Here is a 57,671-nt window from a genome sequence, read left to right as displayed (position 1 = left end):
CAAGCCTGTTAAGCAAAATCAACTGGGTAAAAGCATCCAGGCCGAATTAAGGGGATATGGAAATACGCCCGAGATTGAACCTAAAGCTGTAAAGCTTCTTGATGAAAAATTCGCCGCTGAGTTCCCGCTCCATATCCTGGTTGCGGAAGATAACCTGGTAAATCAAAAACTCATTAGCCGCATGCTAAACAAATTGGGGTATGAATTTGCACTAGCCGAAAACGGGCTTGAGGTATTGCAAAAACTGGATGAACAGGACTTTAACGTGATACTGACGGACATCCAAATGCCCGAAATGGATGGTTTTGAGGCCACCCGTTCCATCCGCGAAAGCAACCGTAAGCTACAGCCTTTCATCATAGCCATGACCGCTAATGCCGGCCCTGATGACCGCGACCTGTGCATTAGTGAAGGTATGGATGATTATATTGCCAAACCCATGAAACCGGAGGGATTAATTACAGTTTTGAAGGCAGCTTATAAGATGATGAGTTTGGTGGACAAGAAAGGTTAATTAAATCAATAATATGGCAGTGTTTTACTCTTAAAACGTTCCAAATCTATAGCTTCGGTGAAATAACTTTTAAATTTTTCGGAAAGGTATAGATCCCTGAATTTTACAATCGTATATCCACTGTCGTAACAAACAATCTCTATCTCTGCATTAGGGTGCTGTATATTTCCATTTTTCCAGATCAGGGGATTACCTTCAGCAAATGGCAAATTCTGCTCATCCACTAAGGGTTTCGTAAACGAAGGTATACCTAAAATAACCGCCCAATAAATTTGCACACGCGCATCGAGCAATTGATGCAATTCATTTTCAGACAACAAAAAATAATCATCTTCGTGATTTATAGGTAACTTCTGGCCTTCAAACAAACCTGAAGTATTATATTCTAAATCAGTTATCAACCAATTAAATCGTTCCAGGTCTTCTAAAATAGGGACTAAAAGTTCGTTTAAGTACGTGTGACAGGATAGCTTTAGTGTTTTCCGGATAATCCAATTCATATATTAAATTAAAACTTCTTTGAATGTAATCTATCCCATCAATTCCTTCATCAGCTTATCAAAAGCCTCCTTCATTTCGGCAAGGTCATGCTCCAATTTAACAACACGCGCTTCTAATCCACCGGATGATCTGCCACCGGTTTCTTCCATTTCGTCATCGTCGGTTATCACCGGCGTACCAGCTAATAAATGAGCATACCGCTGTTCTTTTTGACCGGGGCGTTTCGGCAATTGTACAATATAAGGCATAGCCGGATCAGCCAGTTTCTCCAGCATTTCCTGTACTTCTTCTATCGATTCAAACTCATATAACCTGCCCGAATTGGTATTCAGCTCACCCGGTGTTTGCGGACCACGCAATATCAGCAGGCAAATTAATGCTACCTCGGCCGGGATCACCGGGAAAACAATGGCAAAATTGTGCTTGTATTTGATATTGCGGATAGATCCGCCGGTTGCTGTCGAAATCAGTCCGCGCCTTTTTAACGTATTTAAGGCATCGGTAACCGTACCATCATCATAATTCACTACCGGCTTGCGCGATGTTTTTTGATTACAGGCTGCAGTTAAACCATTGAGAGTCATTGGATAATAATCTGGCGTGGTTTTGCTTTTTTCCATTAGCGAGCCAAGCACGCGCAGTTCAACTGCATCAAGTATGGGTAAAGTTTGTGGTGAATCCATGGCTAAATATAAGCAGCTTTTTATAACCTCAAAAAATTGATACTTATTTTTAAAAAGGAAGGGCTTGTAACAGCTAAAAATATGGCTCAAATTCGTTACTTTGTACCATACAATTGAAGGCCAGCTTTTAGCTTTCGGCCTTCAGTTTTTGGCTCCAAAACATGTCTTTATTCATTACATCACTAAATTCGGGGAGTAATGGCAATTGCTATTACGTAGGGAACGAGCGGGAAGCTATATTGGTTGATGCCGGCATATCATGCCGTGAAACTGAAAAACGGATGGCCCGGCTTGGCCTTTCCATGAGCAAAGTAAAAGCGATTTTTGTATCGCATGAGCACTCCGATCATATTCGCGGAATCCCGGTACTGGCCAAAAAATTTAACCTCCCGGTTTATATCACGCCCGGTACATTGCTCCATTTAGGTAATACTGTGGATGAGAAATTGGTTCACCATCTGCGGGAATTTGAAACAGTAACCATAGGTGAACTGGAAGTTACTTCTTTCCCTAAAGTACATGACGCTACCGAGCCACATAGTTTTATTGTTAGCTGCCGCGATATTAAAGTAGGTGTATTTACCGATCTGGGCGTTGTATGCGATCAGCTGATCCGCTATTTTGGCCAGTGCCATGCAGCTTTTTTGGAAGCTAACTATGATGAAGACATGCTGGAGAATGGCGGGTACCCTTATCACTTGAAAAGGCGAATCCGCGGAGGTAAAGGCCACCTGAGCAACAAACAGGCATTAGCACTGTTCATGACGCACCGACCGGCCCACATGACGCATTTACTACTGGCCCACCTATCCAAAAACAATAACGACCCCAAACTGGTAGAAGACTTGTTTACAAACTGTGCCGATGGGATTAAAATAGTAGTTGCATCAAGGCATGAGGAAACACCGGTTTATTATATTGGCCATACCGGCAATACTTTAGAAGTGGCCGGTCAACTGGATTTTGGTTTTAACTCTCTGTAAAATTCAATCCGCCGCCCTATCCTGCATAAATATCGTGCTCAGCATTTCATATAGCTCCGGGTGTTTGTGCTTTAGTTCGTCAGGTTTTTGGAAAAAATACTCGGCCGCCACAGCAAAAAATTCGGCTTCGTTGGTAATAGCGTAAGGGTTAATATCAGATTTACCTTCTTCTATTTTATGAATTTCCTGGTGTATCATTTTTAACCAGGGCAAAACATAATCGTGCGCCAGTAGATTTTCGGGCACACCATTAGTTGCTCCATCGCTTTTATCCAGCAGGTGCACAAATTCATGAATGGCGGTATTTTCCCTTCCGGCTGAGTTTGAAAAACCTTTTATTAATGCCGCCCTTGACAAAATCATTTGCCCATTCATATATCCGGTACCTACCATCCCCAATATGCTCCGGTTTTCACCTTCAAACTGAAACTCACTATCAAAAGTATCTGGATACAATATCACATTAGTTAAATTCTGATACCTCCAATCCTTAAATCCAAAGATGGGTATTACCGCGCTTGAGGCTATCATCACCCTATCCGTATCATCAACTATAGTGCCTACCCCTTCGATGGTAATGCCGCTCAGGAATACATTTATTTTCTGCTCAAATACCTGCTTGCCTGCTTCATCAAGCTGCTGATAAAATTGAATATGTTGCGCTAATATTGATCTGTAACCTGCATTTGAAATACTATTGGCTGTTTTTGCTTTATTGTTCTTTAAAAAGAAATAAGCAACCAACGCAAAAACAATAAAACCTATTAAAATAAAAGTCATTTGGTAAATATCAGTATTAAATAAAGTAAAGCAACAGCATAACTAAAGCAGCTATCAAGGTATTTAAAAAGTTTACGGTGTTATTGCCGATGTAAAGCTTACGCTCCAGTAACGAGCCCATTACAGAATCACTTAAATTCCCTATTGTTCCTGCAACAACAATCCAGATGAGGTTTAAATCCCACCCAAAGCCGATAGCATAAATTACCGCGATTACACAACTTCCGGCAATGCCTGTTAATATCCCTTCCATACTTATCACCCCATCCAATCCACGCTGATCCGGTTTCAGGCTGATGATGTTATAGAAACGCTTACCATAAACTGTACCCAATTCTGATGACAGCGTATCTGCCGTAGCTGAAGCAAAGCTGGCTGCCATCATCAGCGCCAGCAAATGAGTTAATTGAGGATATAACAGCACCAATAACCCCGCTATTCCTCCTACCCCTGCATTAGCCAGCACCTGCCCGGTTGTTCTCCCGCTTTTTCGTTCTTCTGCAATGGTAAAAGCCTGTTTTTTATTTTGCTGGAACGAGGTAGCCGCCGATCCTAAGATAAAAAAGGTAGTCATCATAGCAATACCGGTGAAACCAGCGCCAATAAAAACGCTGGAAGCTACTACCCCACCGGTTAAGGCTGCGGCAAAAGTTAGTTTCCGAGCGGCCACGCTGTAAATTATTCCTGTAATTATAATGAGTATTAATAAAGTATAGCCGCTAAACATATTACCAAAGGTATTTATTGTGCCGATAATTATGCCGCCAATTCATACTTTTGCCTCTGCATGAAAGATATTTTAGGTCAGGCCATACACGATCATTATTACAAGAATCCTCCACATAAGCTTTGGATCAACAACCAATATGGCCCAAAGGAAGAAATGCCTATTGAAACTTATTTCCGCGATGAGGATGATATGCCTGATATAGAATGGCTTGCACTTAACGAGTGCCGTGGCGAATTACTTGATATTGGCGCAGGTGCCGGCAGCCATGCCCTGGTACTGCAGGAACGTGGTTTTGATGTAACTGCCCTTGAGATATCGGCATTTGCCGCAGACGTAATGCAGGCGCGTGGTGTAAAAAAGATAATCACCGCCGATATATTTGAATTTAAAGAACGCAAATACGATACACTGCTGTTACTAATGAACGGCATCGGCCTGACAGGAACCTTAGAAAATCTTAAAGTGTTTTTAGAGCATGTAAAAAGCTTGCTTAATAAAGGCGGTCAGTTATTATTCGATTCATCGGATATTGCGTACCTCTACGAGGGAAACCTGCCCGATACCGGCAAATACTATGGTGAACTCAGTTACCAGTATCAATACAATCGTGCAAAAACCGATTGGTTTCCATGGCTTTACGTTGATGAAAAAACATTGACCACTATTGTTCAGGAAGCTGGATTTGAAATGGAAGTTTTACTGGAAGATGAATATCAACAGTATTTGGTAAGATTGACGGTAAAGTGAACTAATTGATTTTCCCATTATAATTTTCCAGGTACTCCCTTGGCGAACTTTGTGTTACTGATCGAAATACCCGGTTAAAATTGGTGATGCTTTTAAACCCGCATCTATAAGCTACCGCAGCTATGCTGTCTGATTTATTGCCTGTAAGCATTTTACAAGCTTCGTTGATGCGCACTTCGTTCAAAAAAGTTATAAAAGTATTGCCGGTGTGCTTTTTAAAGTAACGACAAAAAGATTCGGACGTCATAAAAGCCGCTTTGGCTACGTCTTCCAACGTGATAGCTTCGGCGTAGTTTTGTATAATATAATTGTATATGTTGCCTATCCTAATTCCTTCATTTTCGGTGATGCCCGGCAAATTTCCGTAGGATGAAAGCGGTTGCAGCTGTTGGTTTATACCACTTAGTCCTTTCAACAATTTCATAAATTGCATGAGCTGATCCGCCCCACTGGCATCCCGCAGCAAGGTCATATTTGTTAAAATGTACTCCGCATCATCTGCCGGTATTTTAAAACCTTGTTGATGCTGCTGGATAAATAACTTATAGCCCCGCATTTCGGGCAAATCAAAAAGCGCGGTAAGTATCCCCTCCGTATTAAAAAATATACTCAATGCACTTACAGCGTCCTCCGTTTCATTTTCAAAATACTCCGGGTCACTTTTAAACAGATGAGGCAGATTGGCGCCCAATAAAAAAACATCACCAGGGGCAAAGTGATGCATATTATTGCCAGCAATGAGGGTGCCCTCACCCTGCTGTATCCAGGTTATCTGCGTTTCTTTATGCCTGTGCAGATATGGATAAAAATAAGGCAGACTAAATTGATCGGCAATTACGCTTTTATCATGGGGCACAGGAATGGTAAACTGTAAAACCTTCATATATACTCGCTCATTAACAAGCAAATATTACCATAAAATTTCTTATTAATTCAATATACGGGATAATATTTGTAAAAAATCAGCAACACTAAAAAAAAAAATCCCCCGACTCAAAAGAGTCGGGGGATAATACTTACACTTAGTTCGATTAAAAATGGAATGCCAGTTTTGTGAACATTCTCATGCCATTAAAGCCCATTTGTACAGCATCAAAAGGTCCTCCTGATTCACTATCACCCCAGGATGATTGATGGGCACCTTCTGTAACCGCTAAGTCTGGGTGTACATTAAATATGTTATCTACACCAACAGTCCACGATATTTGTTTAGATACTTTATATGATACATATAAATCAGTAGTAGCTTTTCCGTGGAAAACAAAGTTTTCGGGAACAACGCCTTTACCATTATCTAAATCAACATAAGGATCCCATCCATTGCCCGAAGCAGAAGTATTAGCGCCTCCCGGTCCGTCTGGGTTTGCACCCGGCACACTGCTATAGCCAAAACCCTGTGTTGTCAATTGACCGAAATAAGTAATGTGAGAACCTGCCGCAAATTTGCCGTATCCGTATTCAAGCCCTAAAGAAAATTTTTGCCGTGGAGCAGATGCTTTTAAAAAGGCGGCCTCCCTTGTACTAAAGTAAGCTTGCTGGTGTGCATAAGTATCATTTAATGCGGCCGGGATATTTACTTTATCAATAGTTATCCCTTGAATATTCCCGGCAAGTAATGCCGTGAACCTGTTTTTTCCCCATGACTTGCGATAATCCAATACAACATCAAGCCCTCTGTTGGTTGTATTTACCGCATTGGTAAAGAAGTTGGCGCTTGTTACATTATTAGCTATTAAGTAACTTTTTATGGCGGTTACAGTGGTATCAAAACTACCGGTAATTACTATCCTATTTTTTATTTTAATAATATAACCATCAACAGTAACATTAAAACCAGAAGCAGGTTTCCATGTAAAACCTAAGCTGGTGTTAGTAGATGTTTCCTGGCTAAGTTTTGGAATCCCCACCTGGCGGGCAGCTTCAGAATAGTTTGGAATTAATTTAGCATAAACCAATTCGCCTGCAATGATGTTGGTATTGGTATTGCTAAAATTCATTTGTTGCAAAGAAGGCGCCCTAAACCCTGTACTGAAAGAGCCTCTTAAATTAAAATTGTCGCTTACTTTATAACGAGTTGCTAATTTAAATGTACTTACCCCTCCAAAATCAGAGTAATGTTCAAACCGGGCAGCACCATCAACCAGCCATGCTTTGGTTACATCTAAGGTACCTTCTATATAACCCGCTTCATTGGTTCTGTTTGCCGTAGTTGCATCCGTTGGCTGATAACCGGGGTACCCTTCTGATCCGGAAGCTTTAGAAACACCATCTAAAGTGGCCCCGCCATTTCTGTAGGAGTCTGGCTCACCTGCATATAGCTTATAGCGTTCATACCTCATTTCGCCACCAAAAGACAGTGTTAATCCCTGCGCCACATGGTCAAAATGCTTGGTTATATCTAAATTGGCTGTATTTTGTAAAAAACTGAAGCCCCCGTCATTAAACCTGGTTTTGGTATATTGCTCTGGTAAAGGCAGGGAAGCATTAAAGGTTTGGTTACCCCAATAATGAAAATCGTTATAGCCAATATTATTACTCAAATCCCAGTCCCAGCCATCGCCTATGGTACCTCTGAAACCCAAAGCACTGGACATATCTTTGATATAAACATCTTCCTGTGGATTGTAATACACATTGGCTGTATCTAAAACCCCTGGTGTGGGGTCAAACACCCGCATAATACCGGGTACAAATATGAGGTTACCTTTATCATCGGTAGGGAATTTTATATGATTGCTGCTACTGCTCCACCTGCGTGTCCAGGCATAAACATTTGAATGTTTATAGTTGTAGCCACCAAAAGAATAAAAAGTAGTTTGGCTGCCGGCGATAGGAATTTCCATATTGTACATTCCGCCGCCAGATGTGACAGAACCATCGCCAAAGGCTCTTCTCCAGGCATCAACGCTTAAAGCCTTTGGATTAGTAGCCCAATTGGTATCAGGCACCGCCCTAAACGTTTTACCCTGCTTCAAAAAGTTGCCGCCAAAATTGATAAAGCCGCCATTTTTACCTATCGCCAGTCCATAATCCATCCCTAACGTAAATGTTTTACCGTCTACCTGTGAGCCTGTATAATACTGACTGGGGTCAACATTATTCAGTGTATTATATTTATGGTCATAGTAACCGCTACCACCAATGTTGATATTCAGTTTGTTTACATCTTTTTTCAAAACTATATTAATAACACCCGCAATGGCGTCAGAACCATATTGTGCAGAAGCGCCGTCGCGCAAAATCTCAATCCTGTCAATAGCTGCTTCAGGTATGGCATTTAAATCGGTACCGCTATTACCACGCCCGCGAGTACCTACCTGGTTTACAAAGGCCGATAGGTGGCGGCGTTTACCATTAATCAACACCAATGTTTGATCAAAGCCTAAGCCGCGCAAACTGGCAAAATCAATAGCATCAGATCCATCGCCGCCGCTTTGCTTGTTGTAGTTAAAGGAGGGCACAGCCTGGTTTAACTGACTCATCAAATCGGGCTTTGCTGTAGTTTCACCAATTTGATTCATCTTGAGCACATCTACCGGTACCGGCGAATCCATTTTTGTACGGCCACCACCACGGCTCCCTACCACGACTACCTCTTTTAAAGATTCCTGAGAAGAAGCCAGTTCAATGTCCAATACCTTGGTTTCGCCAGCGACAAGCTGCACAGTTACGGTTTTCTTTTCGAAGCCCACGGCTGAAAAACTTACCTGGTATGAACCCGCTTTTAAGGTTAAGGTATATTTACCATCAATGTCGGTTGTGGTACCTATACCTGTTGGCGATACCTTAATGGTACCGGCACTTATAGATTTCCCGGCACTTAATACAGTACCTGTTAACTTTTGCGCGAAAGTTGGAGAACAGAGCAGTAAAAACGCTCCAAAAAGAAAAAAATGTAGTTTTAAATTCATGCTTTGTTTGATTGGATTAATTAACTCTGTTGATTAACCTACAAATTAGCATTATTTATTCACAAATTATTATTTTAACATAAAATCAATATAAACACAGGTTAAATTTTTATTTAATTTTATATTTATTTGAAAAACACTTAAAATAAAACACAAAACTTTAAAATTTTCAATACAAAAATCTATTTAACTTAAAAATAAATCTTAAAAATGCCTTTTATTTAACACAAAAAGATAAATTAAATTTAAAAACAAAAAAATAGATAAAAAAACAAAGACATATCATATAAAACCAAAAACAATAGGATAAATATAAAATTTAGGGATAAATTTCGATACAAACACGATGCACACACCTCGATAATTTATCGATAAGCCTTCCTTAATAAAACGCTTCCAATACCGCTAAAGCCCACATTCGGTTCAAAGATCTTCCAACAACTAATAAGTGAATGAATTAAATCTTTTTCATAACTTTAGTAAAATCTAATAAACCTAAAAATACAAGCTTAATAATAAGGCAGATAACAACATTTAACTACCGATATTTTCATTGGTGGTTCATGTTTTTATAAGCAAATTATAGGGCCTGGTTACCTTATGCAATTGCCATGATCAAAACTATAGTTTGTTTTATAGTGCTACTCCCGTTTACATGTTTTGGGCAAAGCTCTATTGCAACCAGGGCTTTAACGGCTGTTGATGAAATACAAGCAGCAAATTATTACAGGCATGCCAATAACGCATCTTTTTCAGCAGACTCCATCATTAAAAAAATAGATCGGTATAATGCTATTAATAATAAAGGCCTTTTTTATTTACACCTCGATAAAACAGTATACACCAACAACGAAGATGTGTGGTTTACGGCCTATCTTTTAAACAGCGCTGATAAAGAAAAACACCACACGCTTTCTGTGGCATTGGTAAACGACGACGATAGGAAAATAGCCATGGAAGACTTATTCGCGATAACCAATAGCTTATCATTTGGTCACCTTACCCTGCCCGATACTATACCACCAGGCAATTATCATTTGCTGGCTTACAGTAATGTGTTAGATAAAAATGGCAAGCCGGCAGATGTTTTTAGTCAACCTATTACCATTAAAACAACCGGGGAAGCAGGCTTCAGTGCTTCGCTGAGGTTAGTTGATACGGTGCGGGATGATACAGGCAATTTAAAAGCAATTATAAGGGTAGAGAATAAAAATCCAAAAATAAAGCCCATCGCCAATATCGAATACGCCTTCGGCCAAAAGATAAACAATGCTAAAACCGATATTTATGGCGAATACGCAATAACTATACCTAAAACTGCAGGCAATTTACTTAGAGTAGCTATAAAACAAGACAAGGATCTGCAATTCCTCAGCCTCAATTTACCGCTGATAAAGGGCTCACCCGTAATTCATTTTTTCCCCGAAGGCGGCAACATGGTTGAGGGTATTAGTAATCTTATTGGCTGGGAGGCCCGCTCATCAACAGGCGAATACTTAAAACTAAGTGGAGTATTGTATAAAAACGACAAACCTGCCGATACTATACAAACCAACTATTACGGCATTGGTAGGTTTAAGTTCGCTCCCCAAAAAAATTGCAGGTATACTTTCCGGCTGATAAAATCGGGCAGTTTCATTAACCAGAAGGATACCATCTATAATTTACCACAGGCCCTGCCTTATGGACCGGTTATGCATATAACCAATGTACTGGCCGAAGACACCTTAAATATTCAGTTAAAAAGCACTAAATCACAAACGGTAATCCTGCTGGCGCACAATTACCAAAACATCATTGCTTATAAGGAATTAACGGCAATCCCAACCGGAACAACTGTTAAAATATTATTGAACGAAGCACCAAAAGGCCTGGCAACGGTTACTTTGTTAGATAGCCTGGGCCAGCCCTTTGCCGAACGCTTGTTTTTTGCGCATTATAAACAAAAGACCACCATCTCCCTGGAAACAGATAGGACTGAATATGGCACCCGCGAAAAAGTAAACCTGAAACTCAAACTAAATAACATTGATGGCCTGCTTACTCATGGTCTTGTATCTGTTGCTTGTGTGCAGGACAACCGTATTGAAAGCACCAGGCAAACTGATATTGATACATATGTTTACCTGAAGCATGACCTGCAACAATTACCTGCCGATCCCCTGGGTAAAAATTATGCCAACCCGGATTATGTACAGGACTTACTTTTGGTAAAAGGCTGGCGAAGGTATAGTTGGGCTGACATGGTTAAAACAACGGCAAATGACACGCTGAATAACGACTCATCCGCGCGGTTTATAGGAAATGTAACGATAGCAGGCAAGCCAATAAAAAAGAAAGCCATGATGGCAATGGGAGGTCTAAGTGAAATTCGAATACTTGAAACAGTTAATAATGGTAAATTTATACTACAACATGAAAACTTATTAAAAAAACCAGACAAAAAACTTACCCTAATGGTAGCTGATAAAAACCCTGACATTTACACTATTGATGTAATTAATCCGTATAAGAAAATCAACATTGACCTTGCTGATCGACTACTTATTGAGCAGAGAAAGTTATCTAAAGAAACAAATACCCAAATGCAGGTATTAAACGGATTTGAGAAAGCCATCGCTTTAAAAGAGGTTATTATTAAAGATCATAACGATGATGGCTTTTTTGGCATAAAGGGCTGGAGGTACAACAGTAAATGCCCAGACTATGTATGCATAAATAATATATTAAATTGTAAAAACCATCCATATTCTTATCGTAAACCCGAGATAGGCAAAACTTATGCCTTTTCTAAGGGGGACAATATGACAACTATTACCTATAGCGGATGCACTGTTTTTGTAGAAAATGAAAAAAGAAATTTTATTAACGTTGCCGGAATAAACACGCCCAAGGAGTACTACCCTATCGACTCAACCTTAATAGCCGCCCCCGAGCCTGAATACTTCTCTACCATTTACTGGAATTACGGTGTTAAAATAGATTCCAATAATCAAGTTGACCTTTCCTTTTACACCGGCGATATCACAGGCCGGTTCAGGGTAATAATACAGGGTGCAGATGAAAAAGAAGTTTGGAGCAAGCAGTTAAACTTTACGGTAAAAAAGAAAATAACACCATAATTATAACCATATTATTATGATCAGAAACCTTATCATCTATATTTTTCTGCTACTCCCGTTTACATGTCTTGGGCAGGTAAATATATCCGGCAAAATAGTAAACCAGGCAGATCAATCGCCGGTGGCCAATGCAAGTGTTTTTTTAAGCAATGCCACCATAGGCGCTAAAACCGCCAATGATGGCACGTTCATTTTAAACAAGGTTAAAAGTGGCAAATATGAGTTGATCGTATCTATTGTTGGTTTCGAAACCTATCGCAGGCAAATCATCGTGAATAACATCAGCATTGCTTTGCCCAATTTAAGCATCGCGCCCAAAACCATCAGCCTGATGGAAGTTAAAATAAAACCACAAAATGATGCCAACCGGCAAAAATACCTGCAGCAATTTAGGGATGCATTTATAGGTACATCCCAACTGGCCAGGCAATGTAAAATCATTAACCCCGAAATGCTGGATCTTGAATATAATGATGAAACCAACACCCTCACCGCATCATCTGTTGATTTTTTGGTTATTGAAAACCAGGCGTTGGGTTACCGGTTAAAATACCTGCTTGGCAATTTTTATAAACAAAGCAACTATTTTAATACGCTTAAAACACATTATGAAGGGTCTGTTTTTTTTGAGGAAATGCAGGGCACACCATCGCAGCAAAAAAAATGGGAAAAACAACGCCAGCGTGTTTATCAGAATTCACCCATACACTTTTTACGGTCGGTTATAGCCAACCGGATTAATGAAGAAGGTTTCCGGATTTTTCAATATGCTTATGAGCCCAACCCGTTAAGACCGGCGGACGATATAATTGCCACAAAAATAGATCACTTTACCAAACTGCAAGCAAGCAATAAACACTATGCCGATTCACTCTCCTATTGGGTTAAAAAATCAAAGCTGGATAAAACATTCCAAACCTTAAGGAATTTCCCTCTTGATCAAACGGATATACTAAAACCTACCGACCAGCCCAAAATGTATGCCCTTAGCTGCGAACTGGACGGATTACACGTTACCTATAATGAAGATGGCCACTTTAGTAAAAACGGTGCTTTAAACCATATAAACGACCCCATCAACACCGAAACTACTTTAATAAGCTTTAATACACCAAACGCTTTGGTTGATAATAATGGAGGCCTTGCCGACCCTAACAGTTTATCATTTAGCGGAGCCTGGGGGCATTACCGCGTTGCAGAGCTTTTGCCGGTTGATTATGAGGCCCCACAAAGTTTACCAACAGCCCCAGCTCCTGCTTTTGCAGAAAATGCCATAGCTAAACTAAAAACCTTTACCGACCAGCATATTAATGAAAAAACTTACCTCCATTTTGATAAGCCTTATTATGCCGCCGGCGATACCGTGTATTTTAAGGCCTATGTTACGCAGGATGATGACCACCAGCTTACAAGTTTGAGCGGTGTACTCCATGTTGATTTGATCAATACTACCAACAAGATTGATAGATCAATAAAACTCCAGTTGGCAGATGGTGTGGCCTGGGGCGATTTCGCGCTGGCCGATTCGTTGCCAAAAGGAAATTACAGGATAAGGGCCTATACCAACTGGATGCGAAACGATGGCGAAGACAATTATTTTGAACAGATTATACCGGTTGCTTCTATACGTGACTATAAAATACCAGAAAACAGTACTCAAAAAACATCGGCCGCGAATAACAAAGTCGATGTACAATTCTTTCCGGAGGGAGGCAAGCTGGTTGCTGATGTTAAATCCAAAATAGCTTTTAAGTCGATATCCCCATCGGGCTTAGGCGTTGATGTTAACGGTGTGATCGTGGATAATGAAAATAATATAGTTTCAACCTTTGTGTCTGCGCACCTGGGCATGGGGTATTTTTATTTAACCCCGCAACAAGGCAAAACTTATAAGGCCAGGCTAACCTACACAAACGGAACTCAAAATATCATAAACCTGCCCGTTATTGAAAACAAGGGTCTGGCTTTTTCTATTGATAATGATTCCATACCCAAAGCAACAGTTAGGCTACAGGCTAATAAGCTATATTTTGATGAAAATAAAAATAAGGAGTATAGGCTGCTAATCTGGTCTGGCGGTGTGCTTACTTCTATAGCTTGCAAGCTGGATAAACCCGTAGTTGATATTGATATCCTGAAAAGAAGATTACATACGGGCATTGCCACGGTTACTCTTTTTTCGCCAGAAGGAGAACCTTTGTGTGAGCGCTTAATATTTGTTCAAAATTACGACCGGTTGAATATCTCGATCAACAGTAATAAATTGGTTTACTCCAACCGTGACAAGGTAAGTATCAGTTTAAATGTAAAAAACAGGGCAGATGAACCATCCGAAGGACATTTCTCGGTATCAGTGATTGATGCGGGCAAAGTACCGGTTGATGATAATGCAGAGAACTCCATATTTGCCCAGCTGTTATTAAAGAGCGATTTAAAAGGCTTTATAGAACAACCTAACTATTATTTTAACCACATTAACCAGGAAACAACCGGAAACCTTGATCTGGTAATGCTTACACATGGTTATCGCAGGTTTCAATGGAAACCACTGTTGGATAACAGTTACCCTGCGCTTGCTTACCAACCCGAGAAAGGACTTGAAATAAGCGGCATCGCAAAAAGCATCTGGGGCAAGCCACTTGTAAACGCAACGGTATCACTTTTGCCACGGCACGGCGGTGATATTTTGAGTCAGATTACGGGCAATGACGGAAGCTTCACTTTCAGCAACCTGATTTTTACTGATAGCACCCAATTTATACTACAAGCTATCAATGCTAAAGCCGGTAATAACACAGTGCTTACTTATAATCAATATAAAAATCCGCCTGTACTTACCCGCCCTACTCTTAATAATAACGGTGATATAAACCAGCTAATGGCCATTTATTTAGATAATAGCAAAAAGCAACAGGAAAATACATTGAAATATATTGGCCGCCGGCCAATTGCACTTAAAGAGGTCAAAATAAGATCTGTAAAAAGAAATGATAATTACCGATCATCTAATTACGGTGGGGCGGGCCATGCAGACCAGGTTATTCATCGCGAAGAATTAGAAAAACTGGGGCCAGATCTTGGTTCTGTTTTGTCTCAAAAATTTCATGGCCTTGCTAAAAAAGCAGGGATGTTTATTATAGATGGCTTAGAAGTAGATAATTTCAGTAGTGTTAATATCAATGATGTAGAAACAGTTGAAGCATTATATGGCGCAAATGCAACTATTTATGGGATGAGGGTTAAAAATGGCAATGCTGTATGGGTGATAACAACAAGGCAGGGCGAAGGAAAAAAAGCGAAGGATATTCCTTCAAAAGGAATATTACCTATTACAGTTGATGGATTTTATAAAGCACGAGAATTTTACGCACCAAAATATGAAAGTAAAATAATTAATCAACCGGATTTACGATCAACCATTTACTGGAACCCTGAACTACTAACCGATAAGGACGGCAACTCTACATTTAGTTTTTATAATTCAGATGGCACAGGAACTTATCGCCTCCTGATTGAGGGAATCGATAACAAAGGCAATATTGGCCGGCAAATTTATAATTATACCGTTAATTAAGTTTTTTCAATATTGCTGCTTAATTCGATAACGATGATATTCCTGCGGAGTATTTTGCCAATGCCGTTTAATTATAATTGATTGGTGGCTTGTTCAATCTTCTACTCCAATACAAAGCTTTTATTTCAAAATACCTGTCTTTTACCATGGGTAGTAGTAATGTAGTGGCTTGCCAATACGCCCGAAGAATATTACCTTATAGCTTTGTTTGCAAGATAAATCCGAAATCAAAACATCGCAATGAACCAACTTCCCAAACGCCTTTTATCTATTGATGTACTGCGCGCCATTACCATGCTGCTCATGATATTTGTAAATGATGCCAGTGGCGTAAAGCATATACCCATGTGGATAGATCATGCGGATGGCGATGCTGATGCCATGGGATTTGCAGATACCATTTTTCCCGCATTTTTATTTATTGTAGGGCTTTCGCTGCCTTTCGCTATCAAAAACAGGATGGCTAAAGGCAATTCATTTTCATCTATATTGATCTATATCCTCACCCGCAGCGCAGCGCTTATTATCATGGGCTTTTATCATGTAAACCTGGAAAGCTATAACTCAGCAGCGAGCATTATACCTAAAGCTTTGTGGGCCATATTGATAACCATTGCATTCTTCCTTATCTGGCTTGATTATCCTACCACAATGACCAAAATAAGGCGATACACCTTTACGGGGGTTGGAATATTACTGCTCATCGCCATGGCTGTTATATATAAAGGAGGTGGCAATGAAGGATTAGTACACGGCATGCGCACTTCCTGGTGGGGTATTTTAGGCATCATTGGTTGGGCTTACCTTGTTTGTGCCTTGATCTATCTTTTAGCCAAAGGAAAAATGAATATCCTGGTAATTGCGCTCATAGTTTTTGTAGCTATAAATATTGCCAAACATACTGATATCATCAATTTTAAAATCCCTTTATTGGGCGATGCATCAGCAGTATCATTGGTAATGGGTGGTGTTATGATCTCGGGAATATATAGCCTGCTGGTATCAAAAAACAAGACACAATTACTGTGGATAATATTTGGCAGCATTGGTTTACTGCTAATCGCGTTGGGTTTATTGGTGCGCCCCTATGCCGAAGGTATTTCCAAAATACACTCCACCCCTGCCTGGATTTTTATTTGCAGTGGTATTACCATATTGGTTTTCGAACTAATGATCTTCCTGATTGATGTAAAAGGGAAAAAAGACTGGTTTAAACTAATCTGGCCTGCAGGAACAAGTACGCTTACCTGTTACCTGATGCCCTATTTCCAGGTATTTATTCTGATGTTGTTCCATATCAAATACCCAGAGATATTAAATAACGGGATCATCGGTTTAGTGCGAAGCATGGCTACTGCTTTTATACTGATTGCCATAGTTGGCTTAATGGAAAAGAAACGCATCCGTTTAAAAATTTAAAACCCTAAATCCTCATATCACCTTTTAAAATAACCTAACCATGATCACTTTACTTTTAAGAAAAAAGACATTAACAATAAAAGCAACCTTTTGCCTTATATTATTTTTAACGCCTGCTTTTATCCTTCAAGCGCAGCTTAAAAAATCCAAATACGTAGTAATTGGCTACGTTGGCGGCTATCGGGGATTAACCGATATGAGCATGGTAAACCCCGAAAAACTTACCCATATTAATTATGCCTTTGTAAATGTGCGCAACAATCGGGCATGGCTCACGCATGAACGTACCGATACCATCAACTTCCGAAATCTTTTAATGTTAAAAAAGAAAAACCCGGACCTGAAGATCCTGATTTCCATCGGCGGGTGGACCTGGAGTAAAAACTTCTCCGATGCGGTACTTACCGATACCGCTCGTAAGGCTTTCGCGGCCAGCGCGGTTGATCTCATCCGCAAATACAAACTGGATGGTGTTGATATAGATTGGGAATACCCCGGTTTGCAGGGTGATCATAACATAGTACGCAAGGAAGACGAGCAAAACTATACCCTCATGTTTGCCGATTTAAGAAGAGAGCTTGATGCACTTGAAAAAGAAACCGGCAATAAAAAACTCCTAACCGCGGCAGTAGGTGGCTTCAGCCGTTTTCTGCAGCACACAGAAATGGGTAAAGTTTCCCAATACCTTGACTATATTAACCTCATGACCTATGATTATTTCCAGGATACCCTGGGTATTGCTGTACATCATACCAACCTGTTTGCCTCTGACAAGTACAAAACCGATAACTCTGCCGATAAAGCGGTATCAGCTTATCTTGCACAGGGAGTACCCGCCAGCAAACTGGTTATGGGCATCGCGTTTTATGGCCGGTCGGTAATGGTAAAGGATTCGGCCCAAAATGGCGTTGGCATGAAAACCGGTGGACATATCTGGGTTGGCGGCTATACCCATTTAAAAGATAGTCTGCTCAACCGAAATGGTTTCACTTATTACCGTGACAATGCTGCCGGTGCCCCTTACTTATTTAAAGCAAGCACCAAACAGTTTATCACCTTTGACGACGAATGGTCGGTAAAAAATAAATGCCAGTATATGGTTGATCACCAAATGGCCGGTGTAATGTTCTGGGAGTATGCCGATGATAAAAAAGAATATTTGTTGGATGCGATAGATGAGCGGCTGGAGGCTAAATAAAACATTATCATACTTGGGGCATAAAATCCCAGAGGACATTTAAAGGAAAATAACGTTTTGAAAGGTTTGTCATCCTGAACGCAGTGAAGGATCTAATCGCAGACTTTACAGAACGAAGAAGCATGACGAACAATAGATCCTTCACTGCGTTCAGGATGACAAAAGCTTTTTTGTAAACACATATCATTGGTAACCTATTGATTTCCGCAGGCTGTACAAGAAGAATATCCATGCCGAATAACAGATCCTTCCCGCCATGACGACAAAAGCTTTCTTAATATTTATTAGCTTAAATACTACTTCCTCTCTCCCAACCACATTATGGCGTTCTCAAACAACTTATTTTGTATATCGGATGTAAAGATCATATCACCGTGCCCCATGTTGATATAAAGCATTTTGTATTTGGTGTTAGTCCAAACTACAGGGATATCTCCCCCTCTCAGGATATCCTTTTTTCCCAAAGGATAATTAGCAGTATCGAGCGTTAACAACACTTTTACATCCTTGTTTAACCGCGGACTGGGTAACCATCCGTACCATTCATTTATGGGCGATACAAAATGAGCCGGTATACCTTTTGCAATTGGATGTTTGGGATCATCCACTATCAGTTTTGCGGGCAATGGAGGCCAGCTATTATTGTAAAATACAGCGCTACCCAAAAAGCTCACAAACCAGGGCCATTTGGTGTATTTATCATTATAGCCCGCTACGTGAAAACCCAGCCAGGCTCCGCCATTATCCATATATTTTACAAAAGCTGCGCGCTGCATTTCATTCTGCGGAAAATCATTAAGCCAGATGATTAATTGATATTTTTTGAGGTACTCATCATTTACATTCTTCCAGTTGGTGGTGGTATCCAACACAAAACCATTTTTAGCAGAGAGGGTTGTAAAATGCTTAATGGCATCATTGGCAAAATCCACATGATCCGATTCCACCGTTGTGGTGTAAAGCGCCAGCACCCTAAATTTTGGAGTTTGGGCATGCGCTAATGAGCATAGCGCCACAGCTGTGATCAGGCTTAAAATTTTCTTTAGCATAGTCTCTTGTTCTAATATTAATTACCTACCGGCGGCCCACAAAATTGAATTGGTAACCAACCTGACCCATGCAGGATTATCCAGCAGATTTGGCGAGTGCCCCATAAAAATATATACGTTGCGGGCTTTAACATGTTCGTTGGTCCAAACAACCGGGTGATCACCCATTTTAACGTCACCTTGGGGCTCATAGGTTGATTCATCCACACTGGCCAGCACATGCACATGAGTACGCGGACTTTTGTCATAAGTATACCACTCCTCTTGTTCAATAAGGAAAGAGGCAGGAACGCCACTCATTACAGGATGCTGTTTATCCTCCACATTTACTTTTCCTTTAGCAAAGGTGGCTATGTATGCCTTCCAGCTTATTCCGCCCATAAAATCCGAGAACCATTGCCATTCGTGATAGCCATCAAATTCGCCCAATAACGTGGCATGGTGAAACCCTACCCAGCCCCCCTTACCCTCATCAATGTATTTTTTAAAGGCAGCCATCGCTTTATCTGTCCAGGCGTATGGTGCATAATCAAGCTGGAGAAAAAGTTGGTACTGACTTAAAAACGCGTCATCAATTTTATCAGTGTTTTGGATATAATCAATGGTAAAACCCTTTTCGGTAGCCAGCTTATCCAGCCATACTTTGGCCCGTTTTGAAAACTCAATATGATGCCCACCATTCTCATATAATGCCAATACCTTAAAATGTTTGGGCTGGGCCATCAAATTAAATGAAGCCAAAAGCAAGATGAGAAACAGTATTTTTTTCATTTGATATGATTATTGGTCGATGCTTTGTTTTAATGATAATATGAGCTGCAATGTATTTTGATCGAGCCCGGTGAATAGTCTTTTATCCTCTAAGGACCATGGATGCCCCTGACGATAATCCCACCAGCGGTATGATATTTTTGAATATTCGTTACTGATACCTTTCTCTATAGGTTTTTCATAATAATTATTGGTTACTATAGCGTAACCCGAATCTGTTAACTTGATGTTTACATCAAACTTAAGCCAGTAATAATTACCTGTGTCGCTGGTGATCACTTTAAACACGCCAATACCTTTTATCTCTCCGGTATTTTTATCAGATGAATAGAGTTTTGGTGGTTCATCAGGAAAAGTTTTGGCAAACCATTTTTCGGCGCGTGCAAATACCTCGCTTTTACTTTTATTTGTGGTGAACGCTTGCTCATAATTGATCTTTCCATTTTTCATTGGGATGGATATTTTTGCGGTATCCTGCTGGGCATAATTTGCCAATGGAGTCAGCATATATAAAGTAAAAAGCAATAGCCCGGATTTTATTTTTTGCTTCATAATTGGGGTATAAGGTTTATACTGTGCGCCGTATCTGCATTTCAAATATCAATATTAACTATTACAAAAAGCCCGGGATAACGCCCTACTTTACCACTACGATGAGGTGTTTGCTGTTTCTGATTAAAAAGTTTCGCCTATAATTGTTTTCAGTTAGCAACAATGCTGCAGTTATGAAAACCTTAACCTTATCACTTCTTACCCTTCTAATTATCTTTTTCAGCAGTTATACGCTCTTAGGTCAAACCCCTAAACCCCGTTTTAAAGCTATTGCCATTGCCGAAACAGGTGGCGGCCATGCCCGGTTTGATACGGCTGCCCGCATCTGGCTCAATAAACTGGCTATCGACAGTAATTTCACAATCGATTACATTAGTGATACCAAACCTATCACCAAAGATTTTTTGAAGCAATACCAACTCTTCATCCAGTTAGATTATCCACCATATCCCTGGGGAAAGAAAGCTCAGGAGGCTTTTAAAAACTACCTGGAACAGGGAAAAGGCGGCTGGATAGGTTTTCATCACCCCACCTTGCTGGGTTTTTTTGATGGCTACCCTATGTGGCAGTGGTACTCGCAATTTATGGGCGGCATCGAGTTTAAAGATTGTATTCATGGCGGGACCACCGCCTCTCTTAAAATAGAAGACTTAAGCCACCCAGCCCTAAAAGGTTTACCTACTACCTTTAGCACTAAAGATGAATGGTATACATATAATAAAAGCCCCCGCGCCAATGTACATGTGCTGGCCAGTATTGACGAAAATTCCTTTGTGCCAAACATCAACATTAAAATGGGAGATCATCCCGTGATCTGGACCAATGATCATCTAAAGGCCAAAAACATCTATATTGCCATGGGGCATTTTCCAGAACTTTTTCAGGATAATAATTTTACCACACTCGTGATAAATTCAATATTTTGGGCAGTGAAAAAGTAGCCAGCTTAAACAGCTGTCTTTCATCCTTATTGCGGGGTGTGCACTAATGATAACATCGACAATTCCTCTACATAAATACTACAAGTAACACCATTTATAGCTAAATACTCCCCTACATTTTATTCTAAGGCACATTATCTGAAAATCTTTAATTAAATTTCATCCAGATTACCTTATAAGCCGTAATAACCCTGTTGATGAAAAAAATTGCCCTGCTTGTTCTTGTTTACAATGCCTTTATTTTTACTGCGATAGGGCAAACTACCATCGGAATACCGGCAATTAAAAACTACACACATGCCGATTTTAATGCCAGCACCGAAATCTACGATGCAAAGCAGGACAGGAACGGCATCTTATATTTTGCAAATAATGATGGATTACTCACTTTCGATGGCAGTTACTGGAAAATTTATCCCCTGCCCAACAAGGCGGCTATAAAATCATTAGCTATTGATCCATCGGGCCGGATTTTTGCAGGCGGACAGGATGAGATTGGTTACTTTTTCCCGGATGCTCATGGTATTTTACATTTCCACTCCATAAAACAACTCATGCCGCAAAAAGCAAGGCAGTTTGCAGATATATGGGGCATAGTACTCTACAAAAACGAAGTTTTCTTCCGTACCATTGAATGTGTGTTTGAATACAGTAATAACGAAATAAAAACTTTTGACGCACCCGGTGGATGGCGCTTGCTTGACTATGCAGGCGGGCAATTACTTGCAGAGGATAAGGATGAGGGCCTAATGACTTTTAAGGGTTCGCAATGGCAGCCATGCAAAACAAATTTGCTTACTGCAGAATTGCATATAACCGGGGTAATGAATTATAAACAGGATACGGTATTGGTAACTACCTTAAAAAAAGGATTATTCTTACTTACTGGTAATACCCTCATCAAAAAAATAACGGCCATTGATCAATTTTTAAACAACGACCTGGTAAGTTGTGCCAGAAAGATAGATAACAACCGTTATGCCATCGGCACAAAGGCCCAGGGGCTTTTTATAATTGACGAAAAAGGCAAGCTTATTGAAAGATTTTCTACCGCAGATGGCTTACAGAGCAATAACATCCTCACGCTACTCCCCGATAAGGATAAAAATCTATGGCTTGGATTAGAGAACGGTTTGGATTTCATTAATTACAGTTCAGCTATAAAACACATTTACGCCAGTAAACAAAACCAGGTAAAAAGTAACGCCATTGGCATATTTAACAACAAACTATACGTCGGTACGTCCGATGGACTGTTTAGTGCCTCATTAGATAAGCAGCAAAAAGATTTCAGCAATAGTAAAAGCTTATTTACCGAAGTACAGAATACCCGGGGCCAGGTATGGAGTTTAGCACAGGTAAATAACTACCTTTTAATGGCCCATGAAGATGGAGCTTTTGTAATCAAAGGCAACCAGGCCGAACCTATCACTACCGGACAGGGCGCCTGGAAGTTTGTTTCAATTCCCTTATCACCAGATATTATTGCGGGCACTTATACTGGCTTGCAGTTACTCAAAAATAATGGTGCAGAATTTAAAAATGATGGTAAAATTGAAGGCATTTATGAGTCGCTATCGAACTTAGCCAGGGATAATGGCAATGTGATATGGGCATCGCATCCCTATAGGGGCGTTTACAAATTCCAGCTTTCTGCCGATAGAAAAAAGATCATCCGTTATACCCAGTATACCGATAAAAACGGATTGCCGTCAGTATTAAATAACCAGGTATACTTTATTAAAAATAAAACACTTGTTGCTACCGAAAAGGGCGTTTACGAATACAATGCCGCCAGCAATAAATTTGAAGTATCGGCCTATTTTAAACCTATTTTTGGTATTTCGCCTATAAAAAATCTGACAGCAGACAGCTACGGCAACATCTGGTTTGTTAACGACCAACGGATTGGGGTAATGGATTTCAGCAAGCCATCAGCAGGTAAACCATACAGCGTGATTTATTTTCCTGAGCTCGCGGGGCAAACTATTAAAGGTGCTGCTTATTTATATCCCTATGATATGGAGAATATCTTCATCGGTTCAAATAATGGCATTTTCCACCTCAATTATCGTCAGTATGTTAAATCAGAAACCAAACTAAACGTGCTGCTCACCTCAGTAAAAGCCATTGCCGAAAAAGACAGTTTGATCTTCGGAGGCTACTTTATGAAAGGCGACCATATTACTAACTTGCAAAACACCAGGCAGATAATCAGTGTATCCAAACATTGGAACTCTTTTCATTTTGAATATTCATCTACCCTGTTCGCACAAAAAAGCAATGAGGAGTTTACCTATAAACTGATAGGATTTGATGACGAATGGTCAAAATGGTCGATAAAAACCGAGAAAGATTACACCAACCTGCCTTACGGCAAATACACCTTTTCGGTAAGGGTGCGTAACAATCTGGGCAACTCATCTCCTGCAGTTAATTACACTTTTATTGTAGAGCCGGCCTGGTACCAAACTATCCTGGCTTACTTCTTTTACATTTTATTAGCGGTTTATGCCCTTTATTATGCTTACAAGGCACAACACAAACGCTTTGAACTACACCAACAAAAACACGAGGAAGAACAACGCCGCCTAAGTTACCTGCACAGCCTGGAACTGGATAGGAATGAGAAAGAGATCATCGCGCTTAAAAATGATAACCTGCAAACTGAGCTGAACTTCAAGAACAAAGAATTGGCTACCATCACCATGCAGCAGGTAGAACGGGGCCGCATCCTGCTGAATTTAAAAGAGGAATTAACCAATATCATCAAAAAACTAAAACAACCCGATCTTACCCACGAGTTCAGGAGCGTTTTTCGTTTACTGACTGACTCTGAGAAAAAAGACGATGACTGGAACAGCTTCGCCATTTATTTTGACCAGGTTCACAACAATTTCCTCACCACCATGAAGGCCAAATTTCCCTGCCTAAGTGCTACCGATCTGAAGCTTTGTGCCTACCTGCGACTCAACCTAACCTCTAAAGAAATAGCACAGCTGATGAACATTTCGCTCAAAGGAGTCGAAATCAGCCGATACCGGGTTCGAAAAAAACTGGTTTTAACTACCGAGATTAATTTGTATGATTTCCTGATCGAAATAACTAAATAAACATCTGCTAATCTGCCCCTAAACTTTTCACAGGATTTATCCCTATCGACCGAAACAGTGCGAAATATAACGATATCAAGTAATTCAATACAAACTACTTGTATATTCTACCCATCGTCGCATCGTCAAAAATTACTTTCTTTAATTCTTCTATGTCTATGGCTCCCTGGTGGCGATAAACTACTTTCCCATCCGGGTCAACTAACATGGTATAGGGTAAGGCGCCGTCCCATTTAGGGTCAACGGCTTCAATCATTTTATATTTATCATCGCCGGTGTACAGGTAATTAAGGCCGGATGCCTGTTTGCTTTTCAAAAAGCTCAGCGCCTTATCCTTGCGTGCGGGATCATCGGCGCTGATAGTTACAAGTTCGAGGCCCCTGTCGCGGTACAGATGCATCAGGGTTACCAGGTCTGGAAATTCGGCCACACAGGGACCGCACCATGTTGCCCAAAGGTTAATGAGCCTTAGTTTATCCGTTTTATTTTTAACAAGGTTCACAATACCTGCGGCGTCAATAGTATCCAACTTAACAGGTTCATTGGCCCAGGTTACCGCAGCTTTTTGGATCCAATCTTGCTTCTCGGCCCATTTAATAGAGCACCCGAAGGTTTTAGTTACCGGCACAGCAACTTCCTTGCCCGCCAGCAACGCGTCGATAGCATTACGGGCATCCAGCGATTTGGGTGTTTTGGCCGGGTTTTCCATATCATCTATCCGGCCGTTATAACGTAACTTTCTATCCTGATCAAAAACAAAAATATGCGGTGTAGCTACGGGGCCATATTTATTTGAGGTAATCTCGGTTTCGCCATCATACAGGTACGGGAAATTAAAATGCCTTTGCTTAGCCCTTATTTTCATATCTTCAAATGAATCGCCCACATCGCTGTAACCCAATTCATCTAAACGCAAAGAGGCCGGATTGTTGGGATTGATGGCAACCACCGTTACGCCTTTACCGGCATAATCGCCGTTAAGCTTCACCAGTCTATCCTCATAAGCCTGCGATGTGGGGCAATGGTTACAGATAAAAACCACGACCAGCACCCTGGCATCTTTAAATGACTGTAAGGAATACGTTTTGCCATCTATACCGGGCAAATTAAAATCGGGCGCCGGAGAGCCGGTTGCCAGCGTGGTGTGGTTTACCTGCGCTGTTGCAAAAACTGCTGAAAATAGCAGCAAAAACAATAGTAGGGCATTTTTAATTAGCTTCATGTTTCATCAAATTAATTATTCATGTAAGGCAACAGCCAGCAGATACCAGGCAGTATGCGGCAGCCACTGCTCGGCCCAGCGCCAGTCATAATCTTTGTGAATCTGGGCGTATGACAGGTTAAAATCGATATCATTCTCATCATTGAGGCCCGATGTTATACCGTTTACTATACCACCGGGCGCATTGGTATACTCAAACGTGCCGAAGAAGCCGTAAGCCGGGTTATTGTGACCCGTGCCTTGCAGCATACTGGCATCAAATGGATTGAGCCCCAATACCCAGTTCAACTGGTCAATGGCGAATGTTTCCAGTTGATCATGAAAGGGCTTATCATCCATAAACAAACTGGCAGCTAATCTTGCTGCGGTAGCCATTGATGATAAACGTGCATTCTCGCCCTGCCACCATGGCGAGGCATCGCTGCCCTGCGGAAAGAAAAATGATGTGCGCCTTTTACCCAAAGTATCCTGCACCAACTGCCTGCTGTAACCAAACGGGTTATTCACCTCCTGCGTCACCTTTAATTCAAACTCAAAAGAGCTTTTAATGGCTTTTTTTATGGCAGCCTGCATGCCCGCATCGGCATAAGGGTAATAATAGATCAAACTGGTTACCGGCAAACCTGCATCAGACGGGTGGAAGAAAGGGCGATCAGTACTATCTGCCCGCCAATAATTTTTATAATCACCCCAGTTGGATAAACGGTTTATTAAGTTATTAGCGCGCTTGGTTGCGGCAACTAAATACTCCGGTTTTTTGCTGGCTTTATATAATTCTGTAGCTGCAGTTAAGGCACAGTAGTCATCAAGAATATTTTCTTTACCATCAAAGGTCATGAGCTTATTGTTGGCCTGCAGAAATTTAAAGGCGTTTTCGGCAGCCTGCAGGTATTGGGCATTGGTAAAATCGCCGCTTGCTTTTGCAGATGATGCCATAGCAAGTGCGGCTATCGCTATACCACCGCCCGATCTAAAACTGGTCTGGTAGCGATGCCAGTCGTTGTTTTGCGCATCATTTTTCAGCGTTTGATCTTTGGTTTGTTTGATGCGGTATGATGCATCTTCGGCCCGGATCACCCTGTCTTTCGCCAGCTTGCCCGGCCCCGGGGCCGATACCGACCTATAGAACGATCCATCCTTCGCCTGCATCCGTACCAGGTAATCTGCACCGTAAATAGCTTCGTCCAAAACCCTGCGGTTGATTTGCCTAAAATCGGTTACCGTTTTTTTATTAAGCAATTCGTTGGTTTTAAATAAACTATAAACCACCAGGGAGATCTGCTGTGGGTTAAAATACAGGGAGAACGACAAATGCGAAAGATGCTTACCATAATCGCCGGTAGCATCATACCAGCCGCCATGGGCATCAACGGTATCGGTAGTTTTACCTGCCAACAACAGGTGATGATCGGCCTTATCTATCTCCCCCGCACTGCGCTGCCCTTTAAAATAGTAAACCACATCGGACATAGTTGCCTGCTCCAAAACATTTTTACCAATCCTGAAAGGGTACGAACTTATCTTTTTTCCAGGCAGATCTACCTGGACCCTGTAAATACCATCTGTGTTAAAACCACTGAAATCAATTGTATAAAATTCCCGGCCTTTCCAGCCATTCACCTTACCACTGTAAACAGGCTTACCAGTAAATACGGTTTTATCAGCTTCATCCAACAATTCAAACGAGCTGATGGTATACTGCCTATCAGTTACCACAATTGCTTTTTTTGCCTGCGTATCTTCATACCCCACCTGGTTGGTAACTACTTTTACGTTTTGCGCCAGGGCAATGCCCGGCAGCGCTATCGTTATTAGGAAAGATTGTATTTTTTTATTGATCATATGCTTATTTTAATCATATCTATTTCAAGTCTTTTCTATAGGGCCGCCTTCAGAAACACACCCCTCCGCCCCTCTCGAGAGGGGAATCGCACCGCCCCTTGCTTTTACTTCTTGTTTAGTTCTCGCTCCATCACTTTACCTCTACCGAATATAATGAATTATGCCCGGTGATGTACAGCGTTTTACCACTCTTACCGCCAAATGCCAATCCTGTTGGTCGTTCCGGTACTTTTATTATGTTGATCTGCTTGCCGGCGCTATTGTATTCATAAATTTCACCATCAGCAATAAACACATTGCCAGCCGCGTCAGTTGCAGATGCAAACTCGCCACGCTCGGCAAAGTATTTCAGGTTGCTTAAATAACCTTCCTTACTCACATCCATTTGAACGGTACGCTTATCATATTCATCAGTAGTGTAAACCGGTTTACCCGGATATGCCGCTGCCAAAGCGCTTGCACGGGCCAGGTCATATACCACCGGGATAATAGTTACCCCATCTGGTGCTACAAAACATTCGGTTGGTTTATTTACTGATACGGTATTAAAATCATGATAGTCCCTCCAGCGGTGTGCAGGGTACAATGCACGATAAATGGATTTGCCAATCGGCATCGCTTCTTTTTTAAGGGCGCTAATAGTTTCATCGGGGTTCTCGGGGTCAATACTATAAGCCATACTGGCAAAGCCGGAGTTTCCCCATCCGCTGAATGATGTACCGGCGGCATCAGCTGGATTCTTAAACTCTTCCTGCCGGCCATTGATCAAATAGCCTGGTTTGGGTACATATTTAAAAACCACCAATAGTTTATCGTTCTGATCGCAAGCCAGTGAAAGTGGTTCCCATGGATAATCGGCCAATAAACTAATGGTTTCTGTATTTACATCCCACTTATAAATGCGGCGCATCCGGGCTTCGCTAAAATAAATATTGCCTTTGCTATCGGCACAAATACTGCTAGCAAACTCAAACCCTTTGGCCAACTGTTTTACATTGCCAATTTCGGTAGTCGATTTCAGCTTCCCGCTAATAAACAGCCTTGCAAACTCCCAGGGCCGCACCTCCATATTGGTGCCAATATCATATAAGGGGTTGGTAGTAGTATATTTTATCTGGCTGTAATTATGCATGTTAAGCAACTCTACGTTTTTGTTGTTCCAGCTCCTGATGGCATAAGGATAAGGCTTATTCACCCTGATCACCCTAAACATATACAAATTGGCAAAAACCATATCGCTGGTATGCTCCAGCTCCAAAGGCTGGCACTCGGTACTTTCGCGGCTTTCTTCTTCCAATTGCAGGGCGTAAACCTTCCAGTTAGCTACCTTATTAAACCGTACTTCGTTACGTACATGATGCTCAACAGATAAGGCATAAATTCTGCCGGGAGTACTGGTATTAGACACATAAACACCGGCAGTAGCATAAGTATTTGCCGACCAAATATTTTTAAATGTGCCTCCTCCTCCATCAGTTATCCAAAGGCTCCAGTATTGGGTATCCCACATGTCACTATCATTTCCGCGGTACAATCCAGCACCATCTTTTACGCCTGGCTTATTCATCCCACCATGCCCACCTAAAAATTTCACATCGTTGAGGTATGATTTTTCGCCGGCCATCCATTTACACGCCACCGCCCTTGGGTTAATCCGGCCCGTAGAAATACCTATACCGGTAATAATATTGGAGCCACCTTTTGAGGTTTCAATCATAGCGATAGCTTTGCCAAAACCACCAAAGGCCGGCGTATTATCTGCAATCAATATTTGGGTTGCTATTGGGTTTAAGCCAATGAGTACCGTATTGGATTTAAGCTTTAAAGTTTCGGTAATGCGGTATTGACCCTGCGGCAAATAAATGGTTGCATATTTATCAATAGCATCCTGCAGAGCCCTGGTATCATCGGTAACACCATCACCTTTAGCGCCAAGCGATTGTAGGTTTGCCCAGGTGGCTATTGCAGGAAAATCCGGTATATCTTTTATTGCAGGCGGAGGAAATACCTGCAATGGTTCAATTTCATTAGTAGTTTTATAAACAGGATCGGCGTTAAGGTCATCAATCTGCAAACCGTAGGTAAAGTTTCTTATTTTATAGATAGGCCCCACTCCCTTTGTCTGAGTTCCGCTGCGGCGGTAGCTGGCCAAAACCGGCACATCGCGGCACAGCACATTACGCAGGCTGATCTGGTTAAAAGCGTTATCCTCGTTGCTGATAATAATGGCCGGGCCGCTTACCTTATCAAAACTGCAATCCTCCATAAACAGTTTTTCATGATAGTTTGGGTTAATATCAATCACCGTTGGCACGTTTTTAACATTCATGCGCACGATGGTAAGCCCGGCTTCCTGTGTGCGTATCGCGGCTTTACGCTGACCTTCAAAATAAGTATCCACCATCATAAATTGCCAGCCGGGCGATGGTTTGGTGGTGTAAATGCCATAATCGCCATTAAAAAAGCGCACATCTTCCATTTCGTTACCCACATCAAACATGCCTGCCTTGCCTTTGCCCGCATCAATATCCACATGGGCAATAAAACTATGCTGGGCATAATGCGTACGCAGGACAACAGCAACCGGGTTGCCGTCTTCAATTTTCAGGTTGACGTTTGATAGCGCACTATAAAAGGTAGATGCCCCGGCATCGTAAACCTCTTCGCCTGGTTTGGAGATATTATTCACAAACCAGAACATGTATTTAGCCTTCCCTTTATCTGCAGTATCGGCTTGCTGAAAGCCGGGGGAGTTTTTGGCCAGGATAATAACCGGTCGCGTTTTACCGTAACCAATTAACCGTACCGCCCTTGGCACAAAAATGGTTTTACTGATGAGGTACTTCCCTTCGGGGATAAAAAGCACGCCAAAATTATTTTTATCCTTTACATCATTAATTGCCTGCTGCAAGGCATTAGATACATCCGTTTTGCCATCTGCTTTAATAGCATACTTATCAGGCGTAAAATAAACGGCCTCCTTATCATTTAAACGCTGCTGGTAAAATGACCGGCCTACACCAAATCCAGGTTGATGGGCGGGCGGTTTGCCAAAACTTGCAAAGCAGGTTAAAACCAATAATAAAAATAGTAATAAGGTGTTTTTCACGTTGGTAAATGTTAGGTTGGTTTAATTGGTATTTAAACTTTAATGATGTTATATCTATTTCTTCTTCCAAACAAAAATCATCATAAGTATTTTCCATTGCTAATTTGCACAGCCCTACATCACCACTACCCATATAAATATTACAGCCGCCAATTTATATCCGTTAACAATCCGTTATCAGGGCAAAATTGAAAGCTAAATAAGCCATTTACTATTTTTACCTGTAGTGCTGTAAATCGCCATTTACTAAGCGATAAATACCTTTAAATAAGACTGTTAAATTATATGTAGTGGTAATGTAGTGTATGCAAACTATAAATTAGTTTAACTTTATAGCATACTTGCACCGTATTAGAACCTGAATTAAGCGCCAGCCAAAGCGTTTACCCATAAGTTTGATAAAACGGTTTTATTGCTGCCCAGTGTTGGCTTGCAATAAACCGCTGTAACCTTTAAAGTATGAGAAAATTCCTGATAGCTACACATGGAGCCTTTGCCAATGGGGTAAAATCCTCCCTTGAAATTATCATTGGCGAAACCGAAAACCTATTCCTGATCGGGGCTTATTTAGACCAGAACGTTTCTGTGGAAGATGAGCTGAAACCTATCCTGGATAGCCTTAGTGATGATGATGAACTGATCATTTTTACTGATCTGCTTGGCGGAAGCGTAAATAACATTATGCTAAGGGAAGCACTGCGCAAAAATGTACACATCCTTTCGGGCTTTAATTTACCCTTGTTAATTGAAGTTATTTTAAGCGATAATGATACCCCAGTTGCCGAAGTGATAGAAAGCGCCATTGAAAATGCCAAAGCACAGCTTGCCTATGTCAATAAACTCATAGAAGAACAACAAAACAACCCTGACAATGATTAAACTGATACGGATAGACGACAGATTGGTACATGGGCAAGTAGCGTTTACCTGGACGCCTGCCCTTAATGCTGATTGTTTAGTTGTGGCCAATGATAAAGTGGCAAAGGACGAGTTCATGAAAATGACGCTTGGCCTGGCTAAACCCGCATCGGCAAAGTTGCTGATCAAATCACTGGCTGATGCCGCTATTTTTTTGAATGATCCCCGCGCCCAAAACCTTAAAATTTTACTCATCGTTAATTCTGTAAGGGATGCGGCTGTTTTGGTTGATGAAATAAGCGGCATCAGATCGATAAACTTTGGAGGGATCCGTACTAAGGAAGGCACCCGATCAATTTCAAAAGCCATCGCTCTTACCGACGAAGATATTTTAATTATAAAAGAAATGCTGGCTAAAGGACTTGAGCTGGAAGTAAGACAAGTACCTACCGATAAAAAAGTAATGATAGAAACATTAATACCCCAATAAAGTGTTTACAACATTCCTTCTCCTTACCCTGATAGCCGTTTTTGGGCATTTGGAGGATTTTTTGGGAACTACCCTTTTGAGCAGGCCTTTAGTATTAGGGCCGCTGGTGGGTTTGGTTTTGGGAGATGTTAAACAGGGGGTAATGATTGGTGCTACGCTGGAACTAATCTTCATGGGCAATATTAAGGTGGGTGCTGCTATCCCTCCCGATATTATTACCGGTGGTGTGCTGGGTACTGCTTTTGCCATTCTATCGCACAAAGGGCCCGCCATCGCCCTGGCTTTGGCTGTGCCAATATCCATTTTAGCCGAAATGGTAATTAGCGGCCTGTTTGTTTTCCGGGCCATCTACAATAAAAAATTTGCACAATATGCAGATCATGGAGATTATGAAAGTATTCAACGGCTGCATATTCTATCCGGCCTGTTAAAACCCCTGCTCATGGGGATCATCGTTTTTGTAGCCCTTGAAACAGGCTCAACCGCTATTAAATCATTTTTAAATCTCATACCCGCATGGGTACAATCAGGCCTGCAGGTGGCGGGTAATATGCTGCCTGCGCTGGGTTTCGCGCTGCTGATGAACCTGATGTTCAATAAAAAAGTTGCCCCATATTTTTTCCTGGGGTTTATGCTGGCTGCCTTTTTAAAGCTGCCCATAATTGCCATTGGAGGGCTTGGTGTAATTATAGCGCTGATAGTTACCCAGGCCCCGCCTAAACCAGTAACTGCCGCGGATAATGACTTTGATTTTGACGATCCTCCTGCCGAAAGTATCCCGGCACAACCTCAACACATGTTAAGCAAGGGTATATTGCGTAAATTATTTTTCCGCTCGCTTACATTAGAGGCCAACTTTAACTTTGAAACATGGCAGAATACAGGCTTTGTATTTGCTATGATACCCGTGCTAAAAAAACTCTATCAAACCAAGACCGAAATGTCAAAAGCACTTATAAGACATTTGCAATTATTCAACACAAGCCCGTACGGCTCAACGTTAATCATAGGTATTACTGCAGCCATGGAAGAGCAAAATAAGGCAGATAAAGATTTTGACGAGGATTCTATCAGTTCGGTAAAATTAGGTCTTATGGGGCCACTGGCCGGGGTGTTTGATTCTTTGTTTTGGGGTACATTCAAGGTTATCGCTGCCGGGGTGGGTACTTCGCTGGCTATAAAAGGCAATATATTAGGGCCTCTGCTTTTCCTGTTGATATTTAATGTACCTCATTTGCTCTTGAGGTATAATCTCACGTTTATAGGCTACAATACCGGCACCAGATTTCTGCAAAACCTTGCGAAGAACAATGTGATGGACAGGCTTACAGCAGGCGCGGCTATTTTAGGACTAATGGTGGTCGGCGCCATGCCAGCCACACTAATGGTTATCAAAACACCACTGAGCATTGGTAGTTCATCATCGGCGGTGTCGGTTCAAGGTATCCTTGACCAGATATTACCTGCCATGATACCGCTTGCACTTACCTTTTTGGTATATTATTTTGTAAAAAAGCAGGTTAAAACCACATGGCTGTTGTTAGGCTTATTGGCGCTGGGCTTTATAGGCAGTATAATCCATTTGTTTGTATGATATTAACTCGCACAGGCGCATCTCCCGGAATTGCAATAGGCAATGCTTATGTGCTTAAAAAGCAGGAAGCCGCCTTAACAGGGCTGGTATTGACTGATGACTCGGCCATCGCCTTCGAAATTGAGAAATTCGACACGGCTGTAAATAGTTCCTTAACAGAAATAAACATCATGATTGATAGTTATGATGAAGACAATGGCAATGAGGGCCTGGAAATATTGGAAACTCATGTAGAGTTGTTGAGCGATCCGCAAATTAAAGAAGATGTTACCCAAAAAATAACGACAGAAAAGAGGAACGTAAACGACGCGGTTATAGCAGTAATTGCTGATGCCGTTGCCATGTTTAAAGGCATGGACAATGAATACCTGCAGGCCCGCGCGGCAGATGTACAGGATATTGGCAACAGGATTTTAAAAAACTTAAACCTTACCGGCAAAACCGCTGCAAGGATATATCAGCCCAACACTATAATTATTGCAGAAGACCTTACTCCATCTGATACCATTAGCATGGATATTGCCCATGTTATTGGTTTTGCAACGCAGGCCGGCAGCAAAACATCGCATGCTGCTATTATTGCCAAATCAAGAGGTATTCCGGCAGTAGTTGGTTGCGGAGACACATTGGCAAACATTAAAAACAACGATCACCTGATTCTTGATGGCCAAACCGGTGAAATCATCATAAACCCGGATGAGGAAACCATTATTGAATACCAGGTAAAAAAGGAGAACTGGCTTGCCGAAACGGCTTTATTAAAGTCGCTGAAAAATAAAGCGGCGATGACTACCGACGGCACAGCGATACAACTATTTGCAAACATTGCCAATGCTGATGATATGGAACATGCCCATAGCTTTGGAGCTGAAGGCAGCGGGCTGCTGCGTACTGAATTACTATTTATGGGCCGCGATTCGTTACCAACAGAGGAAGAACAATTTACATTTTATAAAGCAGTAGCGTTAAAAGCAAAAGGCAAACCGGTTATTGTGCGTACACTGGATATTGGGGGTGACAAACAATTGCCCTATTTTAATTTCCCTGCCGAACAAAACCCCTTTTTGGGCTACCGCGCCATCAGGATCTGTTTGGACAGAACTGATATTTTCATTACACAGTTAAAAGCTATATTACAGGCAAGTACATTTGGAAAACTTAAGATCATGTTCCCGATGATAGCTAATGTACAGGAGATCCGCGCGGCGAAAGCAATATTGAGCCAGGCTATGGAAGAACTGGATAAAGCTGGTATCGGTTTTGATAAAACTATCGGGATAGGCATCATGATCGAAATCCCCTCTGCAGCTATCACAGCCGATCTGCTGGCCAAAGAGGTTGATTTTTTCAGCATCGGCACAAATGATCTTTGCCAGTATACTTTGGCTGTTGACAGGATGAATGAGAAGGTGAAAACCCTTTATGACCCTTACAACCCGGGGGTACTCAGGCTGATAGCCTATGTAATTGATGAGGCAAACAAAAACAATATTGAAGTTGGCATGTGCGGCGAATTCGCATCAGACCCCGACTCCACCCTGCTGCTATTAGGCATGGGGTTAAGGGAGTTCTCTATGAGCGCTACATCCATACCCCATATAAAAAACACGATTATTCAAAGCGATATGGAGTTTGCAAAACAGGTAAAACAGCAGGTCATGGCTATGGATAATTCAATTGCTATTGCCGTATATTTAAAGGAGGTAAATAAATGATCTCAAAAGAATATAAGATCACCGCTGCCGAGGGGATTCATGCCCGGCCGGCAACCGCGTTGGTAAAACTCTCTAAAAAGTTCACATCTTCCATCAGCATGAAAAAGGGCGAGCGTACAGTAAGGCTTAACAGCCTCCTCAACATACTTTCGCTGGCAACAAAGGGCGATGATACCATCACAATTATTATTGATGGTGAGGACGAGGTAAGCGCCATGGTAGCCATTGATATATTTTTTCACGAAGAACTAAAACATTTGTAATGAAGATAACGATCACCAAAAACGAACGTGAATTTAATGAGACAGCGGCATGGCGCATTATAGGCCAAATGCTGGAAAAGCCTACCGCTGTGATAGGCCTTTCAACAGGCCAAACTACGATGGATATGCACCGTATTGTATCTGATATTTACACCCAATACCCTTTTGATGTATCGCGCGTTACGCTTTTTAATGTGGACGAACTCACCAACCTGCCACGCGAATATGCAGGAAGCTGTTATACCATGATACTGAACCAGATTGCCGGGCCGCTGGGCATACCCGATGAAAACTTTATTATGCCCCCTACCATGAGTGATGACTTTGAGGCCGAAAGCCTGCTATTTGAACAACGCCTTGCCGAACGTGGCGGCGCCGACCTGCAGATGCTTGGCATTGGCAGCAATGGTCACATAGGCATAAACCAGCCCGGTACGCCATTTGAAAGCGAAACATGGGTATCACCAATGGATCCTGATTTTGAAGCCCGTGTACGCCGCGAAACACAAGTACCGAATAATGTGGTATTAGGCGGATTAACGCGCGGCATAAAAAACATTATGCATACCCGTAAACTCATCCTGATAGCCAAAGGCGCGCACAAGGCCCGCATTATTGAGCAGGCCATCTTAGGCCCGGTTTCAACAGATATTCCAGCCTCGGTAGTTCAATTACATCCCAACTGCGAAATTTTGCTAGATGCAGATGCCGGCGCGTTAATTTACGAAAAGGCAAAGCAACGGGGATTTGTTTTTTAGTTTTATTATACGCCAGGACAAGAAGTTTAAAAACTTCCGTCCTGGCGTATTCAGATATCTGTTAGATTATTTTTAAAGTTTTTTATTTAGCCGGCTGAAAATCCGGATGCCCTGCCTGCCACAAGGCAAAGGCGTATTGATTAGCAAAATTACGATAGGAGATCTCCTTATTTTCGGTAAAGTGGCCGTTATCATAATTAACAGACATTAAAACAGGCTTGCCAGACGTAGTTGCGTTTTGCAGTGCGGCTGCAAATTTACCCGGCTGCCATACAATTACTCTGGGGTCATTCATCCCGCCAATGCAAATTACTGCCGGGTAGGCTGTACCCTCCTTTACATGCTGAAAAGCATCCATTTCATAAAGCCCCCTTGCCTCAACAGAATCTTTTACGGTGCCAAACTCCTTGGTGTTATTTAATCCATTTGGCGAGTTCTCCATTCGTAGGGCGTTGCTACAGCTTACGTTACTGATAGCCGCGGCAAAAAGATCGGGCCGCTCAGTAATGGCACGTCCTATCAGTACCCCTCCGGCACTGGTTCCTTCGCCTATCAGGTGCGTGGTGCTGGTGTAGTGATTATCAACAAGGTACTGGCCCGATGCTATAAAATCTTTCCAGGTATTAGGCTTGGTGGTTTTATAACCGGCTTTATACCAATCCTGCCCTTTTTCGCCGCCGCCACGCACATGGGTTTCGGCAACTATTACACCCTTGTTCATCAGGGCCAGTTCATAGATGCTAAAATATGGGGTTGAGGATATGCCATAAGCCCCATAACCGGTCATGTAGCAAACGGCACTACCATCGCGTTTTACATTTTTATTGTACATAATGGTAAGGGGAATTGTGGTGCCATCAAGCCCTTTTATCTCTTTCTCTTCTACCACAACATCTTCAACACCCGGATACTCCACTTTAGGCGTCCATACAGATGGTTTTACAACACCGGTAAGCGGGTTGTAGTCGTAAATAGTAAAGGGCTGCTTCCATGCGGTTATACCCAATTGTACCTCGTTGCTTTTAATATCAACAGGGCCAACATAAGCTGTACCGCTAACCGGCAGCTTTATTTCTTCCGACTTTCCCTTTACAAAATCATATTGGTATGCTCTTGAATTGATGCCATCGTTAGTAGTAAAATACATAAAATCCTTTCCTCGGCTTATATTATCAATAGTAGCCTGCTGCTCTGGTATAATGGTTTCCGCATCGGCAACGCTAAATTTTTTCACGTTTGTTTTGGTGATCTTAAATTTAGTAGCGCCTTCATAAGTAAGCATATAAACGTCATCGCCTTTAAAAACAAAATTTGTAACATGGTCATCTATTTTAAACAGCCTTTTCCAGCCGATAGTAGATTTAAAAAGTTCTGTTGTGGGTGCATAGAAGCAATTAATTTCCCGGTTTACCCCTGCTAAAATGCCAAAAATATATTTCAGATCTTCAGAGTAACCTACAAAACAGAGATCCTCTGGCGTTATACCAAGATGAGGGTATTTTTTACGACTAAAAATTAATTTATCAGTAGCCGGCTTTGTGCCAACTACATGATACATACTGCGGGTATCCGTCATAGAGTTCATGGCCGTATTATCGCCGCTATTTTGAATGGTATAAATAAATCCTTTATTATCAGCCGACCACCCGCTTACCCCAAACCACGACGGATATATTTTTTCGGGATATAGCTTTTTGGTATCGACATTCATTACATAGATGGTCGAGGTTTCTGAACCGCTTACAGATATACCAAAGGCAATCTTTTTACCATCCTCGCTCGGTTGAAAATAGTTTATAGAATATTGCTTACCCTTGATTGGCAATGGATTATACAATAGAATTTCTTTGCCATTTTCGCCCGTACGGTAATAAAGTTTCCCTACATTCTCTGCAGGAAGGGTTTTCTTGTAAAAGTAACGGCCACCCTTTTTAATTATACCGCGAATTTTAAAGGGTTCCAATGAATCATAGTATTTTAGTGTTTTTATAAGGCTATCTCTGCCTTGAATTTTATCTATAACACTATTTGTGTAATCGGCTTGGGCTTTAAACCATTTTTGAACGGTACTATCTTTAGTATTTTCCAGCCAGCGATAATTATCACTTACCTTCATACCAAAATAATTATCAACAATTGTTTTTTTGGGTGTTGCCGGAACCTGGGCATACACAGCTCCTGTGACGTTCACAACCACAAAAAGCAAGGCGATTTTCTTCATTACTATAAGGTTTTCAGCAAGTTATGCAATATTTCCTTATCTTAAATTATTTTCACTTCAAAAAATTCAACAATGCGTAAAAACACGTAATCAACTAACGTTCAAATACTTATTCTTTATTAAAACTTTGATTATTATAAAAGCATCACCAGCGTTTTATGATTAAAGAATTAACCGGAGCAAAAATTTAAATATATTTAAACAACCAATTTAAACAACCAATTATTGATCACATGAAAAAAGCACTGCTGTTGTTAAGTTTTACACTTTTATTGGCTTTTAATTCTTTTGGTCAGGATCAAAAGGCGATGCTTTACAGTAAGGACCCTAAGCTTGCCAAAAACAAAAAACTGGTCTATGATTTCTGGCGCGAGGTATTAGAAGGTGGCCACCTGGACCTGGCTTCTAAATATCTTCTCCCAACATACATCCAGCATAACCCAAACGTACCTACCGGAAGGCAGGGTTTTATTGATTTCTTTTCCAAGTTTGCCAAACCACTGCCAATCAGTGCAACTATTAAAGCAAACCTGATCTCTATAGTTGCCGAAGGCGATTGGGTTGTACTGAGCTTTAGAGAGGAACACCCCGATCCAAAAGCACCCGGCAAAAAATACACAACCGCCTCCTTTGAAATGCTGCGTGTAGAGGATGGTAAAATAGCCGAGCATTGGGATAATGCGCTTAAAGAATAATAAACAGTTGTGTTCAATTCATTTTATATATCCATACCTGTTTTTCAACTATGAAATAAGCTGCATATCCCCATTCATCTATACAAAACCACGGTTCACCGATAAACCATTGGTTGCGGCCCCATCATTCATCACCTTTGAGCCAATGATTCAGGAATAGGGACATCCGCTGGGTTATTGTGTTCTGTTTTTCATAAAGTTTAAAGCGCCCTGTACATGTATGGGGCGCTTATTTATAAACCTGCACAAATCGGTAGATGGCATCAAATGAAAAAGGGCTTTATTTGAAAGTTTAACTAATTTAAGATGATCATTAATTGGCAGCATAACGGCTGCTATATTTAGTAAATTTTTTAACCAGATGATCCTTTCCAAAAAAGCCACCAACATATTTATTCACGCTGCAGGTTGGCTGGTATTTTTTGGTTTTCCCCTGCTGTTTATGAACCGTACGCAACAAAGCAGCGGCAGCACCTATAACGTTATATTATCGCCCTATTACTGGCTGTTTTGTCTTACCTATATTTTTATGTTTTACTTTAATGCCTGGTACCTGGTGCCACGGTTTGTATTCCACAAAAAATATATAGTGTATGGGCTTATTGTGCTTTTACTTTCGGGTTTTGTGTATTACTTACAGCCTTTTGATAACCTCTTACTGCATAATTTACTCAAGGAAAGACATACTACCACAAACACCATAGGGCCGCAGCCGATGACTGGAGCGGATAGCGATACCTCGGCACCTAAAAACATGCCTTTTGGCCCGCTGCCTCATGAAGATTTGCGGATGCAGGATCCAAGCCTGGTGAAACCGTCAAACCAAATCATTTTCATCCATCAATCGGCGAATATTGATATGGTAGGCCTATTTATCTTCGTCATTGTTATAGGATTAGGTATTGCCATGAGCACGGTTCAAAAATGGCAGCTTGCCGAGCAAATGGTGATCAGGGCCGAGGCTGAAAAGGCTCATGCAGAGCTATCATTTCTTAAAGCACAGATCAACCCGCATTTTCTGTTCAATACACTGAATAATATATACGCGCTATCTGTAACCGATAGCGAACACACCTCAGAGAGTATTATGAAACTCTCCAACATCATGCGCTATGTTACTGATGAAGTTGCAGAAGATTTTGTGCTGCTGCAAAGTGAGATAGATTGCATCAATGATTATATCGACTTGCAAAAACTGCGGCTGGGTAAAAAAACAACACTTAATTTTAATTTCTCGGGCGATATCGATCAGCAGAAAATACCGCCGCTGGTATTGATGACCTTTATTGAAAATGTATTTAAATATGGCGTAAGTAAACATGCCCCATCTGTGATCAACATAAACCTGGAGGTAACCCCTGGTAAAATATTGTTCACCTGCGAGAACACCATATTCGATAATCGCCCCACGTCCAGCCGTAAAGGTATCGGCATAACCAATACCCGGCAGCGGCTGCAGCATATTTACCCCGGAAAGCACAAGCTCAACCTTAGTTCGGATAGCACTACGTTTCGGGTGGAGTTGGAAATTGATAGTTAAATGAACACCATGATGCAGTTAAAATGTGTAGCCATTGATGATGAACCACTGGCGCTGGAAATCATCAAAAAATATGTATCCGACTATCCAGCTTTGAAAATGGTAAACACTTTTGAAGATGCCATCTCCGGCGCCGAATATTTAAAAAGCAATAAAGTAGATGTACTTTTTGTAGATATCAATATGCCCGATATTACCGGTGTTGATCTGGTGCGTTCGCTGCCAGAAAAACCAATGATCATATTTACCACAGCATACAAAAAATTTGCTTTTGAAGGATTTGAGCTGGAAGCGTTGGATTACTTGTTAAAGCCGATAAACAGTAGCCGCTTTGGCGCTGCAATACATAAAGCTATTGACTATTACCAGTTTAAGAATACCAACCAAACCAGCGAAGATGAGTACATCTATGTACACTCAGAATACCGGTTGATCAAGATCAGCGTAAGGGATATTGAGTACATCGAAAGTATGCAGGATTACATCAAGATTCATTTACTAAGTGCCGAAAAACCGGTGCTTACCCTCATGTCGTTAAAAAGCATTATGGAAAAAATACCGGCTGCCCAGTTCATCCGTATCCATCGCAGCTTTGTGGTTGCTAAAGCGCAGATAAGATCAATATATAACCGTAAAGTTAAACTGCGTAATATAGAGTTGCCTGTTGGCACCAACTATGCCGATTTCATTAAAGACTGGTCCAAATAGCTGTGCATTAAGCCATTCATCGGCACATTTATGGTATTTAACGACACATTGTTTAATACAGCATAAAATAAGCTCAATTTTATATCAGAGTTAACACTATTTAAAAACCAGCCATATTGATATCCAGGGCAACAGACCTTTTGTCTTGATTCCTGCATCAATTCCCCCTAAGCACATGAAAACTACCGGAAACAAAAAAAAGATCCTGATCCTCGATAAAAACAGCAGGATGTTATCAGTAATTGATGACATTATGTACTATGGTGATTTTGATGTTCATTTAACCTATGATCCCAATGCAATTTACGATAAAGCAAAGTTGATCCATCCCGACCTTATTATCCTGGAATATTTATTACTTGATATGGATTGTGCCCTGGTATGCCAGGATTTTAAAGAGGATGAGCAATTAAAGGGTGTCCCTATCATTGTAGTTACTGCTTTTAAAACAAAAAAAGCACAACAGGAATCCTATAAATGTGATGCTCTTTTTGTTAAACCATTGGATATGGAACTACTGGCATCGCGGATGCAATATTTAATGGCATCATAAATAACACTTTATAATTAAACACCATATTGGGTATTGCTTTTGTAAAACTCACCTAAACCAGTTAAGTTTAACCTTTATTATTTACATTCCCTGCAATTATAAATGAAGATAAAGAGTAACATAGCAACCAGCGAAAATGGGTTTATTTTTAACCCTGCCACCGGCGATTCCTTTTCTGGTAATGCCATGGCCGCGCATCTTTTAATGGCCATGAAAAGTGGTAAAACAGGGCACGAGATCAAAAAAGATATTCTTGACAAATATGATGTAGGTGCAGACCAGCTGGAGCGCGATTGGGAAGATTGGATGATACAACTGAAGGAAGCTAATTTGCTTGAAACTGAAGGATAATGGCAGATAAATACGCTAATTTATGTATTGCCATTACCGGTATAAATGCCAATGACAATCCGGGTCCGGGAATGGCCGTTATCCGTTCACTAAAGGAGAGCTTTGGAGCCGGGCTAAGGATCATCGGTTTATCCTATGAACCATTGGAGCCGGGCATCTATTTGCACGATCATGTCAATAAAACCTACCAGATCCCCTATCCAACCGAAGGAGCAAACGCTTTACTTGAACGGCTCACTTACATACACCAGCAGGAAAAGCTGGATGTTATTATCCCCAATTTTGATTCGGAGCTATTTAATTTCATAAAGATAGCCCCGCAATTAAAGCAGATTGGCATAACGAGTTTCCTGCCATCGCATCAGCAGCTGGCAGTGAGGGATAAGGTAAATTTAAAGGATTTTGGATTGAAGCATGGGTTTTACGTGCCTGCCGATCATAAACTTTATACCGTAGATGATATAAAAAAAGCGGTCGATGAGTTCAACTTCCCTATGGTAATAAAGGGAAAGTTTTATGAGGCCTCTGTAGTTTACACTATGGATCAGGCTATTAAAGCATTTCATCAGTTAAACGCGGCCTGGGGTGTGCCGGTGATAGCGCAACAGTTTATAAAAGGTACTGAGATTAATATAGCTGCCTTTGGCGATGGTAAAGGCAATAACACAAGTATAGTGGCCATGCGCAAGCTATACATTACCGATAAAGGAAAAGCCTGGGCGGGAGTTACCATTAAGGATGAAAAGTTTATTGAACTGGCTAATAATTTCGCGCTGGCAACCGGTTGGAAAGGTGGTTATGAAATAGAGATCATGAGCAGCGAGGAGGGACATTTATATATCCTGGAGATTAACCCGCGGTTTCCGGCATGGATTTATTTAACGGCGGCGGCTGGGCAAAATCAACCGGAAACATTGGTAAAAATGGCATTGGGAGATATGGTCGTTCCTTTTGATGACTACCAGGCCGGTAAATTATTTGTGCGATACTCCTGGGACCACGTAACCGACATTACCGATTTTCAACAATTCTCGGTATTTGGCGAACTATAATTTGATTACAATGAAAAAGCTGGAATACGAAAAACCATATATTAAAAAGCTGCACACCGGTGTTATGAACAAGTTTGGCACCCGTACCGGTGTGCAGCCTGTTAAAAGCATCGATGGGGTTTCGGTTAAAAGCCTGATTGAAAATTATGGTTCTCCTGTTTTTGTATTATCCGAAAAACAGATCCGTAAAAATTACCGCTCGGCATACCGCGCCTTCAGCACGCGTTACCCCAAAGTACAGTTTGCATGGAGCTATAAAACCAACTACCTCAACGCAGTTTGCCAGGTATTTCACCAGGAAGGCAGCTGGGCCGAAGTGGTATCAGGTTTTGAGTATCGCAAGGCATTGGGTAATGGCGTACCGGGCAATAAAATCATTTTTAACGGCCCCGGTAAATCAAATGATGATTTAAAAATGGCCATCGAAAATGATTCACTCATCCATATAGATCATTTTGAAGAACTTAACCAACTACTTAATTTAACTAAGGAGTTTACCAATAAACCGCGCGTGGCTATCCGTGTTAATATGGATACCGGTGTATACCCGCTTTGGGATCGCTTTGGCTTTAACTATGAAAACGACGAAGCCTGGACGGCCTTATCAAAAGTTATTGATTCGGGCAAGCTGCAATTAGTTGGTTTACATTGCCACATAGGCACTTATATGCTTACTACAGATGCATACGGTATAGCAGCTACCAAACTATGCACCCTGGCTATGCGTTGCCAAACTCAATTAAACCACAAAATTGAATACATTGATATGGGTGGTGGTTTTCCATCAACCAATACTCTAAAAGGGGCTTACCTGCCGGGAAATGATACCGTACCATCGGTAGATGATTTTGCTGAAGTAATATCCTCTACCCTGCTCAACTTCGGTTTTGCCAATGAAGATCTCCCCATGCTTATTTTAGAAAGCGGACGGGTACTAATTGATGATGCCGGATATCTTTTGGGTACTGTTATAGCCAATAAGCGACTGAGCAATGGCAAAAGGGCTACCATTATGGATTTTGGTGTAAACATTTTATTCACCTCGTTTTGGTATGAGCACCAGATAAGCCCCGCGCAGGATTTTATGCCACACAGCGAAAACATGGTAATATATGGCCCGCTCTGCATGAATATAGATGTAATAAGGGAGAGCATCAACCTGCCCCTGCTTAACCCCGGCGACCAGGTAGTGGTGCACAAAGTAGGCGCCTACAACATGACCCAGTGGATGCAGTTTATCACCCTGCGACCAGCCGTTGTTTTGATAGATGAGCAACAGCATCCACACCTGATCCGCGCTAATGAAACACTTGATTATACCCAGGAACCAGAGCTTGTTCCAACTCATTTAAAAGCCAGTAAGTGAAGAAAATTCCATCATTCATAAAATCGGTTATCAATTCCTATTCGGTACTGTTTTTTTCGCAGAACCGGGTATTGGGGATCATTTTACTGGTGGTTTCTTTTTTCAACACAACTTCAGGATTTGCCGGATTAAGCTGTGTCATTTTCTCCCTGCTGGTTTGCAAGCTACTCAAGTTAGGGGGCGATGACCTTCAAAGGGGTATTTATAGTTTTAACAGTTTATTACTGGGCATAGCCTTTGGGGCATTTTACCATGTTAACCTGCTATTTGTTATATGGCTGCTTGTTGCCTGCATACTGGTTATAATTGCTGCTGTTATTTTTGCGCATCGCCTCGGCAAAATTGGCCTGCCTATGCTATCTCTCCCATTTATCCTGGTATTCTGGATGGTATTGCTGGCATCAAACAGCATTTTTAATATGGGCTTGCTGCAAAAAAGCAGCTACCTTTTAGCCGAAATTTATGCCGGTCCGGGTAACCTGGCAGGGATTGACGGCTACCTGGCCCTGGTACTGCCACCATTTGTAAGCTTATTTTTCCGGTCGTTAAGTGCCATTTTATTTCAGCATAATATTCTTGCAGGCATGCTTATAACTATTGGCATGCTCATCCATTCGCGCATTGCCTTTAGTTTACTTATCATCAGCTTCATAGCTGCCTGTGGGTTCAACAGCATCACGCATACCTATCCCGAAGGTATCAGCTATTACCACTTAGGCGCAAATATTATGATGACGTCTGTGGCTATCGGTAGTTTTTTTACCTTACCCTCCCTGCGCTCCTATTTGCTGGCTATTTTATGTATCCCGCTGGGCTTTATCGTCATCAATGCGCTTACAGGCTTTATGTCGGTTCATGCTTTACCAATTTTTTCGCTTCCGTTTTGCTTAGTCAATATCAGCTTGCTATATTTTTTAACGCTACGCGGATATGTCGGTAAATTGCAGTTAGCGCGGGTGCAGCATTACGCTCCTGAAAGAAACCTGTACCAGTTTTTAAACCTCCAGAACAGGCTTAATGATTTAAAATACTTTAAACTGACCCTGCCTTTTATGGGCTATTGGACAGTTTCACAGGGTTACAACGGCACCATTACGCACAAAGGCGACTGGGGCCAGGCGCTGGATTTTGTAATCTGTGATGAGGAACAAAACACTTTTCAATATCCCGGCACTCTGCCTGAGCATTTTTATTGTTACAATAAGCCCGTATTAGCCTGCGGCGACGGCATTGTAGAACTGGTAGTTAACCATATTGAGGATAATGCCATAGGCGAACAAAACCTGAAAGATAACTGGGGCAATACGGTAGTTATTTTTCATGCTACCGGGTTATATTCCAAAGTATCACACCTTAAAAAAAATTCCATCAAAGTAAAACCAGGCGATGTGATTAAACAAAGCGACCTCCTGGGCTTTTGCGGTAACTCGGGCCGCTCGCCACAGCCTCATTTACATTTCCAAATACAGGCTACCCCTTATATTGGCTCAAAAACTTTGAGCTATCCATTTGCTTATTATTTTAACCGGGTGGATAATAAAAACAGCCTGGTGAGCTATAGCGTTCCCTCCGAAGGGGAGTTAATTGGTAACTCTGAAGTTAATTCATCCATCAAAAAAGCTTTCGACCTGCAACCGGGTTACACAGCAAAACTTACCCGCGAAAACGGAGTAACCGAGAATTGGGAAGTTTTTAAAGATGAATTAGGACAATCCTGCATCTACAGCAAAACCACAGGTGCCGCGGCATATTTTATAAATAATGGCGCTATGTTTTACTTCACCAGCTTTTACGGCGATCAGCAATCATTGCTATACTACTTTTACCTGGCTACTTACAAGATCATTTTTAATAATACCGAAACGATGTTGGTTAATGATGAATTTCCTGTGCATCTAACCACCAATAAGGCCTTGCTTTGTTTACAGGATTTTGCAGCACCTTTTTACAGGTTTATCAATATAAGTTACCAAAACAGTATCCAGGTTAAAAAAACGGGCCTAAGTATCAGATCTGAGCAATACATGGCATTTGCCGGTAAAAAAACTCCAATAATGGAAGCAACACTTTGTATAGATAATGATAGCTTACAGGCTTTGAGCATCAATTTAAACGGAAAACACATTAAGGCACAATGGAGTACAGAAAACTAATATTATTTCTTGCTTTAATATTTGCCACTGTTGCCACCTACGCGCAGGACAACAAATTTGCACTGGCAGATAGCACTGCCGAACAACTATACAATGCCGGCGACTGGAAACAACTGATTGTTTTCGGAAATAAGTCAATTGCTGACAGCCTGGATTTCCCCGCCCTGCGTTTTAAAATTGGATATGCTTACATGGTTACCCGTAATTATAAAGCTGCCATCAGCCAGTTTACCCAGGTACTAAATAAGGATTCCTTTAACTCAACAGCACGGCTCTACGCTTACTATTGTAATACTTATCTTAATAATGATTTAGGCGCATCATATCACGCCGCTTATCTTGATAAGGAAACCTTGCATTCTACAAAACTTTCTCCTTTAGGCTTAGTTGATGCCGATGCAGAAAGCGGTATAAAGCTGCCCAATAACAACCAGCGCGATAATGGTTTTTTTGAACGTATAGGCATCAGTAATCGTTTAGGCTGGCGCCTGCAACTGGAACAATCGGCAATTTCATTTAACCAAAATATATTCCGGTCATCATATAAAGACAAAGACAATAATAAAGACCTATTGGGCAAAACTGATAAACAGCTGGAATATTCTATTAAAACACAATTTGCGTTTAATAACTACCTGGCTATTGTAGGCTCATACCATTACATATATACTACTTACAGGAGTAATATTAATAACAGCAACCTTGGTTTATTAGGCATAAAATATTTTGGCCGCTATGTTGATTTACAGGGGGATATTAATTTTGGAAAACTGATCAATAAAACGTTAAAACAATATAACGCCAGGATGGATTTTTATCCATTAGGTAACCTTAACTTATATACCATTAGCCGGGCATCCGTTTTAAATTTAAGCGGAGCAAATAATTTTATTTATAGCCAGGCTATTGGGTTTAAGGTATTGAATAAAACCTGGCTTGAAACATTGGCTGCTTTTGGTAACCAGGATGATTACTTAGATGCTGATGGACTTTACGTTTATAATTCTATCGATCCAACAAAATTTAAATGCGGAGAAACCGTTTTTTACCAGTTGAGTTCTCACGCGCTATTGGATTTGAACTATATTTATGAAAATAAAACAGACGTTTACCGCGCTGTAAATTACAATCAAAATTCTGTTACGTTAGGTATAACATGGAAATTTTAAAGAAAACGTTTATAGCAGCATTTTTAATTTTACTGGTGATAAGATTGCAGGCGCAAACCAATGTTGTGCTGCAAAAAGCTTTCCATAATAGCTACGCCGATGAGCAGAACAAAAATTATATAGCTGCTATTAATGATATTTATCCTTATCTTAGTGATAACAGTTATGAGGTTAATATCCGTTTAGGTTGGCTCCATTATCTCAATAAAAACTATACTGCTTCGCAATCTTATTATCAAAAAGCCATCAGTATAAAACCGGGCGCTATTGAGGCAAAATTTGGATATGTAAAGCCGTTATCGTTTTTACAGAGCTGGGATAAAGTACTTGAACAATATTTGGCCATATTGAGGATTGATCCTCAAAATGCGCAGGCCAATTATTGGGCTGGTGTAATTTATTATAACCGAAAGCAATATGATGCGGCCATTAGGTGTTTTAAAGTAGTAGTTACCCTTTATCCTTTTGATTATGATGGTAACCACATGCTGGCCTGGAGTAGCCTGATGACAGGTAAAAAAGCAGAAGCCAAACCCCTTTTTGAAAGAGCATTAATCATTAAGCCCGCGGATGCTTCCAGTACCGATGGCTTAAACAGGTGCAATTAATCGGGTCATTAAGCCCGTTTATCGATTCCTGGCGATGTTCAGGGAATAATGTTATACTTTTGATTGGGTCAATTTTATCATGATTTAAAACAATTAAGTTTCCACTCAATCTAACAATTTAATATAACCGTATATACTATATACATGAAAGTAAAAATATATTTAAAAGCGCAAATCATTGGTTTTTTGGCGTTTACTTTAATATTCAGTTCTTGTACAAAAGACAAAGCCACGCCTGCGGTAGTAAATGCAACGCCAGTAACTTTGGGCTTATACGAATACTCCCTCGGCCAAAACAAAAGAGTACTTATTCCAATTACCCAGGTTGGTACGCAAACGGTAAATTATGGAACTATATTTGATACCGGCTCGCCGGGATTAACCATAGATGCCACAGGGATACTTCCAGCATCCATGATCACTTCAGCCGGAATCACCGTTACCGGCGATTCTACAGTTGTTAATGGTATTACCGTAACTCCCAAAACTGCCACGATAAGTTTTGGCGATGCTACCGGTACTACTAAAGAATACGGGAACCTTGCTTATGCCAACATTAAGGTAGGCAACTCCTTAGGAAGCCTGAATTTGAAGCGGGTACCCATTTTTTTATATTATAAAATAATTGACGGAACCGGCAAACAACTAAGTGCCCACTCGGCTGATGTTTTTGGCGTTGGGCCAGGATTAAGCAACACCCGGAGCGAAATTTCAAGTCCATTAAGGTTTTTTGAATATGGTACCGGTCTTACAAGCGGCTTTAAGATTGCCACTTTAAATACAACCAGTTTTTTGGGCACGCCGACCTACGTTTCCGGCCTGCTTACTATAGGCCTTACAGCATCAGACCTTTCCTCATCAAATTTTATTATGCACCCGCTTACCAATACCACCAGCGGTTACTCGCCAAATATACCCGGAACAATAACTTACAGCGGAAAAACAATTGCAGCACAGTTCCTGTTTGATACCGGAACACCCTCTGTAACTACTATTGAAGACAGGCTAGCCACAAACGCCATAGGGGCGCTGCCGGCAAATTCAGTGGTAACAATAACTACCAACAGGGGTTTCACATATACTTACACTACATCAAATACGGGCAACCTCACCGAGGTACAAAACCCTAATAATACAGCCGATTACCGTACCATTTTAAGTATCGACTTTTTTATAAAGAATGAATACCTAACTGATTATGACAATCACCAAATTGGGTTAAAAAACAATTAAAGGAGGCGATTTTTATTCGTCGATTTATAATAGCTATTCATCGACACATAATTTCAACACTGCTGCTGCTGAGTTAATTTTAGATAAGAAAATGGCCATCAAGGCCATACTAACTATCAACTTAAAATTAATTCAGATGAAAATGAGATCAATTTACCAATTGTTATTATTGTTGAGTGTTGCAGGGTGCCTGGCATCGTGTAAAAAGGAAAGCGCTTCCAAATCAGCTTCCGCTACCACCACAACTTCCTCTACCATCACGTCAACAGGGGCTATCGCCATTAGTTTGGCATCTGGCACAACAGATACCGTTTACGTGGTTGGCTGCTACGGCAAGCATAGCAAAAAAGACACGGTTGCTTCCAGTGCGCTACCATCCGCAATTGGCACTTACTTAACTGCAAACTACAGCGGTTATACCTTTAAAAAAGCCTATTCAATTGCTGATAGCGCCAAAGCAATTACTAATTACATAGTGGTGATTAAATACAACAGTGCTTTGGTAGGCTTAAAATTTACTACTGATGGAACATTTGTAAGTATATTGGAGCAGAGAGCAGGGCATGATTTGATGGGACAGGGATGGCACTATGGCGGCCCCTTTGATAATCGTGATGGCAAACACCGCGATACCATTGCTATATCTGCTCTCCCTGCTGCGGTGACCAGCTACTTCAAAACCACCTATCCAACAGATACGCTGCTGCATGCATCCATCACTCCCGATAGTGCCTACGTGCTCATCAGTAAAAATAACGGCTTGTTTGCCACTGCTATCAAAGCAAACGGTACATTAATTAAACGCACCCAAATTGATAAACATGCAGGTAAACATACAGCAATTGCCGAAACCAGTTTACCAGCTGCCATCACAACTTACTTAACAACAACCTACCCAGGCTATGTGCTTGACAAGGCATTTTCTTACAGTGTAAGTGGTACCTTAAAAGGGTATGATGTGGTAATTACATCAAACAGTACCAAATATGCCGTAGTATTTGATGCCAGCGGCATTTTTGTTAAAGCATTTGCTGTGCATTAAAATCTTCCCGTAGTATATTTTAACCCGGTTATCTTTAGGTAGATACCGGGTTTTTATTTAGGAAACAGGGTTTTCTTTATCTCTTTAGATAAGGTTATTTCTTTGGCTGATAAAGCTGATTCATAAAAACAGTGATGCCATACTTTGCGCCTTTCCATTTAGCATCCAGATCTTTAGGAACAGCACCGGGGCTTTGGGCAAAATTACCCGCTATAATGTCTATATCGCCATCGCCGTCAATGTCGGCTTTCTCTAGGGTTAAAGTCTTCAGGGGGATCTCGCTCTTCAGAATGTAAGGTTTAAAAGTAAACTTCTTCTGGTTTGTATTTTCTAGGTATACAAAAGATTCATCCACCAGTTTACCAAAATCGGGAAAGAAAGCACTACAGGCAAGGTCTATATCACCGTCTTTATCAAAATCTTCGGCCAAAACACGGGTTACACCGTATATTGGGTAAAAAAACTGCTCTTTAAAAACGTTATTGCCCTGGTTAATATTAATCCGGATGCCGTGGTATGCTTTTAATACCTGTGAGTAATCAGCATTGTCGCCGTGCACGGTTATTATATCGGTAAGTCCATCGTGGTTATAATCAACCAGCGTCATATCTGTAGTACCATAGTTGGGCGGAAACCGCAACACTCTCTGGGCTTTAAATTTCAGATTATCTTTCTGATAGAAAATGTAAACACTCTCATCGCCCTGCGAAAACATAGCTACAATGTCCTTTTTGCCATCGCCATCCATATCCTTCACATAGCATTTAATGGCCCCGGCAAGCGGCAGTAAAACAGTTTCCACATATTTGCCGGCTTTATTCTTTTTAAACAGCGATAAGCCCCCTGTTTTATTTCCGAAATTACAAACAACAATCTCAGGAATGCCATCATTATTCAGATCAACTATTTGAGAATTAACGGGCCTGTGCAACGCACTTAGCAGTACAGAGCTGGTACTGTCTTTATAATTTACATATGAGCCTAAACTCAGCTCGGTTGGGTATAGTTTACCTATCTCGGTAAAATAAGTGCTTCCTTTATAAAAATTAAAATCAACTACCGGGCTTTCTGTAGTTATTGTTTTTGTAACGCCGATATTATATTTCCAGTTGTAAACCTTGTTAAGAAAATTCCCTATCCATAAGGTATTAGTTTCGGAGTTATACTCTAACCCGGTTATTAATGATGGTACCTGGTCATCAATTTGAATATCCTGCCTGATGAACTGTTTTAGCGGGCTGTTACGGGTTAGCCTGCTGTCATCGGCAATAAGGGAATCAGGCGCTAAACTAATCACATACGCTACCAGCTTATTCCATTCATCCAAATTTAAAACAGGGGCATCAGGAATGATGTTATTTTTTTTTACGATTATCTTTTCTTCATCAGATAATCCGCGCAACGGATCATAGTTGGGATAAATGATCCCCATCCTGGCGGCCATTACAGGCAGCACATGCAAGCGCCAAACATCTTTAGTTAAACTGGTGGGATCTGGCAACATATGGCATGTAGCACAAAAAGTAGTGAACAAGGCCTTCCCCCCGTCATCTACCTTTACCGGCTTCACCCTTGCAGTAACAGGGCTATAGGTTAATGAATTCAGACCGATCATCAACGTTATCGCAAAAAGCACCGTTAAGATGATCAGTCTGATATTCATAATTTACTTTTATTGATCAATACTTATCGTTTGGGGGCTATTTCCATCATTCCAACCGTCAACACTCACCACCAATTTTTTATTATTTGCGGCGCCATTGTATTCAACTATCACCTTTTTTTCTTCTCCCGGTAAAACTGTGATATAGTTATCACTGTAAAATGCAGGCAAAATCCTTGCTTTACTGTCCGCATCCACTAATGAAACTCTGTTAAAAAAAGCAAGTACACTATTCTGTTTATTAACTAACGTAACTTCTACCCTACCTGGTTTTAAATATTTTGCTTTAACGGATAATTCTTCGGTTTTCATTTTTTGCAGACCAGAAAACGCGCCTTTACTATCCGGAATCCAGTAAGTATTATCCGTTATAACTTTCTTATCCTCATCCAGTAATTGTAATGACAGAAAAACGCCCTCTTTGGCGGCAAGCTTATCAACAGATCCCTTAACAGAGAAGTATTTTTTAACCGTATTGGCATTTATATCAGCAAAAACCTGGGTCAGTAAATTCTCTTTACCTTGCATGTCATAGGTTTTTACCACCATCATCATGCTGCGCCGGGCTTTAAAGGTATTGTTGGCTACCATTATATTGCCATTAATTGGGTTGTACATAATATGGAATGGCGCACTGCCATTGTGTAAACCATACAGACAGGCATTAGGATCAAGGTAATAATCATACATCTGCCCGCGCATGGCTGTCCATGGGTTTTGGGTTTTCCAGATGATAAAACCGGTATACCAATCCCACATGTGCGAGGTGAAGCCCTCGGCAAGACCGCGGTACTGATCATAGTTTACCAGTTGTGCTTTCATAGTAAAATCCGCAGCACTTTTGGCTTTGCCATATTTATTGATGCTGGTATCATAACCAATGTATTTATGGTAATCCCAAACACTGTCTACTTTATTTTTGTGTGTATCTTCATCATAAACCGGCGGAACCATGTTTGCCGTTGGGATAAATCTTTTCAATGATTCATAATCGCCTACACCAACAGAACCCACTTCGGAATTAAAAGGAAAAGTTTTATATTCCCAAAACACCGATAAAGGCTGAATACCGTAAGGCCCATCGCCATTACCACCCAGTACATTGTGCGACATGCTATCTGAATTAGAATAATCAACAAACCAGCGGGTATTATCAAGTTTAGGCAAAATGGTATCCCGTAAAGCAATAAGGATGTCCTCGGGCGGAGTAATTTCATTGCCACCGCACCAAATAGCCAGCGACGCATAATTGCGCACCATTTTTATCTGATCGACTGCCGAACGCAGGAACAAGCCATGATCATCCGGGTATTTGCGGCGTGTCCATTGATCATCAAGTTTCTGAGGATCCTGCCAACGGCCGTTGCAATCGCCAGATCCCCACAAATCCTGAAAAACCAGCATACCGTATTTATCACAGGCTTCGTAAAACTCAGGTCGTTCAATCATCGCTCCTCCCCAAACCCTGATCAGGTTTAGGTTCATGTCCTGATGAAAACGAACTTCGGCATCGTAACGCATATCCGACAAGCGTAGCATGGCGTCAGATATAACCCAGTTGCCCCCTTTTATAAATATCCGTTGACCATTAACCGCTATCTGCCTGCTGCCAGTATGCTCATTATACTCGCTGGTTAATTGCCTTACCCCTATTTTAAGCAAATGCTGATCAGATATCACTTTGCCATTAACCGCAAACTTCAACTTAAAATCATACAAATTTTGCGGTCCGTAACCATTTGGCCACCATAGTTTAGGGTTAGGCAAACTGTAATCATTAAAACTTACATCAGCAGTTGAATTTGGTTTCAGACTGATGCTTTTTGAAATTACTTTACCACCCAGCTCAAAACTTAAAGTACCGCTAACGGGTGCTGTTGTAGGGTTACTTAATGCGGCCGATACTTTAATAACTGCAGGCTGTTGGGCACCTTCAGGAAGCCTTACTCCCGGAACCAATGTAATAACATGTTCATCGGTAATGCGCACTGCGCCGGTTTTTTGGATGGTAACCTTATCCCATATCCCGGTATTTCTATCTCTCATCGGCTGAATCCAATCCCAGCCTGCTGTATATTGCAACCCAACATTCCTGGCGATGGTACCATCACCACCCTGACCGCCATTCGGGTTACCTAATACATCAGGCGGGTGCACTAATACGGCTAAACGATTGTTGCCATTTTTGGCTAAAAAGGATGTTATATTATAGGTAAACCTTAAAAACATTCCTTTTTGAATGGTTTTATTTAGTTTGTGTCCATTCAAATAAATATCACAGCTATAGTTTATACCTCTAAAATTAAGGTAAACCTGGCCACCGTTTAGTGCCGGTACTTCTTTAAAATCTTTGGTAAACCAATAAGTATAGTAATCTGCTCCGGTTTTGTAAATATCAGGTATATGCTCATTATTCATGCCCCAAAACGGGTCGGGTATTTTTTGATTGTTTAACAGCGTAGTTAAAACAGTGCCAGGCACTGTAGCCGGCATCCAACTGCTGTTATTGAATGCTGTTGTTGATAGTACCAATCCGTTATCCTTTACGCTGCTTACAGGTGCACACATCCAGCCTGAGTTGAGCTCATAGCTGCTTTGCGCATATATATTGGTTGCGATTAAAAATAAGATGAGCGTACAAAATAATTTAGCGGGCCTGAATATTAATAGTTGGGGCATTTTATTTAATTATAGATGTGTTATATGTATAGTAAATATATAAGTTGATAACTACTGAATTTTAAATACGGCAGCATGCGCCAAACCGTTTTGTGTTTGTAAAGATGCAGGTATATTTATTTTAATTACACCTTCGGCCACTGTCCATTTCAGTTTTTTGCTGATACCCAGCAAACTTATTTTTTTTATTTTATCAGCATCCTTTAGATGTAGTGAGATATTTGAAGGCAAAACCACGGCTTCTTTATCCTTTTCGGCCAAAACAAATGCATATGTGCTTTTGCCAGCCTTGGTATAATATATATTTCCTTCGGAGTAAGGTGCTATCGCGTCAGAATTATAAATGCCCTCACCGTTAATTTTAATCCAGTCGCCAATTTGTTTTAGGCGGCTATATGCAGCAGGATCCCAATCACCATCAGGCCCGGGACCTATATTCATTAACAGGTTACCGCCACGGGATACAATTTTCACCAATAAAGTTATTATTTCATTGGCAGATTTATAATGATCACCGGGTACATAGCTCCATGAATTACCCATAGTGATACAGCTTTCCCAGGGATGATCCAAAGGCGCATCCGGCACCTGTTGCTCTGGCGTAGTATAATTTTCATATTGCCCGGCAACAGTACGATCAACCACTATTAAACCTGGCTGTTTTATTCTTGCCGCCGCGGCTATTTTTGCCATATCAATATCCTGATCATACGGAATAGTACGCTGCCAATCCACGGCTGCATCTATCGTATTCTTTGGTCTAACCCAGCCGCCATCAAGCCACAAAATATCTACCTTTCCATAACCTGTCATAAGCTCCTGGATCTGGTTAAAGGTGAAATCCTTAAATTTTTGCCAGCGCTCTGGATATTTAGCAGGATCATAATTTACGTTTCTGTCTTTAGGCGGGAAGTATGGCCACCAATAATTTTCTGTATGCCAGTCTGGTTTTGAAAAGTAAGCTCCAATCATAAAATTCTCCTTGCTAAACGCGTTAAATACCTCCTTAGCTACGTTACTCCTGGGGTTGACCGAGAAAGGCGTTTTTGAGCTGGTAATTTTATAATCGGTTTGTTTGGTATCAAACATGCAAAAACCATCATGGTGCTTGGTAGTAAAAACCACATACTTCATCCCCGCATATTTTGCAGCAGCAACCCACTTTTCGGGGTTAAAATTTGTAGGATTAAAAGTGGTTTGCAAATTTTCGTAAGCTTTTTTGTAATTGTAGTAATCGCCGCCATAGGGGCCACGGCGTTGTGTCCACCCCTCATCCTCGGGGCAAATACTCCAGCTTTCAACAACCCCCCACTGGCTGTAAGTGCCCCAGTGCATAAATAATCCAAATTTTAGTCCCTGCCATTTATGCAGTTTCTTTTGAACCAGTGAGTCTTGGGGTATTACATAATCCTTTGACATATTATGTTGTTGTGCCATCAGATTATTTAGTGGCAAAAGGAATGCGAGAAAAACAAGGATTTTTTTCATTTATAATTGTATTTTTTGTTTCTTTATATAGGTAACCAATTAAACCGCCATAATAAAATCTTCTGGATAAAATTCGTAAATGAAAGGATAAAATCCGAACATTTTATATGCTTTTTAATGCGTAATAATTCATCAAAAACAGCACTTAGTGTATACAATACAATGATGAGTTTGAAATTTAAAATGCTAAAATAGTATACATACACTATACTTACCCTACTATTTTAGTATAAATTGAGATATAAAATGTCATTTTTACATTTTAAAATAGCTAAATATGGCATCTAAACACCCTATTGACAACTTTTTTATTCAATTTGCCTACACACTAAGTAAATAAATTTCGAGAAGAATGAATTTTTCATTAATTACTTGTCGAAATTAAAATAAATGCTTCTTTTTGTTATCAAATTATTACATTGCATCATAATAACTGTTCTGAAAACACATAACTGACTTGCTATTGAAAATCTCTAAAACTGATACTCCGGATTTATGGAAACAAGTTTGTTTTGATGACGATATCAAAGCATTTGAATTACTGTTCCACGCGCTGAATACCCGGCTTATAAAGTTTTGTGTATTTTACATCCGCCAAAAGGAGGCAGCAGAAGAGATTGTATCCGATGTATTTATTAAATGCTGGGAATCGCGTAAAAACCTTACCGAAATTGCTAATCCGGAAACCTACTTATTTGTAGCGGTAAAAAA

General features: G+C 41.0%; 44 protein-coding genes (2 of these 44 cut by a window edge). 28 read left to right on the top strand and 16 right to left on the bottom strand.

Annotation, left to right across the window (positions count from 1 at the left end; translation table 11 throughout):
• A protein-coding gene (locus AC1D0K_RS05600) for a two-component regulator propeller domain-containing protein (protein WP_477441548.1) crosses the window boundary here: on the top strand, nt 1-514 show its end. It extends 3,785 nt beyond the left edge of the window; the window shows 514 of its 4,299 coding nt (coding positions 3,786-4,299); its start codon lies beyond the left edge, outside the window; its stop codon occupies nt 512-514.
• A 5-nt stretch (nt 515-519) separates the two neighbouring features.
• Here AC1D0K_RS05600 and AC1D0K_RS05595 read toward each other — a convergent pair whose 3' ends face one another.
• The gene (locus AC1D0K_RS05595; RefSeq protein WP_477398701.1) at nt 520-1,014 is read right to left on the bottom strand and encodes a hypothetical protein; all 495 of its coding nucleotides are present in this window, start codon (nt 1,012-1,014) and stop codon (nt 520-522) included.
• A gap of 30 nt (nt 1,015-1,044) precedes the next feature.
• The gene (locus AC1D0K_RS05590) at nt 1,045-1,698 is read right to left on the bottom strand and encodes a YceH family protein (protein WP_477398699.1); all 654 of its coding nucleotides are present in this window, start codon (nt 1,696-1,698) and stop codon (nt 1,045-1,047) included.
• Between the two features lie 161 nt (nt 1,699-1,859).
• Between AC1D0K_RS05590 and AC1D0K_RS05585 the strand changes: the two genes are divergently transcribed.
• Nucleotides 1,860-2,681, top strand: a complete 822-nt coding sequence (locus tag AC1D0K_RS05585; RefSeq protein ID WP_477441546.1) for an MBL fold metallo-hydrolase — start codon at nt 1,860-1,862, stop codon at nt 2,679-2,681.
• 3 nt (nt 2,682-2,684) lie between these two features.
• Here AC1D0K_RS05585 and AC1D0K_RS05580 read toward each other — a convergent pair whose 3' ends face one another.
• Entirely contained in the window at nt 2,685-3,461 is a 777-nt protein-coding gene (locus AC1D0K_RS05580) for a M90 family metallopeptidase (RefSeq protein ID WP_477398695.1), read from the bottom strand.
• Between the two features lie 16 nt (nt 3,462-3,477).
• Nucleotides 3,478-4,188, bottom strand: coding sequence for a DUF92 domain-containing protein (locus AC1D0K_RS05575; protein WP_477398693.1), 711 nt, complete (start codon nt 4,186-4,188; stop codon nt 3,478-3,480).
• Nucleotides 4,189-4,248: 60 nt separating this feature from the next.
• Between AC1D0K_RS05575 and AC1D0K_RS05570 the strand changes: the two genes are divergently transcribed.
• Nucleotides 4,249-4,938, top strand: coding sequence for a class I SAM-dependent methyltransferase (locus AC1D0K_RS05570; protein ID WP_477398691.1), 690 nt, complete (start codon nt 4,249-4,251; stop codon nt 4,936-4,938).
• A gap of 1 nt (nt 4,939) precedes the next feature.
• On the opposite strand, the gene AC1D0K_RS05565 is transcribed toward AC1D0K_RS05570, so the two are convergent.
• Together AC1D0K_RS05565 and AC1D0K_RS05560 are read right to left on the bottom strand one after the other, a co-directional pair.
• The gene (locus AC1D0K_RS05565) at nt 4,940-5,821 is read right to left on the bottom strand and encodes an AraC family transcriptional regulator (RefSeq protein ID WP_477398689.1); all 882 of its coding nucleotides are present in this window, start codon (nt 5,819-5,821) and stop codon (nt 4,940-4,942) included.
• 148 nt (nt 5,822-5,969) lie between these two features.
• Complete coding sequence (locus AC1D0K_RS05560; protein WP_477398687.1) at nt 5,970-8,849, bottom strand: TonB-dependent receptor; 2,880 nt, start codon at nt 8,847-8,849, stop codon at nt 5,970-5,972.
• Between the two features lie 611 nt (nt 8,850-9,460).
• Between AC1D0K_RS05560 and AC1D0K_RS05555 the strand changes: the two genes are divergently transcribed.
• From AC1D0K_RS05555 to AC1D0K_RS05540, 4 genes are all read left to right on the top strand, one after another.
• Nucleotides 9,461-11,971, top strand: coding sequence for a hypothetical protein (locus tag AC1D0K_RS05555; protein ID WP_477463016.1), 2,511 nt, complete (start codon nt 9,461-9,463; stop codon nt 11,969-11,971).
• A gap of 16 nt (nt 11,972-11,987) precedes the next feature.
• A complete protein-coding gene (locus tag AC1D0K_RS05550) occupies nt 11,988-15,545 on the top strand; it encodes a carboxypeptidase regulatory-like domain-containing protein (RefSeq protein WP_477396380.1) in 3,558 nt (1,185 codons plus the stop codon).
• A 240-nt stretch (nt 15,546-15,785) separates the two neighbouring features.
• Nucleotides 15,786-16,964 (top strand): DUF5009 domain-containing protein, encoded by a 1,179-nt coding sequence (locus AC1D0K_RS05545; protein ID WP_477396378.1) that lies wholly within the window; start codon nt 15,786-15,788, stop codon nt 16,962-16,964.
• 40 nt (nt 16,965-17,004) lie between these two features.
• Complete coding sequence (locus tag AC1D0K_RS05540; protein WP_477441540.1) at nt 17,005-18,162, top strand: glycoside hydrolase family 18 protein; 1,158 nt, start codon at nt 17,005-17,007, stop codon at nt 18,160-18,162.
• Between the two features lie 296 nt (nt 18,163-18,458).
• Here the strand turns inward: AC1D0K_RS05540 and AC1D0K_RS05535 are convergent, their stop codons facing one another.
• From AC1D0K_RS05535 to AC1D0K_RS05525, 3 genes are read right to left on the bottom strand one after another with little or no spacing between them, the layout of a single operon-like run.
• A complete protein-coding gene (locus AC1D0K_RS05535; RefSeq protein ID WP_477396374.1) occupies nt 18,459-19,211 on the bottom strand; it encodes a ThuA domain-containing protein in 753 nt (250 codons plus the stop codon).
• A 21-nt stretch (nt 19,212-19,232) separates the two neighbouring features.
• The gene (locus AC1D0K_RS05530) at nt 19,233-19,982 is read right to left on the bottom strand and encodes a ThuA domain-containing protein (protein ID WP_477396372.1); all 750 of its coding nucleotides are present in this window, start codon (nt 19,980-19,982) and stop codon (nt 19,233-19,235) included.
• A gap of 9 nt (nt 19,983-19,991) precedes the next feature.
• Nucleotides 19,992-20,534 carry a DUF4468 domain-containing protein gene (locus AC1D0K_RS05525; RefSeq protein ID WP_477396370.1) on the bottom strand — a complete coding sequence of 181 codons (543 nt, stop codon included), beginning with the start codon at nt 20,532-20,534 and terminating at the stop codon, nt 19,992-19,994.
• Between the two features lie 173 nt (nt 20,535-20,707).
• Between AC1D0K_RS05525 and AC1D0K_RS05520 the strand changes: the two genes are divergently transcribed.
• Both AC1D0K_RS05520 and AC1D0K_RS05515 read left to right on the top strand, forming a co-directional pair.
• Nucleotides 20,708-21,475 carry a ThuA domain-containing protein gene (locus AC1D0K_RS05520; protein ID WP_477396368.1) on the top strand — a complete coding sequence of 256 codons (768 nt, stop codon included), beginning with the start codon at nt 20,708-20,710 and terminating at the stop codon, nt 21,473-21,475.
• Nucleotides 21,476-21,672: 197 nt separating this feature from the next.
• Nucleotides 21,673-24,588 carry a triple tyrosine motif-containing protein gene (locus AC1D0K_RS05515; RefSeq protein ID WP_477396366.1) on the top strand — a complete coding sequence of 972 codons (2,916 nt, stop codon included), beginning with the start codon at nt 21,673-21,675 and terminating at the stop codon, nt 24,586-24,588.
• A gap of 94 nt (nt 24,589-24,682) precedes the next feature.
• On the opposite strand, the gene AC1D0K_RS05510 is transcribed toward AC1D0K_RS05515, so the two are convergent.
• From AC1D0K_RS05510 to AC1D0K_RS05500, 3 genes are all read right to left on the bottom strand, one after another.
• Nucleotides 24,683-25,810 carry a redoxin family protein gene (locus AC1D0K_RS05510; protein WP_477396364.1) on the bottom strand — a complete coding sequence of 376 codons (1,128 nt, stop codon included), beginning with the start codon at nt 25,808-25,810 and terminating at the stop codon, nt 24,683-24,685.
• A 15-nt stretch (nt 25,811-25,825) separates the two neighbouring features.
• The gene (locus AC1D0K_RS05505) at nt 25,826-27,652 is read right to left on the bottom strand and encodes a glycoside hydrolase family 9 protein (protein WP_477396362.1); all 1,827 of its coding nucleotides are present in this window, start codon (nt 27,650-27,652) and stop codon (nt 25,826-25,828) included.
• A 130-nt stretch (nt 27,653-27,782) separates the two neighbouring features.
• Nucleotides 27,783-30,761: a glycosyl hydrolase family 28-related protein gene (locus AC1D0K_RS05500; protein WP_477396360.1), complete on the bottom strand. Its 2,979-nt coding sequence runs from the start codon at nt 30,759-30,761 to the stop codon at nt 27,783-27,785.
• 459 nt (nt 30,762-31,220) lie between these two features.
• Here AC1D0K_RS05500 and AC1D0K_RS05495 point away from each other — a divergent pair, with 459 nt between their 5' ends.
• From AC1D0K_RS05495 to AC1D0K_RS05470, 6 genes are read left to right on the top strand one after another with little or no spacing between them, the layout of a single operon-like run.
• Nucleotides 31,221-31,640, top strand: a complete 420-nt coding sequence (locus AC1D0K_RS05495; RefSeq protein ID WP_477396358.1) for a PTS sugar transporter subunit IIA — start codon at nt 31,221-31,223, stop codon at nt 31,638-31,640.
• Nucleotides 31,633-32,109: a PTS sugar transporter subunit IIB gene (locus AC1D0K_RS05490; RefSeq protein WP_477396356.1), complete on the top strand. Its 477-nt coding sequence runs from the start codon at nt 31,633-31,635 to the stop codon at nt 32,107-32,109. Before AC1D0K_RS05495 ends, AC1D0K_RS05490 begins: the two co-directional genes overlap by 8 nt.
• A 1-nt stretch (nt 32,110) precedes the next feature.
• The gene (locus AC1D0K_RS05485) at nt 32,111-33,703 is read left to right on the top strand and encodes a PTS system mannose/fructose/sorbose family transporter subunit IID (RefSeq protein WP_477463015.1); all 1,593 of its coding nucleotides are present in this window, start codon (nt 32,111-32,113) and stop codon (nt 33,701-33,703) included.
• Nucleotides 33,700-35,418, top strand: a complete 1,719-nt coding sequence (gene ptsP / locus AC1D0K_RS05480) for a phosphoenolpyruvate--protein phosphotransferase (RefSeq protein ID WP_477396352.1) — start codon at nt 33,700-33,702, stop codon at nt 35,416-35,418. The genes AC1D0K_RS05485 and ptsP overlap by 4 nt, the downstream gene beginning before the upstream one ends.
• Nucleotides 35,415-35,681 (top strand): HPr family phosphocarrier protein, encoded by a 267-nt coding sequence (locus tag AC1D0K_RS05475; RefSeq protein WP_477396350.1) that lies wholly within the window; start codon nt 35,415-35,417, stop codon nt 35,679-35,681. The genes ptsP and AC1D0K_RS05475 overlap by 4 nt, the downstream gene beginning before the upstream one ends.
• Complete coding sequence (locus tag AC1D0K_RS05470; RefSeq protein ID WP_477396348.1) at nt 35,681-36,439, top strand: 6-phosphogluconolactonase; 759 nt, start codon at nt 35,681-35,683, stop codon at nt 36,437-36,439. The genes AC1D0K_RS05475 and AC1D0K_RS05470 overlap by 1 nt, the downstream gene beginning before the upstream one ends.
• Before the next feature lie 82 nt (nt 36,440-36,521).
• Here AC1D0K_RS05470 and AC1D0K_RS05465 read toward each other — a convergent pair whose 3' ends face one another.
• Nucleotides 36,522-38,660, bottom strand: a complete 2,139-nt coding sequence (locus AC1D0K_RS05465; RefSeq protein ID WP_295721130.1) for a prolyl oligopeptidase family serine peptidase — start codon at nt 38,658-38,660, stop codon at nt 36,522-36,524.
• A gap of 233 nt (nt 38,661-38,893) precedes the next feature.
• Between AC1D0K_RS05465 and AC1D0K_RS05460 the strand changes: the two genes are divergently transcribed.
• The 12 genes from AC1D0K_RS05460 (at nt 38,894) to AC1D0K_RS05405 (ending at nt 51,130) form a co-directional block, all read left to right on the top strand.
• Nucleotides 38,894-39,355: a nuclear transport factor 2 family protein gene (locus AC1D0K_RS05460; protein WP_295721131.1), complete on the top strand. Its 462-nt coding sequence runs from the start codon at nt 38,894-38,896 to the stop codon at nt 39,353-39,355.
• A 361-nt stretch (nt 39,356-39,716) separates the two neighbouring features.
• Complete coding sequence (locus tag AC1D0K_RS05455; RefSeq protein ID WP_477395891.1) at nt 39,717-40,895, top strand: sensor histidine kinase; 1,179 nt, start codon at nt 39,717-39,719, stop codon at nt 40,893-40,895.
• Nucleotides 40,896-40,904: 9 nt separating this feature from the next.
• Complete coding sequence (locus tag AC1D0K_RS05450) at nt 40,905-41,603, top strand: LytR/AlgR family response regulator transcription factor (protein WP_477395889.1); 699 nt, start codon at nt 40,905-40,907, stop codon at nt 41,601-41,603.
• Between the two features lie 175 nt (nt 41,604-41,778).
• Nucleotides 41,779-42,156 carry a response regulator gene (locus AC1D0K_RS05445; RefSeq protein WP_477395887.1) on the top strand — a complete coding sequence of 126 codons (378 nt, stop codon included), beginning with the start codon at nt 41,779-41,781 and terminating at the stop codon, nt 42,154-42,156.
• A gap of 102 nt (nt 42,157-42,258) precedes the next feature.
• Nucleotides 42,259-42,507, top strand: coding sequence for a PqqD family protein (locus AC1D0K_RS05440; protein WP_477395885.1), 249 nt, complete (start codon nt 42,259-42,261; stop codon nt 42,505-42,507).
• Nucleotides 42,507-43,559, top strand: a complete 1,053-nt coding sequence (locus AC1D0K_RS05435) for an ATP-grasp domain-containing protein (protein ID WP_477441535.1) — start codon at nt 42,507-42,509, stop codon at nt 43,557-43,559. The genes AC1D0K_RS05440 and AC1D0K_RS05435 overlap by 1 nt, the downstream gene beginning before the upstream one ends.
• Nucleotides 43,560-43,569: 10 nt before the next feature.
• The gene (locus tag AC1D0K_RS05430) at nt 43,570-44,925 is read left to right on the top strand and encodes a hypothetical protein (protein WP_477395881.1); all 1,356 of its coding nucleotides are present in this window, start codon (nt 43,570-43,572) and stop codon (nt 44,923-44,925) included.
• Nucleotides 44,922-47,078: an urea transporter gene (locus tag AC1D0K_RS05425; RefSeq protein WP_477395879.1), complete on the top strand. Its 2,157-nt coding sequence runs from the start codon at nt 44,922-44,924 to the stop codon at nt 47,076-47,078. The genes AC1D0K_RS05430 and AC1D0K_RS05425 overlap by 4 nt, the downstream gene beginning before the upstream one ends.
• Nucleotides 47,060-48,247: a hypothetical protein gene (locus tag AC1D0K_RS05420; RefSeq protein WP_477441533.1), complete on the top strand. Its 1,188-nt coding sequence runs from the start codon at nt 47,060-47,062 to the stop codon at nt 48,245-48,247. The genes AC1D0K_RS05425 and AC1D0K_RS05420 overlap by 19 nt, the downstream gene beginning before the upstream one ends.
• On the top strand, nt 48,235-48,855 hold the full coding sequence (locus tag AC1D0K_RS05415; RefSeq protein WP_477395875.1) for a tetratricopeptide repeat protein: 621 nt from the start codon (nt 48,235-48,237) through the stop codon (nt 48,853-48,855). Before AC1D0K_RS05420 ends, AC1D0K_RS05415 begins: the two co-directional genes overlap by 13 nt.
• Nucleotides 48,856-48,999: 144 nt before the next feature.
• Entirely contained in the window at nt 49,000-50,088 is a 1,089-nt protein-coding gene (locus tag AC1D0K_RS05410; RefSeq protein ID WP_477395872.1) for a pepsin/retropepsin-like aspartic protease family protein, read from the top strand.
• Between the two features lie 142 nt (nt 50,089-50,230).
• Entirely contained in the window at nt 50,231-51,130 is a 900-nt protein-coding gene (locus AC1D0K_RS05405) for a PepSY-like domain-containing protein (RefSeq protein ID WP_477395870.1), read from the top strand.
• A 94-nt stretch (nt 51,131-51,224) separates the two neighbouring features.
• Here AC1D0K_RS05405 and AC1D0K_RS05400 read toward each other — a convergent pair whose 3' ends face one another.
• The 3 genes from AC1D0K_RS05400 to AC1D0K_RS05390 are packed head-to-tail and all read right to left on the bottom strand — an operon-like array spanning nt 51,225 to nt 56,960.
• Nucleotides 51,225-52,793 carry an FG-GAP repeat domain-containing protein gene (locus AC1D0K_RS05400; protein ID WP_477395868.1) on the bottom strand — a complete coding sequence of 523 codons (1,569 nt, stop codon included), beginning with the start codon at nt 52,791-52,793 and terminating at the stop codon, nt 51,225-51,227.
• 9 nt (nt 52,794-52,802) lie between these two features.
• Nucleotides 52,803-55,472 (bottom strand): glycoside hydrolase family 2 protein, encoded by a 2,670-nt coding sequence (locus AC1D0K_RS05395; protein ID WP_477395866.1) that lies wholly within the window; start codon nt 55,470-55,472, stop codon nt 52,803-52,805.
• 51 nt (nt 55,473-55,523) lie between these two features.
• Entirely contained in the window at nt 55,524-56,960 is a 1,437-nt protein-coding gene (locus AC1D0K_RS05390; RefSeq protein WP_295721145.1) for an alpha-L-fucosidase, read from the bottom strand.
• Nucleotides 56,961-57,423: 463 nt separating this feature from the next.
• On the opposite strand from AC1D0K_RS05390, the gene AC1D0K_RS05385 reads away from it, so the two are divergent.
• On the top strand, nt 57,424-57,671 hold the 5' portion of the coding sequence (locus tag AC1D0K_RS05385) for an RNA polymerase sigma-70 factor (RefSeq protein ID WP_295721146.1). Its footprint extends 373 nt past the window's final position; the window shows 248 of its 621 coding nt (coding positions 1-248); its start codon is at nt 57,424-57,426; its stop codon lies beyond the right edge, outside the window.

It is taken from the genome of Mucilaginibacter sp. P1_A3 (assembly GCF_056406855.1).
Note: the sequence above shows the minus strand (reverse complement) of the source record. Positions and strands in the feature narration are given on the sequence as shown.

Excerpts from the sequence above, each read along its gene's own strand:
- AC1D0K_RS05595 (WP_477398701.1), bottom strand. The coding sequence starts at position 1,014 with ATGAATTGGATTATCCGGAAAACACTAAAGCTATCCTGTCACACGTAC.
- AC1D0K_RS05590 (WP_477398699.1), bottom strand. The coding sequence starts at position 1,698 with ATGGATTCACCACAAACTTTACCCATACTTGATGCAGTTGAACTGCGC.
- AC1D0K_RS05585 (WP_477441546.1), top strand. The coding sequence starts at position 1,860 with ATGTCTTTATTCATTACATCACTAAATTCGGGGAGTAATGGCAATTGC.
- AC1D0K_RS05580 (WP_477398695.1), bottom strand. The coding sequence starts at position 3,461 with ATGACTTTTATTTTAATAGGTTTTATTGTTTTTGCGTTGGTTGCTTAT.
- AC1D0K_RS05575 (WP_477398693.1), bottom strand. The coding sequence starts at position 4,188 with ATGTTTAGCGGCTATACTTTATTAATACTCATTATAATTACAGGAATA.
- AC1D0K_RS05570 (WP_477398691.1), top strand. The coding sequence starts at position 4,249 with ATGAAAGATATTTTAGGTCAGGCCATACACGATCATTATTACAAGAAT.
- AC1D0K_RS05565 (WP_477398689.1), bottom strand. The coding sequence starts at position 5,821 with ATGAAGGTTTTACAGTTTACCATTCCTGTGCCCCATGATAAAAGCGTA.
- AC1D0K_RS05560 (WP_477398687.1), bottom strand. The coding sequence starts at position 8,849 with ATGAATTTAAAACTACATTTTTTTCTTTTTGGAGCGTTTTTACTGCTC.
- AC1D0K_RS05555 (WP_477463016.1), top strand. The coding sequence starts at position 9,461 with ATGATCAAAACTATAGTTTGTTTTATAGTGCTACTCCCGTTTACATGT.
- AC1D0K_RS05550 (WP_477396380.1), top strand. The coding sequence starts at position 11,988 with ATGATCAGAAACCTTATCATCTATATTTTTCTGCTACTCCCGTTTACA.
- AC1D0K_RS05545 (WP_477396378.1), top strand. The coding sequence starts at position 15,786 with ATGAACCAACTTCCCAAACGCCTTTTATCTATTGATGTACTGCGCGCC.
- AC1D0K_RS05540 (WP_477441540.1), top strand. The coding sequence starts at position 17,005 with ATGATCACTTTACTTTTAAGAAAAAAGACATTAACAATAAAAGCAACC.
- AC1D0K_RS05535 (WP_477396374.1), bottom strand. The coding sequence starts at position 19,211 with ATGCTAAAGAAAATTTTAAGCCTGATCACAGCTGTGGCGCTATGCTCA.
- AC1D0K_RS05530 (WP_477396372.1), bottom strand. The coding sequence starts at position 19,982 with ATGAAAAAAATACTGTTTCTCATCTTGCTTTTGGCTTCATTTAATTTG.
- AC1D0K_RS05525 (WP_477396370.1), bottom strand. The coding sequence starts at position 20,534 with ATGAAGCAAAAAATAAAATCCGGGCTATTGCTTTTTACTTTATATATG.
- AC1D0K_RS05520 (WP_477396368.1), top strand. The coding sequence starts at position 20,708 with ATGAAAACCTTAACCTTATCACTTCTTACCCTTCTAATTATCTTTTTC.
- AC1D0K_RS05515 (WP_477396366.1), top strand. The coding sequence starts at position 21,673 with ATGAAAAAAATTGCCCTGCTTGTTCTTGTTTACAATGCCTTTATTTTT.
- AC1D0K_RS05510 (WP_477396364.1), bottom strand. The coding sequence starts at position 25,810 with ATGAAGCTAATTAAAAATGCCCTACTATTGTTTTTGCTGCTATTTTCA.
- AC1D0K_RS05505 (WP_477396362.1), bottom strand. The coding sequence starts at position 27,652 with ATGATCAATAAAAAAATACAATCTTTCCTAATAACGATAGCGCTGCCG.
- AC1D0K_RS05495 (WP_477396358.1), top strand. The coding sequence starts at position 31,221 with ATGAGAAAATTCCTGATAGCTACACATGGAGCCTTTGCCAATGGGGTA.
- AC1D0K_RS05490 (WP_477396356.1), top strand. The coding sequence starts at position 31,633 with ATGATTAAACTGATACGGATAGACGACAGATTGGTACATGGGCAAGTA.
- ptsP (WP_477396352.1), top strand. The coding sequence starts at position 33,700 with ATGATATTAACTCGCACAGGCGCATCTCCCGGAATTGCAATAGGCAAT.
- AC1D0K_RS05475 (WP_477396350.1), top strand. The coding sequence starts at position 35,415 with ATGATCTCAAAAGAATATAAGATCACCGCTGCCGAGGGGATTCATGCC.
- AC1D0K_RS05470 (WP_477396348.1), top strand. The coding sequence starts at position 35,681 with ATGAAGATAACGATCACCAAAAACGAACGTGAATTTAATGAGACAGCG.
- AC1D0K_RS05465 (WP_295721130.1), bottom strand. The coding sequence starts at position 38,660 with ATGAAGAAAATCGCCTTGCTTTTTGTGGTTGTGAACGTCACAGGAGCT.
- AC1D0K_RS05460 (WP_295721131.1), top strand. The coding sequence starts at position 38,894 with ATGAAAAAAGCACTGCTGTTGTTAAGTTTTACACTTTTATTGGCTTTT.
- AC1D0K_RS05455 (WP_477395891.1), top strand. The coding sequence starts at position 39,717 with ATGATCCTTTCCAAAAAAGCCACCAACATATTTATTCACGCTGCAGGT.
- AC1D0K_RS05450 (WP_477395889.1), top strand. The coding sequence starts at position 40,905 with ATGATGCAGTTAAAATGTGTAGCCATTGATGATGAACCACTGGCGCTG.
- AC1D0K_RS05445 (WP_477395887.1), top strand. The coding sequence starts at position 41,779 with ATGAAAACTACCGGAAACAAAAAAAAGATCCTGATCCTCGATAAAAAC.
- AC1D0K_RS05440 (WP_477395885.1), top strand. The coding sequence starts at position 42,259 with ATGAAGATAAAGAGTAACATAGCAACCAGCGAAAATGGGTTTATTTTT.
- AC1D0K_RS05435 (WP_477441535.1), top strand. The coding sequence starts at position 42,507 with ATGGCAGATAAATACGCTAATTTATGTATTGCCATTACCGGTATAAAT.
- AC1D0K_RS05430 (WP_477395881.1), top strand. The coding sequence starts at position 43,570 with ATGAAAAAGCTGGAATACGAAAAACCATATATTAAAAAGCTGCACACC.
- AC1D0K_RS05420 (WP_477441533.1), top strand. The coding sequence starts at position 47,060 with ATGGAGTACAGAAAACTAATATTATTTCTTGCTTTAATATTTGCCACT.
- AC1D0K_RS05415 (WP_477395875.1), top strand. The coding sequence starts at position 48,235 with ATGGAAATTTTAAAGAAAACGTTTATAGCAGCATTTTTAATTTTACTG.
- AC1D0K_RS05410 (WP_477395872.1), top strand. The coding sequence starts at position 49,000 with ATGAAAGTAAAAATATATTTAAAAGCGCAAATCATTGGTTTTTTGGCG.
- AC1D0K_RS05405 (WP_477395870.1), top strand. The coding sequence starts at position 50,231 with ATGAGATCAATTTACCAATTGTTATTATTGTTGAGTGTTGCAGGGTGC.
- AC1D0K_RS05400 (WP_477395868.1), bottom strand. The coding sequence starts at position 52,793 with ATGAATATCAGACTGATCATCTTAACGGTGCTTTTTGCGATAACGTTG.
- AC1D0K_RS05395 (WP_477395866.1), bottom strand. The coding sequence starts at position 55,472 with ATGCCCCAACTATTAATATTCAGGCCCGCTAAATTATTTTGTACGCTC.
- AC1D0K_RS05390 (WP_295721145.1), bottom strand. The coding sequence starts at position 56,960 with ATGAAAAAAATCCTTGTTTTTCTCGCATTCCTTTTGCCACTAAATAAT.